This is a genomic window from Ruegeria sp. CDSB136 (assembly GCF_059610965.1).
The window spans coordinates 1-56,354 of the sequence record NZ_JBXWOP010000015.1 but is presented as its reverse complement, the minus strand read 5'-3'; the positions used below and the strand labels follow the sequence as shown (position 1 = coordinate 56,354).

Below are 56,354 nucleotides of genomic sequence, written 5' to 3'. Positions count from 1 at the left end.
GGCATTTTCATTTGAACCCGCCGAACGGGATCATGTCGAACTGCGCGCGCAGTTGCTTGTCGGAAAACAACCGGCCTCCGAGGTCTGGCTGTACAGATGGACCATATGAACCGCGATCTGCATATCATGCCCCCCGAGGCGCTTTTGGCCATGCCGGCGCAGGATTTCAGCGCCGGGTTCCGTGACGCACAGGTTCCTTCCCGGACGGACAATCCGTCTGCCGGGTTCTGGCGCGCCTTGGCTTTTTCACCCGCGATGGCCGCAACGCTGGGCCTGTTGTGGGTGATGTCCGACTGGTTCGGAGCCGAAGGGATCAACCTGATCGAGGGCATTCTGCTGACGCTGATCTCGTTCAATTTCTTCTGGATCTCGTTCACGGTCTGCACCGTTCTTCTGGGCATGGCGTCGCTTGCGCGGCAGGAGCAGCCCAAACACCAGACCCGCCCGACCCCGCTGCGCGTCGCGTTGTTGATGCCGGTTTATAACGAAGTGCCGTGGTTCGTTCTGGGCAATGCCCGGACCATGCTGGAAGAATTGCGGGCGCGCGGCGGCCAGCATCACTATGCCATGTTCATCCTGTCCGACACACGCGACCCCGAGATTGCCGCGCAGGAACAGGCCAGCGTCGAGGCGCTGCGAACCTCGCTCGCACCCGGGCTGGAGTTGTATTACCGCCGCCGCGAACAGAATACCGACCGCAAGGTCGGCAACATCGCCGACTGGGTCAGTCGATGGGGCGCGGACTGGGATGCGATGCTGGTGCTGGATGCCGACAGTCTGATGACCGGCCGCGCCATCGCCCGCCTGACGGATTCTCTGGCGCGTGATCCCGGCGCGGGCCTGATCCAGAGTTATCCGCAACTGATCGGTGCGCAGTCGGTCTTTGCCCGGATGCAGCAATTCGCCAACGGAGTTTATGGCATTGCCTTTGCCGAAGGTCTGGCCCGCTGGTGCGGGCAGGAAGGCAACTACTGGGGCCACAATGCCATCATTCGTACCCGTGCCTTTGCCTGCTGCGCCGGGCTGCCCAAACTGCGATCTTTCAGCGGGCAGGACCAACTGATCATGAGCCACGACTTTGTCGAGGCCGGGTTGCTGCGCCGCGCCGGCTGGGGTGTGCGATTCCTGCCGCGTATTCGCGGATCGTATGAAGAGACACCGCCCACCCTGATTGACCACGCCATGCGCGACCGCCGCTGGTGTCAGGGCAACCTGCAGCACCTGAAACTGCTGGGCTCCGCCGGATTCCGCGCGGTGTCCCGCTTCCACATGTTTCATGGTGCGGTCGGCTATCTGATGTCACCGCTGTGGTTCGCGCTGCTGGTCATGTGGGCGCTGATCGGTCAGGGCGAGGATGCGTCGGTTCTACATTATTTCAGCCCAGACAACCCGCTATTTCCGCAATGGCCGGAAATGACTGAAACCCGCCACGTGCTGATCATTCTGGTCATGTATGCAATGTTGCTGGCGCCCAAGGTACTGGGCGTCGTGGCCCTGCCCCTTAGCGGTGTTCGCTATTCCGATTTCGGTGGCGGGCGGCGGTTTTTCATCTCGTTTCTGTCCGAGGTGATCCTGTCGATCCTCTATGCCCCGATCCTGATGGTACAACAGATGATCGCAGTCTTCCGAACAGCGTTGGGCATCCAAAAAGGTTGGTCCCCGCAAGCCCGCGACGGCGGTAGCTATAGCCTGCGCACCCTTGTTCTATGCCACGCTCTGGAAACGATCAGCGGGATCGCACTGAGCGTTGGGATTCTGGCCGGGCTGGTATCGGTCTGGCTGGCCCCGATCGCCATCAGCCTGGCCCTGGCTATACCGCTGTCCGCGCTTAGCGGCGTGTCCGCAGGAACGGCCCGGCGCATGGTCGGTATGCGCGAGGACTTCGCCGAACCCGCAATCACCCGTTCGGCCCTCCGCCACCGTGACGAACTGAAACGCCTGATCGAGGGCAAGGGGACGATGACCCCGGCGGAATGATCAGCTTCCGGGCAGGCCTTCGTACCAGTCCACCATCATGTCCGCCCACCCTTTGGGAACACCGTGACCACCAGGAAACAGCGCAAACTCCAGCGCGCTGTTTTCGGCGCAGCCTGTCCAGTTTCGGCGCATGAAATTACCCGTGATCGAAAACCCGGATGGTTTGGTATCCGGGCATTCATTGGCTTCACGCCAGATTTCAAATCCTGCAAAGATATCCCCCTGATGGAACCGGCCCCCACCCAGTATGCGCCCCTCCAACGGGACTACATTGTCTGCCCAGCCATGGGTGTGAAACAGCTTGACCGGCCCTGCGCAGCTTTCGGGATTTGGCCGCCAAAAGCCTCCTGACACAGGCACATAGGCCGAAAACGTCTCTGGTGCATCGCAGGCCAGATAGTTCACCATGAACCCGCCTGCGGAAAACCCGCCCAGCACAACCCGGTCGCTGTCGATGCCAAATCGGTCGGCTGCGTCCTGCACCACTTCGGTCAGAAAGGCGGTCTCGTCCCGCCCCTCCCAGCCGGGATAGAAGTTCCAGCTTTTGCGCCCGTTGCTCATTGCCCCTTCGGGTGCCATCACCGCATAGCCACGCGCGAGCAGCGGATCGACCATATTGCGGTTCTTCATCGTACCGCTGCCGCTGCCGCCATAGCCATGCAGGAACACGACCAGCGGCGGGTTTTCGGCCTTTGGCAATTCGATGTGGTATTCGCCGGACGGGGTCTCGCACGGACCTTCAGATTCGGCACACGTGGCCAAAGCCGTTTGTCCGGCGAATGAAAGGCTCAGCGCCAGCCAGAATTTCGCTTTCATCAAATGTCCTCTTTGTAAGCTTCGACCGGCAGCCCTGCGCGCAGCCAACCCGGTCCGGCGGCCGAGCCCAGCATGCCTTCGGGGACGTCGATAATATTGGTAAAACCGGCAGCCGTCAGTTGATTGCTCAGCCGCGCCGACCGGACGCCGCGGGCGCAGATCAGCGCAACAGGCGCAGACCGATCGCCATCTGCAAGCTGCGTGAGCGCCTGCACGAAGTCCTCGCGGCGCATATCAAGCGGATGCGCGCCCCTGCCAATCCCGGTTGCGCGCCATTCCCGGGGGGTGCGGATATCCACCAGCAGGATGTCCCCCGAAACTGCCTGTTGATACGCGCCGGCAACCTGAACCCGTCCACCGGAATAATCCTGTGGAATCAGACGGTACTGCCGTATCGCAAAGCCGGCGGCGATGGCGGCACCAACACCCAAAACTACCCGCCTTCGCGTTAGGTTCACTTTTTCTGCCACGCCGCGCTCCCATGCCGACAAATCGGTTTTATCACAGGGCGAAGCACATTGCCGCGTCGAATTGGCATCGGCCGGATCAAGTTCGCGTCATTTTCGCCCCAAAGGAAAATCCGCGCGCCCTTCACGCCGAAACGGGCGCATAATCTTGCAATCGCTGGACAGTCAGAGAATTATCCTTACAAAATCAATACCACTTTGACCGCCCAGACCGGAGTATCGCACTTGTCCCTATTCCTTATCGCGGCCCTTCCCTTCCTCGGAGCTGTGTTCCCAGCCCTTCTGATCCGGGCGGGACGAAACGCGGCGGCCTCGGCTGCCGGACTGACCACATTTCTGGCACTGATGGGGCTGCTGATCCACATTCCGTCCGTCATGCGCGGCGAGGTGGTGACGGCCAGGTTCGACTGGATACCGGGGCTGGGACTGAACGCGAATTTCATGCTGGACGGGCTGGGGTTTCTGTTTGCCCTGCTGATCCTGGGGATCGGTTTGCTGATCATCCTCTATGCGCGGTTCTACCTGTCCCGCGAAGACCCGATGGGGCAGTTCTATACCTATCTTCTTCTGTTCCAGGGCGCGATGGTGGGCATCGTTCTGTCCGACAACATTCTGCTTTTGTTGATTTTCTGGGAACTCACGTCGCTCAGTTCCTTCCTGCTGATCGGATACTGGCGGCACCTGCCCGAGGGGCGTCAGGGCGCGCGCATGGCGCTGGCTGTCACCGGATCAGGCGGGCTGGCGATGATCGCCGGGATGCTGATCCTTGGTAATATCGTGGGGTCCTACGACCTGAGCGTTATCCTCCAGAACAAGGAGCTGATCCAGTCGTCGCCCTACTACATGCCCGCGCTGATCCTGATCCTGCTGGGTTGTTTCACCAAGTCAGCGCAGTTCCCGTTCCATTTCTGGCTGCCGCACGCGATGGCCGCACCAACACCGGTTTCGGCCTACCTGCACTCGGCCACGATGGTAAAGGCCGGGCTGTTCCTGATGGCGCGGATGTGGCCGGTTCTGGCCGGGACCGAGGCCTGGTTCTACATCGTGGCAACAACCGGTCTGGTAACGATGTTGATCGGTGCCTGCATTGCGCTGTTCAAGGATGACCTCAAGGCCTTGCTGGCGTTTTCGACCGTGTCGCATCTGGGTCTTGTGACCATGCTGCTGGGCTTTGGCACCAAGATTGCCGCCGTGGCCGCCATCTTCCACATCATCAACCATGCAACTTTCAAGGCCGCCCTGTTCATGACCGCAGGGATCGTCGACCACGAGACCGGAACCCGTGACGTCAAACGGCTGGGCGGGTTGCGGCACCTGATGCCGATCACCTTCACCATCGGGACGATTGCAGCCCTGTCGATGGCTGGCCTGCCACCGCTGAACGGGTTCCTTTCCAAGGAAATGATGCTTGAGGAAACAGTCCATACAACATGGCTGAACTCGCATTATCTGGTGCCCGGTCTGGCCCTGTTGGCGGCGCTTTTCTCAGCGGCCTATTCCTTCCGCTTTGTGGGCCACGTTTTTCTTGGCCCCGAGCGGGACGATTACCCGGCACATCCGCATGATCCGCCCGTCGGGCTGTGGTTGGCCCCCGCATTTCTTGTGGTTCTGGTTGTGCTGATCGGTCTGTATTCCGCCGCCATCGTTGGCCCGCTGGTCGCCGTTGTCTCCAGCGCGGTGATCGGCGGAGAGAAGCTGCCCTACTATTCGCTCAAACTGTGGCATGGCTTTACTCCGGCGCTTTACATGTCCATCGTGGCAACGCTGGGAGGTTTTTTCCTGGTGTCGCTGCACAAGCGCGGAGAACAGGTCTGGAACGCGCTGCCCCGGCCCGAGGCAAAAGACATCTTCGACGCAGTGATCGGCGCGCTGACAAAGCTCAGCCAGTGGGTCACGGACGAGCTGCACAATGGCGTCATCTCGCGTTATGCCATCATCATGATCGCCTTTACCGTGGGGATGGGTTTTTACGCCTATTCGACCGGCACAATCGGGCTTGAGACCCGGGTGCCGCTGCCCGCACCAATCATACCGATTATCGGCTGGATCTGTCTGGTGGGAGCAACGCTCGCGATCATGTGGTTCCACCGCAACCGCCTGTTGTCACTGGTGCTGATCGGTGTTGTGGGTCTGATCGTGTCAATGGCGTTCAACTACCTGTCCGCTCCGGATCTGGCGCTGACGCAGATTTCGGTCGAAGTGGTCACGATGATCCTGCTGTTGCTGTCGCTGAACTTTCTGCCAACCGAAACCCCACGGGACAGCAGCGCCCAGCGCCGCTGGCGGGATGCGGCGATCTCTGTCGTGGCGGGGATCGGCAGCGGCGCCTTGATCTATGCGCTGATGCTGCGCGATTTCGCTTTTCCGACGATATCGGATTTCCATCTGGCGAACTCGTACAAGGGCGGCGGCGGCACCAACGTGGTCAACGTCATTCTCGTCGACTTCCGGGGCTTTGATACTTTTGGCGAGATCATCGTTCTGGGCATTGCCGCGCTGATCATCTTTGCCCTGACCGAGGCGGTTCTGAGCACAAATGTCCGGGCCTATCTTCTGAACCGCAAACCGCACTGGCCGCAATCGGGCGACTCGCACCCGCTTATGATGGTGGTTGCAACCCGCGTGATGATGCCGATTGCCCTGATGGTGGGCGCCTACATCTTTTTCCGCGGCCACAACCAGCCCGGCGGCGGCTTTATCGCGGGTCTGATCGTCGCGATCGCCTACCTGATGCAATACATGGCCAGCGGATACACCTGGGCCATTGAACGGCAGAGGTTCTTTTACCACGGAACAATCGGCTGGGGCGTTCTGATAGCCGCTGCGACCGGACTGGGCGCGTGGTTCAATGAAAGGCCGTTCCTGACCAGCGATTTCGGCTACATTCACTGGCCGCCGCTGGAAGAGTTCGAATGGGCCACCGCCATCCTGTTCGACACCGGCGTATTCCTCGCCGTTCTGGGTGCTGTCATGCTGGCGCTGGACAGCCTGTCACGGTTTGCATGGCAACCGGGCATGGCGCAGGAGTTCCCGATGGATATCAACCCGCTTCGGGATGATCCGCCAGAAGAAGACCAAGAGAAGGAGCAGGCCTGATGGAAGCGCTCGTAGCCTCTGCCGTAGGCGTCATGACCGCAGCCGGGATCTTCCTGATCCTTCGTCGCAGGACTTTCCCCGTCATTCTGGGCCTGTCTTTGCTGACCTATGCAGTCAATGTGTTCCTGTTTGCCACCGGGCGGCTGGCGCTGAATGCGCCGGCGGTTCTGAACAAGTACAAGGACGTGCCCTACACCGATCCGCTGCCGCAGGCACTCGTGCTGACGGCCATCGTGATCTCGTTCGGGATGACGGCGGTGATCGTGATGATCGCCCTGTCCGCCTATCTGTCGTCCATGGATGACCACATCGACATGAGCGCGCAGGACAGCGTGGACGGCGCAGGAGAAGACGCATGAATCACTGGATCGTTGCGCCGATCGTCCTGCCCGCGATCCTGGCCCCCTTCATCATCATGGTGCTGCGGTTCCATCTGGACCTGCAGCGCATCTTCTCGGTCGCCGGTGTCGTAGGCCTGCTGGGTATCGCCCTGACCATCACCGCAAAAGCGTCGGGCGGCGACATTCAGGTCTATGAACTTGGCAACTGGCCCGCGCCATTCGGGATCGTGCTGGTGCTGGACAAACTGTCGGCCATGATGGTGCTGCTGACGGCATTGCTGGCACTTCCCATCGTGCTGTATTCCATTGCCTCCGGCTGGGACGACAGGGGAAAGCACTTTCACGCCCTGTTCCACTTCCAGCTTATGGGTGTTTGTGGCGCCTTTCTGACCGGAGACGCGTTCAACCTGTTCGTTTTCTTCGAAGTTCTGCTGATCGCCTCTTACGGCCTGATGACGCACGGAGGTGGTTCTGTACGGCTGAAAGCCGGGGTTCAGTACGTCACCTACAACCTGCTTGGTTCGACCCTGTTCCTGTTTGCACTTGGCACCATCTATTCCGTGACCGGCACTTTGAACATGGCCGATCTGGCGCTGCGCGTGGCCGAAATTCCACCCGAAGATACAGCTTTGCTGCGGGTCGGCGCGGTACTGCTGCTGCTGGTTTTCTGTATCAAGGCCGCCGTTCTGCCACTGCATTTCTGGTTGCCCGCCAGCTATGCCAACGCTCCTTTGCCTGTGGCCGCGCTGTTTGCGATCATGACCAAGGTGGGCGCATACTCGATCCTGCGGGTCTATACCCTGGATTTTGGTCCCGACGTCGCAGTGACAGAAGGCCTGGTCGGAGCTTGGCTGCAACCGGCTGCATTGGTCACTCTGGCGGTCGGAGCAATCGGCATTCTGGGAGCACAGCACATCGCGCGCCTGGTCGCATTCTGCGCGATTGCGTCGATGGGCACTTTGCTGATTGCGATTTCGCTGTTCTCGCCCGGCGCAACCGCTGCCGCGCTGTATTACATTTTCCACTCGACACTGGCGACGGCGCTTATGTTCCTTGTGGCCGACCTTGTGATGCAGCGGCGCGGCGGCGCCATTGAGCCCGGCACTCCGATGCCGCAAAGCGGGTTGATTTCGGCGCTGTTCTTCGTGGGCGCAATTGCGCTGGCCGGTATGCCGCCACTGTCCGGTTTTGTCGGCAAACTGCTGGTACTGGACGCCGCGCGGGATGCCCCGGACGCCAACGCAATCTGGGCGGTGATCCTGATCGGGTCTTTTGTGACAATCGTTGGACTGGCCCGGGCCGGGTCGCTGATCTTCTGGAAAAGCCACGACGCACAGCACAACACAGCAGAGTCCGAAAATGAAGATGAAGACGTCGTTCTGCCTGCGCCCGAACCTCAACCGGCGCTGGCATTCACGGCGGTATTCGGACTGGTCCTTGGCCTGATGCTGTTGACCTTGTTCGCTGGCCCGGCGCTGACCTACGCTGAAGGCACGGCAGGACAATTGTTCTCGCCCGAAAATTACATCTCGGCCGTCATGGGAGGTGAAGAATGATCAAACTGCTACACCGGATATTTCCGCACCCGCATCTGACCATTCTGCTGACGTTTGTGTGGATGTTGCTTGCCAACCAACCCTCGCTGAATTCGCTGGTGTTTGGTCTGATTCTGGGGATCATCATCCCGTTCATCACGCAGCCCTACTGGCCGGACCGTCCCATACTGCGCAACTGGCCGATGATCGTGGAATACATGCTTGTCGTTCTATGGGACATTGTGATGGCCAATATCGCGGTCGCCCGGATCATCCTGTTCAAGCGCGACAGTGATCGGCAACCAAACTGGGTCTGTATTCCGCTTGAACTGCGCACACCCGAGGCGATTACCGTGTTGGCCGGAACGATCACCATGACGCCGGGCACCGTCAGCTGCGATTTGTCTGCGCAGGGGCACAATCTGTTGGTCCATTGCCTTGACGCCCCGAACCCTGACGAGGTTCGGGACCAGATCAAGCAACGCTATGAACGTCGCCTCAAGGAGATTTTCGAATGATCACCTATGCCATCTATTTCACCTTTGCCTGTTTTGGCGCGGCGATCATGATGTGTCTATGGCGGATCGTGACGGCCGACGGTGTCGGCACGCGGGTACTGGCGCTGGATACCATGGTCATCAACACCATCGCGTTGATGATCCTTTACGGTCTCAGGCTGGGAACCGAGATCTTCTTTGAATCCGCCATGATCATCGCCATGCTGGGCTTTGTTTCAACGGTGGCTTACGCACGCTTCATGCTGCGTGGCAACATTATCGAGTGAGGGCGACATGGGTTTCGTTTTCGAATTTCTCATCGCTTTCTTCCTGATCGTCTCGGGCATATTTGGTTTCGTGGGATCGTTTGGCATGATCAAGCTGAAGGATCCGATGTCCCGGCTGCACGCGCCGACCAAGGCCACAACTCTGGGCGTTGGGGGCGTTCTGCTGGCGTCGATCTTTCATTCCGTCCTGCTGGAGGATCACGCGTCGCTGCACGAGCTGCTGATAACGCTGTTTTTGTTCCTGACCGCGCCGATCACGGCCCTGTTCATTGCCAAATGGCACATTCATCGCCATGAATCGCCCGGCGATCTGCCGGATGCAGGCGAGGATGAGCTTTGGGCCACCCACGCGGTCGAGCAGGTCGAAGACGTCCCGGATCACACAGCGAACTGAACCTGATGCATACACCTCCGTTGCCTTTGACCCGCGATCTGGTTCTGATCGGCGGGGGCCACACGCACGCGCTTGTGCTGCGCAAGTGGGGAATGAACCCCTTGCCCGGCGCGCGAGTGACCATCATCAATCCCGGCCCAACCGCGCCTTATTCCGGCATGTTGCCGGGTTATGTGGCCGGGCATTACAGGCGGGACGAGCTGGACATCGATCTGGTAAAGCTGGCGCGATTTGCCGGGGCGCGCATCATTCTGGGCGCGGTAAACGGCCTGGATCCAGCAAGACGGGTTGTTCACGTTTCAGGGCACCTGCCTGTTTCGTTTGATGTCGCATCGGTCAATGTGGGCATAACTTCTGACATGCCCGCCTTGCCCGGATTTGCGGAACATGCGGTGCCGGCGAAGCCTCTGGGCCTATTTGCGGCACGTTGGGCCGACTACCTGAAGACGCCCGGGCCCGCGTCAGTCGCGGTCATTGGCGGCGGTGTTGCCGGGGTCGAACTGGTCATGGCGATGGCGCATGCGTTGCGGGCGCAGGGCCGCGACGCCCGGGTCGCGTTGATCGACAACGCCACGGCTTTGACGGCCACAGGCCCCAAGGCCGGGGAAACCATCCGACAGGCGATGGAAAGCCTGGGGATCGCGATCTTCGAAAACGCTTCCATTCGCCAGATCGGCAAGGATTATGTTGAACTGGAGGATGGCCGCCACATCCCAGCCGCGTTCGTGACCGGAGCCGCTGGTGCGCGACCCTATGACTGGATCGCTGAAACAGGGTTAGAGATGCAGGGTGGCTACATCCGTGTCGACGCGCATCTGCAGTCCAGCCACCCCTTGATCTTTGCCGCCGGCGATTGCGCGCACCTGTCCGACAACCCGCGCCCCAAGGCCGGCGTCTATGCGGTCCGTGAAGCGCCGGTTTTGTTTGACAATCTGCGCGCGGCATTGGGAGCGGGACGGATGCGGCGGTACGTGCCGCAGAAAGATTATCTGAAACTGATTTCGCTGGGCAGGAAGTCCGCCCTTGCGGAAAAGTTGGGAACGTCATTCAGCGGTCCGTTGATGTGGAAATGGAAAAACCACATCGACCAGAAATTCATGAACAGATTTCGTGACCTGCCGCAGATGGCAATACCGAAACTGCCCGGGCATCATGCGGACGGTTTGCGCGAAGCATTGGGTGACAAACCGATGTGCGGCGGTTGCGGTGCCAAAGTTGGGCGTGGTGCCTTGCAGCAAGCCTTGCAGACGTTGCCTGCGCCCGAACGCTCGGATGTCACCCCCCTGCCCGGCGATGATGCGGCCCTGCTGACAACGGGTGGGGCGCGTCAGGTCATCACGTCGGATCACTTGCGCAGCTTCGCCGCAGACCCCGTGTTGATGACGCGCATCGCGGCCGTGCACGCGCTTGGTGATATCTGGGCGATGGGTGCGGCGCCGCAGGCGGCGACTGCAACTGTGATCCTGCCCCGCATGTCCGCCACGTTGCAGCACCGCACGATGACGGAAATCATGACAACCGCCAGCGACGTTCTGCGGCAGGCTGGTGCCGAGATTGTTGGCGGCCACAGCTCTATGGGCGATGAGATGACCATCGGTTTCACCATCATCGGTCTTTGCGCCCAGGAACCTATTACTCTGGCCGGTGGTCTGCCGGGGGATGCACTGATCCTGACCAAACCCATTGGCAGCGGTGTTTTGATGGCCGCTGAAATGGCTGGTCAGGCCGATGGCGCGTGGGTCGCGGCCGCATTTTGCCACATGACCCACCCACAGGGCACAGCCGCCGAAATCCTCAGGCGCGCGCATGCGATGACGGATGTCACGGGTTTTGGTCTGGCCGGCCACCTGAAGGGAATGTGCGAGGCTTCGGGTTGCGGTGCAGCACTGGATCTTGAGGCCGTGCCTGTAATGGTCGGCGCTGAAGAGTTGTATTCGAACGGCATCCGGTCGAGCATTTTCGCTGACAACAGGGCAATAGCTCCGGAACTGCCCGCGGAAGGTAAAGCAGGCTTGTTATTCGACCCCCAAACCGCCGGAGGATTGCTGGCTGCGGTCGCCCCGGACCAGGCTCAGGACCTGTGCGCGTCGCTTCGTGACGCGGGATATCCCGCAGCTATTGTCGGCCGGTTAACCAAGGCTCTGGGCTTGCGTCTTTAAAGCCGGGCCAGAACCTGTTCGATCCGGGCAGCGACATCGGCAAGACTGTCGGTATCCAGCCGGTCGGCCTGAAGCTCCGCAATGACCTGAGCACCCCTACCCTTCTGCGACTTGGCGTAGGCCGGATCATAGTGCTGATCCATCAGCGCCCGCGTCAGACCACGTTTATCTCCGGCCTCCATCAGGGACAGCCAGTTATCGACGACGTCATGGCCGCGATGAAAGCGCAGCGGTGACAGCCGGTCACGCATCCGCTCGTGATCTGAAAGAATGTCATCATAGGCAGCGACCAGATAATCTGCCCGCGCCGCAAGCGGGGCATCAATTCGGACACGAGGAGCCGCTCGCAGCCCGTTCCAAAGGCTGGGCGGCAGGATCAGACTTCCGATTTTGGAAGACTCGGCCTCGACGACCACTGGCCGACTGGCGTCCATCCGACAAAGCACGGCGGATAATGCGGACTCAAACCCTTTCTGGCTGGGTTGTCCTCCGGGCATTTCACCCAGCAACGAGCCGCGATGATTGGCCAGCGCCTCAAGGTCCAGAACCTGCACGCCTCGCTTTGCGAGATGCGCGAGCAATTCGGTTTTTGCCGTTCCTGTATATCCGTCCAGCGCCACAAAGCGGTGCGGCAGGACGTCATCGTACAGATAGCGGTTCACCAGTCGGCGGTAGGTGCGGTAGCCACCTTCAACTACGTCGGCACGCCACCCGATTTGCTGCAGCATCCAGGTGAAAGACCCTGACCGCTGCCCTCCGCGCCAGCAGTAGACCAGAGGCCGCCATCCTCCCTCGTGATGGCTGAGGCTGTTTTCGATATGCGCGGCAGCATTGCGAAACACCAGAGCCGCGCCCAGCTTGCGGGCCAGAAACGGGCTTTCCTGAACGTAGATCGTGCCGACTTTCGCCCGTTCTTCATTGTCCAGAACCGGCAGGTTGATGGCACCCGGCAAATGATCCTCTGCGTATTCTGCAGGGCTTCGCACATCGATCACGGTATCGAAGTCGTGTGTGTAGAGGTCAGGCAGGGTGGTGAATTTCAGAACCATATCTGCGGTCTATCTTGGGCTTGGCTGAAAGAAAAGCCAGCTCACTCCTCGACTGGTTCGATCAGTTCTGCGCCGCTGGCCCGGTTCGAGTTCACCGCAGGATCAACCCGATGGTAGGTCAACACATCTTCCGCACCGGGACGCATCAGCCGGGCCGCCCCTTTACCCGCCTCACCCAGCCAAAGCGCCCAGTCGTCGGATTCTAGGATCAATGGCATCCGATGATGGATCTTGCCCAGATTTCCGTTGGCCGCAGTGGTGACGATGGCGCAGGTGCTTTGGCGTTCACCTTCAAGACCCCAGTCCTGCCAGACACCGCCGAAGGCAATCGGTTCGTTGTTGCGGCGCGAGATATACCAGGGCAACCGCTGTCCTTGGTCGGATTTGGTCCATTCATAGAACCCTGTCGCCAAAATCAGGCAACGCCGCTCGCGGCAGGCCGCGCGGAACGCGGGTTTCTGGGCCAGGGTTTCAGCCCGCGCATTGATCAGCAACGGGCCATCATTTTGCGCCTTGTACCAATGCGGCAGAAACCCCCACCGCATCGGATCAAGCTGGCGGCCTCCTTCACCGGTCCGCACGACATGCACCTGATTGGTCGGGCACACATTGAAATTGGGAACGCCCGGAAGGCTGTTCGCCGGGCGCGCAGAAAACAGCTGCGCCATTGCGTCGTTGGGAAGAGTTATTGCAAACCGTCCGCACATAGGTAATGAACCACTGACATTTTTTTCTACAGGCTCAGGTTCACACGAGGTCACATGGCAAATCAAACAGCTAAATCCCTGAAGGGCAAAGCGCTTGGTGATCTCGAGGCAGGTAAGTTGCCGCAGGCACTTAAAAAAGCGCAGTTGGGGATCAAGAAGTTTCCAAAGGATACGGACTTTCAAGCCATTGCGGGTTTTGTTTTCACCGAATTGAAACAGTACAAGAAGTCCATTCCCCATTTCGTCGAAGCCGCGCGTCGCAAACCCGATGACCCTCAGTTTGCTGAAAACCTTGCAAACGCTCTGATGCAGACAGGCCAGATCCCGCGCGCGCTGGCTTATGCCGAGAAAATGCTGGAGCAGTTTCCCAACAACGCAGAGCTTGTTCGCGTTGTGGATGAGATCCAACTCAAAGGATCCAACTGGCGCGAGATTGTTGAACATGCGACCGAAAAACTCAAAAAATCTCCGGACGATGTCACGCTGTTGACGACCCGAGCCCGCGCTTACGACAGAATTGGGTTCAGCGACAACTGCAGGCAGGACGCCTATCGCGCTTATGAACTGGCGCCAGACGACAACGCAGTCGCATTCCAAAAAGCCTCGATTCTTCATCAGGAGGGCAAGAAAAAGGATGCCGCCGAGATTCTCGACCGGATCATCACCAATGATCCCGCTCATGTGGCGTCACTATTGCAGTTGTCCAACATGGCCGACGAGGACCGCGCGCGCGACCTGGAACCGCTTGTAGCTACTGCCATCGACAACAGCGATCACCCTGTCTCGCAGCTTGAGTTCGCCAAGGCGCAAATCACATCCGTTCTGCATGGGCTGACTGCCGCAATGCCCGGGTTTGCGCGGGCCAACGAATTGCAACACGAGTTGAATCCGTACAAATTCGGCGACGAAAGCCAGAAACTTCGGCGCATTGTGCAGTTGTTCCCCGAAATTGACACTCCGATCTCCTCCGAGGTGGTCGTTGGGCCGATCCCGATTTTTGTCATCGGCCAACCGCGCTCCGGGACGACACTCATGGAAATGATGCTGAGTTCGATTCCGGATGTCGCAGGGTGTGGGGAACTGACTGTAGGGCCGGACTTGTCCTACGACTTTATCCATGAAGGCAAAGCCTATGACGCGAAAGACGCGGAGGAGTTTGCCCGAGATTTCCGCCGCCTGATGCCACCGGTCCCGGAGACATCAATCGCGTTTGTCGACAAGTTGCCTCATAACTACCAGCAGGTAGGATTCTTACTTTCCGCATTCCCAAATGCGAAAGTTATCAATATGATGCGCGATCCGCGCGATGTCGGTTTGTCGAAATGGATCAGACGGTTCCCCGCACCGGGTATGAGATATGCGTCCAATCTGGAAGCAATCGGGCATTCCGCGAACATGTACCGCAAGTACATCGCCCATTGGGAAACCATTTTCGGCGACCGGATTCTGACCGTGCCGTATGAAAAGCTCGTCGCTGACCCCGAAACCTATAGCCGGCAGGTTGCGGACTTCCTTGGCCTCGAATGGCACGAGACGATGATGCACCCGGAAAAGAACAAAAAGCAGGTGCGCACAGCCAGCATCGATCAGGTTCGAAAGAAGATTTCGACCAAATCAATCGGCGGCTGGCGTCAGGTCGCAGACCACATCCAGCCGATGCTGAACGGCTTCGATCCCGAGCTTTGGCCGGAATACGATCTCAGCTGACACAAATCACACCGAACAGAAAAGGCCGCATCGGGGATGCGGCCTTTGTCGTTGGTGCCGGGATGCTTACTTCTGCTTGATGCGTCCGTCCAGATAAGGCGTATACGGCGCGTTCGCGGCCAGATATTCAGCGGTGACATCCGCCAGATCCGGCCCGAAGTCATACGCTTTCTTGTCGTCGCCTTCGAACATGGAATAGCCATCACCACCGTTGCGGACATAGTTGTTGGTCACGACCAGATATGTCGCCGCCGGGTCAATCGGCACGAAGCCATCGCCATCGGCCACCATCACCTCGGTTACGCGTCCCTCGTTCGGGGCAACCGACGGATCCCATGTGAAGGCCATACCGGCCACTTGTGGGAAGCGGCCTTTGACTTCTTCAACCTGGCTCACGCCGTTTTCCAGGGCGTCGATGACCCCCTGACCGCTGATCTGGAAGGTCGACAATGTGTTCTGGAACGGCAACACCGTCAGAACCTCGCCCATTGTCACTTCGCCCGGATCGATCGAGGCCCGCAAACCACCGGAATTGGCGATGGCGATCTGAACGCCCTGATCCGCCACACGGGCCAGCATTGCATCGGCAACCAGATTGCCCATCTGGCATTCCTGCACGCGGCAGATCGCGCGGTCGCCTTCAATCGCATCTGCAGCATTGGCCACAACCTTGTTGCGGATTTCATCCAGAGGAACCGCCAACTCGGCGATCCGGTCCAGCGCGGACTGATCCTCGGTCACGGTGTTGTCCATGATCAGCGGTTCACCAACGGCCTCGATCACATTTCCGTCGTCGTCGAATGTCACATTCAACTCGCCCAGGAATTTACCATAGGCGTAGGCCTGAACGATCTGAACGTCATTCACGACGGTCGGGTAAGGCCCGACGGCCCTGTCGGACACGTTCGACAGGTACGTGTTGGAATGCCCCCCTACGATCACGTCAACGCCGGTGGTTTCCTGCGCCACGCGCTGGTCCACACCATAGCCCGAGTGACTTAGAACAACGATCTTGTTGACGCCTTCGCCGGTCAGCTTGTCCACTTCTCCCTGCACGGCCGGAACCGGGTCGGAAAATGTAACGTTTGGCCCGGGTGAGGCCAGTTCGTCCGTATCCTGAGGCGTCAGGCCGATCAGGCCGATCTTTTCACCGCCAACCTCGATCACCGTCGACTTCGCAATCTTGTCGGTCAGCAGTTCTTCGTCCGCAATGTTCGCGTTGGACATCAGAACGGGAAAATCGACGGAGTCGACGAAACCGCGCAGCACTTCGGGGCCGTCATCAAACTCGTGGTTGCCCACGGTCATCGCATCATAACCCAGCCGGTTCATGAACTCGGCCGCGACCTTGCCCTTGTAGTAGGTATAAAACAACGAACCCTGAAACTGGTCGCCGCCATCCACCAAAACCGAATTCTCAGCGCGGCCGCGGGCCTCTTCCACCGCAGTGACAAGGCGCGCCGAACCGCCGAAACACTTGCCTTCGGCATTGTCTTCGGCGTCGCAGCCGCTGTCATATTTGTTGATCGGCTCAAACCGGGAATGGAAGTCATTGGTGTGCAGAATGGTCAGCTTGTAGTCGGCGGCCGCAACACCTGCGGTCAGGCCCACAATGGCAGTAGATGCCAGAAAACGGATCAACATTAATGAAACTCCCTGTCGTTGATTGCAGGGATCGTGCGCCGACTGAAACAAAGAGTCAAAGGGGGAAATCCGCCTTGATTCCCCACGCCGTGCAAGGCATCACCACCTCATGCTGATTTACAAGATTTTCAGGTCCGATGAATGGACCACGCTGCAGGATCAGGGCGCGTCAGACGGCGCGCCGATTGACGTTACCGACGGATTTGTCCATTTCTCGACGGCCCAACAGGCCGCCGAAACCGCCGCCAAGCATTTTGCCGGAGTTGATGGCCTGGTCCTCTTGGCCTGCGACGCCGACGCCATGGGCGATGATCTGAGATGGGAAGTTTCGCGCGGGGGCGCCTTGTTTCCCCACCTTTACCGGCAGATGCGGGTGACCGATGTGATCTGGTCCCGTGCCCTGCCATTTGACGGAAAGCTACACCAGTTCCCCAAGGAGATGGTATGACCGGCTTCATCGATCCTGATCGTGAGCAGTTCGAGTTGTTCAAGGCACTGGATCGCGATCAACCGATCGAGATGCTCAACCTGGTCAGGTTTCGCGCGCAGGCTGAATACCCTTCCGGACACGCGCTGGCAGATGCCGGCCTGACCGGCGCTGAGGCCTACCAGAACTACGGATTGGAAACCGCGCCCATTGTCGCCCGCATCGGGGCGTCCATTTTATGGCGCGGTGGATTTGAAACCACTTTGATAGGCCCCGCCGACGAAATCTGGGATGCCGTGTTCATCGCCCGATATCCCAGCGCGCACGCCTTCCTTGAGATGGTAACCGACCCCGTTTATCGCACCGCCGTGGTGCATCGTCAGGCGGCTGTTTCGACCTCGCGGCTGATCCGTTGTTCGCCAGCACAGGTCGGAGGAACCTTCGGATGAAACTGATCGAAAAGCTTGGGCTGTCAGCCCTGCACCGGCTGGACCCCGAAACTGCCCATGGGATGTCGATCCGGGCCTTGAAAGCCGGATTGGTCCCGGCTGCCGGCCCTGTCACGTCACCACGCCTACGCACGCAGATCGCCGGCCTGACGCTGGCCAATCCGGTCGGCCTGGCCGCTGGGTTCGACAAGAATGGCGAGGTTCTGGGCCCTTTGTCGCGGGCCGGGTTCGGATTTATTGAAGTCGGTGCGGTGACACCGCGTCCACAACCAGGCAACCCGAAACCGCGCCTGTTTCGCCTGACCGAAGACAAGGCGGCCATCAACCGTTTCGGCTTCAACAACGAAGGAATGGACGTCATGGCTCGCCGTCTCGCGAGCCGTCCCCGCGATGCGGTCATCGGATTGAACCTTGGCGCCAACAAGGACAGCGACGACCGCCCCGGTGATTTCGCCAAAGTACTGGCCCATTGCGCCGCCCATCTAGATTTTGCCACGGTCAACGTGTCGTCCCCCAACACCGAGAAACTGCGAGACTTGCAGGGTAAAGCCGCGCTTGGCGCTTTGCTGGCGGGTGTTGTCAAAACGCGAGACGCGCTGCCGGCACCGATTCCCGTATTCCTGAAAATTGCTCCGGACCTGACGGCACCAGAGATACAAGATATCGCCGATATCGCGCTGGAAACCGGAATTGACGCGGTCATTGCCACGAATACCACCCTGTCTCGCGACGGGCTGAGAAGCGCACACAAGGATGAGGCTGGTGGCCTGTCTGGCGCGCCTTTGTTCGAAAAATCGACCCGCGTTCTTGCGCAGCTCAGCCAACTGACCGAAGGACGCATTCCCTTGATCGGCGTGGGTGGCATCAGCAGCGCGGAACAGGCCTATGCCAAGATTTGCGCCGGTGCCTCGGCCGTCCAGTTCTATACGGCCATGGTTTACGGCGGCATGTCGCTGGCATCGGAAATCGCCCGGGGTCTGGACGAACTTCTGGCCCGGGACGGGTTTGAAAATGTCGCACAGGCGGTTGGCAGCAAACGAGAGGATTGGCTGTGATGGAATACTGGCACAACCCGCGGTGTTCGAAATCGCGTTCGGGGCTTGCACTGCTTGAAGAAAACGGCGCAGAACCCCGTGTCCGGAAGTATCTGGAGGACGCACCGTCAGAAGACGAATTGCGGGCCGTGCAGGCGAAACTGGGCATTGCTGCAATCGACATGATGCGCACAGGTGAAAAGCGCTTCAGGGAACTGGGGCTGAACAAAGCGACGCCGGACGATACCTTGATCCGTGCCATGGCCGAAAACCCGATCCTGATCGAACGCCCCATTGCCATTCGCGGTGACAAGGCCGCAATCGGGCGTCCGCCCGAAAACCTGCTGACCCTGCTTTAAGCGACTTGCGCCTCTAGCTTCGGATAGCGCCATCCCAGCGTGACGCCACGCGCGATGTTCAGAACCATCAGCGCGGCCCACAGCCCGTGATTGCCAAATGCAGGCACCAGAATGAACAGGGACAGGACGTAGATCCCGACCGAGTGGATCATCGCCTGGCGCATGTCCCGAGTCCAAGTCGCGCCGATGTAGATACCGTCGAACATCCAGCTGGCCACGCCAATCACCGGGGCAATCGCAGCCCAGATCAAAAACTCGCGCGCGGCCTCACGTACCTCGGGCGAGGTGGACATCACATCGATCAGCGCGGGTCCTGCCAGATAGAAAACCAGACCCAGCGCGAAAGCGCCGCCTACGCCCCATTGTGACGCCATCACGGACGCGCGCCGCACCTGAAAACGGTCCTTTGCCCCGACCGCCCCGCCGACCAGCGCCTCGGCCGAAAAGGCAAAACCGTCAAGCGCAAAGGCTGTGATTTCCAGAAACTGCAGCAGAACCTGATTGGCAGCCAGATTGACGTCGCCCAGGTCCGACCCGACAAAAAGAAAAGTGGTGAACGATCCGGTCAAAAGGACGGACCGCACCATGATGTCGCCATTCACCTGCATCATCCGGCGCAGCCGTGCGCCGTCGAAAATGCGCGGCCAGTCTCTCCACTGATTACCGGCAAATGCCTGACGGCAGAGCCATAGCCCAAGGGCCAACCCGGTCCATTCGGCGATCAGTGTCGCCAGCGCGACGCCCTCGACGCCCCAGCCCAGCCCAAGCACGAACCACAGATCCAGCAGGATATTCAGGCCATTCATCCAGACCTGAAGCACAAATACGCCCCGCGTCCGCTCGATCGCGATCAGCCAGCCTGTAACGGCATAAAGCGCAATTGTCGCCGGGGCACCCCAGATCCGGATTTCCAGGTATTGCCGGGTCAGCGCTTCGACTTCGGGGCTTGCGGGGGACAGGGCAAATGCCCCCCACAGCACCCAGACCTGCGTCAGAATGAAAAACAGCCCCGCCGCGCCGCCCAACAGCAAACCGCGCATCAGCAGCGCGCCGGTTTCAGCCGTGTCGCCAGCCCCGCGCGCCTGTGCAGCCAATCCCGTGGTGCCCATCCGCAAAAAGCCGAATATCCAGTAGATGGCCGACAGGATGACCGCGCCCATTCCGACAGCGCCGATCGGGGCGGCCAGCCCCATCTGCCCGACAACACCAGTATCAACCGCCCCCAGTATCGGGACAGTGGCATTGGACAGAACGATAGGTGCTGCGATCTTCAGCACCCGTCTGTGCGTGATGGGTGCCGAGGCATCCCGCATTCAAGGCTATCCTTCGTCCGAATCCGATTGCGGCATCAGGAAATGCCCCGAAGCCTGCGCGAACAGGCGCGCATGGTTGTCCTGCCACGCCTCAACCCGGACCGAAGCATAACGTCGCCCGGAACGGCTGATATAAGCGCGGGCATAGGCATCGCGCGGCAAGCCCGAGCGCAGGTAGTCGACCGTGAAATCGATGGTTTTCGGGTATCGGAGCAAACTGGCATCCCGGATGTCTTCGGCACTCATCTCTCCGCTTTCGATGCGGGGAAACACGGTCTCCCAGCACAGGGTGATCACGCCGGTCACCTCCAAAAACGCGGCAGTGACCCCACCGTGCAGCGCGGGCAGCAGCGGATTGCCAATCAGTTTTTCGTCAAAATTCAGAACACCCGTCAGTTCATCCCCACGCCGGTCGAAGGTGATGTTGAGAAACCGGATATACGGCACCCCATCGACCATGGCGTTCAGTGCGGCGTCCCGGCGGTTCTTGACCACCTGCATCGGCTCCGGTCGATTGCGCGCCATTTACCTGCCCTCCACGGTGAAAGACCCCGATGCGGTTGCGACAGGATGTTCCTGATCGTCATCCGTTGCGGTCGCACGCACGAAGGCCACATTGCGCGTGATGTGATAGCATTTGGCGCGCGTTGTAATGTTCTGCCCCGGCGTAGCCGCCCGCATGTAGTCTATGCGCAGGTCAATTGTCGCCGTGGCACCCGGCGCGGACGGATGGCTCATGACAGCCGCACCGCTGCAAGTATCCAGCAGAGCGAACACCGCCCCACCATGAATGACGCCGGTGCGCGGATCCCCGACAAGGTCCGCGTTGTACGGCATGGTGATCTCGGCTTCTCCGGCACCGATATACGTCAGCTCCATGCCCAATGCCCTGGCATGTGGAATCGCCTCGATGAACTGGCGCGCGAAACCCAATTTTTCTACCATTCGGTCTTTCCCTTCTTCCGCGCCCTTTATGATCGTCAGTTCAGCGAAAGGGCAAGCCCGACTGTTGCGCTTGCCGCTACGACTCCATAGGTTGCAGGCAAGGAGATGAGGAATGTCCGACACCCGTTTGTCATTCAAAGAAATGTGCGCCGAGTTCGACGTAACGCCCCGTACCCTGCGCTACTACGAATATATCGAGTTGCTGCAACCTGACCGCGAGGGCCGCTCCAGGTATTACGGCCCCCGTGAGCGTGCACGCATGACGCTGATCATGCGCGGACGCAAGTTCGGGTTCCCGCTGGAAGAGATCCGGCAGTGGCTGCTGATCTATGAACATCAGGGCAACCAGGCTCAGATGGCAACATTTGTGGAAATGGCTGACCGGCAAATGGAGGAGTTGCGCCAGCAAAGGCAGCAACTGGACGAAGCTATGGACGCCCTCAAGCAACTGCGCGACCAGACGGCCAATTCTCTGGGCTGACGACCTTTCAAGCCTCATTTCGATCGAAACTTTAGCTCCCGTGGTCCTGCCGCGGGGTTTTTCTTGTGGGGAACGGCGATGCACGCAGCGTGGAATCGCGAGATTTCCCCTTACCCAGGGGAAAGAAGATTACCGAAACGCGGATTTACGCGAACGGATGTTACGTCAACTTTTTTGTGACGTAGCGTTCGCATTACGTAAACGTCATCTGCATGTTGTAAGAGGCCCATCAACTGCGCAAATCTTTTTCACGACGCCAGTGATGAGAGTTTGAACCATGACCGAAGACCTGATGACCATTCGCGAAATGTGCGAGACCTATGATGTCACACCACGTACCTTGCGGTTTTACGAGGCCAAGGAACTTTTGTTTCCGATCCGTGAAGGCCAGAAACGTCTGTTCACCAAACGCGATCGTGCCCGTCTGAAACTGATCCTGCGTGGCAAGCGCTTTGGCTTCAGCCTGGAAGAAATCAGGCAGCTTCTGGACCTGTATCACGTCGGTGATCAGCAACTGACACAGATGTCCCGCACCTACGAGATCGCGTGCGAACGTCTGGCAGACATGGAAGCACGCCGCGAAGAACTGACACAGGCCATCGACGATCTGAAAGAGCAGTTGCGCTGGGGCGAAAAGGTCATCGTCTCGATGAAACAGGAAAAGAAGGCGGCCGAATAATCTCGCCCGCCCCCGGACATCTGAATTAAGGGAGCTTCACATGCCCGTCTACAACGCGCCAATCAAAGACGCACAGTTCATTTTGCATGATGTACTGAAAGTCTCGACCTCGGACATTCCGGGATATTCCGATCTGGAGGCCGAGTTCACCGGCGCCGTGCTGGAGGAAGCGGGCAAGATCGCCACAAATGTTCTGCACCCGCTGAACGTGGTTGGCGATACCGAAGGATGTCGGCTGGAAAACGGTATCGTCTATACGCCATCCGGGTTCAAAGATGCCTTCGAGCAGATGAAGGAAGGCGGTTGGACGGGCCTCGACATGCCGGAAGAATATGGCGGTCAGAACATGCCCTATGTTCTCGGAACTGCCGTGGGCGAGATGTTCTCGGGCTCCAACCAGGCATTCACCATGTATCAGGGCCTGACGCACGGCGCGGCGTCTGCGATCTTGGCGCACGGAACCGACGAGCAGAAGAACATGTACCTGCCCAACATGGTCAGCTGTGAATGGACTGGCACCATGAACCTGACGGAACCGCATTGCGGCACCGATCTGGGTCTGATGCGCACCAAAGCAGAACCGCAGGGCGACGGCAGCTATAAAATCTCGGGTCAGAAGATCTTTATCTCGGCCGGCGATCACGACATGGCCGACAACATCATCCACCTGGTGCTGGCAAAAATCCCCGGCGGCCCCGAAGGGATCAAGGGCGTGTCGCTTTTCATCGTGCCCAAGTTCATCGTCAACGAAGACGGCAGCCTGGGCGAACGCAACGGCGTTTCGGTCGGCAAGATCGAAGAGAAGATGGGCATCCACGGCAACTCAACCTGCGTCATGAACTATGACGAGGCGACCGGCTGGCTGCTGGGAGAAGAACACAAAGGCATGCGCGCCATGTTCACCATGATGAACGAAGCGCGTCTGGGTGTGGGCATGCAAGGCCTGTCTCAGGCCGAAGCTGCGTATCAGAACGCTGTCGAATATGCCAAAGACCGCCTGCAGGGCCGCGACGTAACAGGTGTGAAGAACCCGGACGGCCCCGCCGATCCGCTGATCGTTCACCCCGACATCCGCCGTAACCTGATGGATCAGAAAAGCTTCACCGAGGGTGCACGTGCGTTCATCCTCTGGGGCGCGACCATGATCGACAAGGCGCACCGCTCGGGTGATAAGGACGCGGACGGGCTGATCTCGCTGCTGACACCGGTCATCAAAGGCTTCCTGACGGATGAAGGCTATGACATGACCGTTCAGGCCCAACAGGTCTATGGTGGCCACGGCTACATCGAGGAATGGGGCATGTCGCAATACACACGCGACGCCCGGATCGCGATGATCTACGAAGGTGCGAATGGCGTTCAGGCGCTGGACCTTGTGGGCCGTAAGCTGGCACAGGATGGCGGCAAGCATGTCATGGCCTTCTTTGAAATGGTCAAATCTTTCTGCAAGGAAAACGGTGGCAAGGACGAAGCTTATGACAAAGCCTTCATCGAACCGCTGAAAGCTGCGTCGAAAGACCTGCAAGCCGCTGGCATGTACTTCATGCAGGAGGGCATGAAGAATCCGAACAACGCGCTGTCCGGGTCATATGACTTCATGCACATGTTCGGCCATGTCTGCCTGGGCCTGATGTGGGCGAAAATGGCAAAGGTTGCACGGGAAGCCCTAGACAGTGGCGCATCGGACAAGAACTTCTACGAGACAAAGATCAACACCGGTCGCTTCTATATGGCGCGCCGTCTGCGTGCCACATCCATGCATCTGGCCCGGATACAAACCGGCGCGGATACTGTAATGGCGCTGGACGCGGCAAATTTCTGAACTCAGTCTGGTTCCGGGTACTTTCGCCCGGAACCAGGTCCCCGGAGGACAAGACATGCCGAAACGCTTTCGCTTAACCCGCCGCTTTCCGGTTGCAATGACCGAAGACGGGTATCGCCGTCTCAAGGGTTTCGCCCGCGAAGCGGGGCTGGACGAGGGTGAAGCGCTGTCTTTTCTGTTCGAGAATTTCAACAGTGTGATTGACGAGGAGAACCTGACTCACCGGCTGCGCATATTCAATTCCGAACTGGAAGCGCGAAAGCGGTGAGGCAATACGCCAATTCTTCGCCTGCGATCGCATCGAGGCCGGACGCCTCCGGCGGGAGTATTTTTGAAAAGATGAAGGCCTGATGCGCCCCTGCCACCGGGCGCACTCGCCATCAGGACAGGGACGACTTCACCTTTTGCGGTCATCGGCTCTCCAGCCTGTACCGCTCGTTGATTGAAACAGACCAAGGTTGATCAAAGGTAAATGTCGGCTCTTCATCTTTTCCAAAATACTCAATTCCAACCTGACCACATGCGCCTTGGGAGGGGTAATCGCATGACTATCAAACTGCATTGTTTCGGAGAAAGCGGGAACTCTTACAAAGCGGCGCTGGCCTTGGAGATGTCGGGGCTGGAGTGGGAGCCGGTCTTTGTCGATTTCTTCAATGGCGAGACCCGCACGCGTGAATTTCGCGCGGAGGCCAACGAAATGGGCGAAGCGCCCTTTCTGATTGATAGTGATTTCCGCACCAGTCAGTCCGGCGCCATTCAGGCATATGTGACTGAGAAATCAGGGAAGTTCGGCGGCAGGAACCGGGAAGAGAACTACGAGATTTTCCGTTGGGTGTTGTGGGATAATCACAAACTAAGTTCAATGGCTGGCCTCACTCGTTTTCTGATCAATTTCCTGCCGGAAAAGCACCGCAACCCGGATGTGATCGCGTTCAATCAAGGTCGGCTTAAGGCGGCATACGAGATTCTGAACCAGCATCTGGCCGGTCGTGACTGGATCGTCGGGGACGGTGTGACAAATGCAGATCTCAGTTGCTGCGGCTACCTGTATTATCCGGAACCATTCGGTTTCGACCGCGCCGACTGGCCAAATATCGACGCCTGGCTGACACGCCTCAGCGAGCAGCCCGGCTGGAAACACCCCTATGACCTGATGCCCGGCAACCCGTCGGATCGAGCTTGAGGAGAAGACCCATGACCGAAGCCTATATCTATGACGCTCTGCGCACCCCGCGCGGCAAGGGCCGCAAGGATGGCAGCCTGCACGAGGTAACCTCGGTGCGCTTGTCCGCCCTGACCCTGACCGCGATGAAAGAGCGCAACAACCTCGAAGGCCACGCCGTAGAGGACGTGATCTGGGGCAATGTCACGCAGGTGATGGAACAGGGCGGCTGTCTGGCACGCTCGGCCGTGCTGGCGTCCGATCTGGACCAGTCGATCCCCGGCCTGGCGATCAACCGTTTCTGCGCCTCTGGCATGGAAGCGGTGAACCTGGCTGCGAACCAGGTGAAAGGCGGTGCTGGCGACGCTTACATCGCTGGCGGTGTCGAAATGATGGGCCGCGTGCCCATGGGCAGCGATGGTGCCGCCATCGCCGTTGATCCGTCTCTGGCGATGAGCACGTATTTCGTCCCGCAGGGTATTTCGGCCGACATCATCGCGACGGAATATGGCTTCAGCCGGGATGACGCCGACGCCCTGGCGGTTGAATCCCAAAAGCGCGCAGCAGAAGCATGGGCAGACAACCGGTTCGAAAAGTCGGTTATCACCGTAAAGGACCAGAACGGGCTGACCATTCTGGACCGCGACGAATATATGCGCCCCGGCACGGACATGCAGAGCCTTGGCGCGCTGAACCCCTCATTTGCGATGATGGGTGAGCAGATGCCCGGCTTCGACAAGGTGGCCATGCTGAAATACCCGCATCTGGAAAAAATCAACCACATCCACCACGCAGGAAACAGCTCGGGCATCGTGGACGGTGCAGCGGCTGTTCTGATCGGGAACAAGGAGTTCGGTGAGAAGTACGGCCTCAAGCCGCGCGCGCGCATCAAGGCAACTGCAAAGATCGGTACCGACCCGACCATCATGCTGACCGGCCCGGTTCCTGTGACCGAGAAAATTCTGGCCGACAACGGCATGAAGATCAGCGATCTGGACCTGTTCGAAGTGAACGAAGCCTTTGCCTCAGTCGTGCTGCGCTTCCAGCAGGCATTCGACGTCGACCCGGCGTTGGTCAACGTCAACGGCGGCTCGATCGCGATGGGTCACCCACTGGGTGCAACCGGCGCAATGATCATCGGCACGCTTCTGGATGAGTTGGAGCGTCAGGACAAGGAAACCGGTCTGGCCACGCTCTGCATTGCGTCCGGCATGGGTGCCGCAACCATTATCGAGCGAGTCTGATGCCCAAGCTGAATCTCTCTCAAATCCCTTTCCGGGGCGGTTCGGGTTACCCCGGCAAGCTGGCCAAAGCTGGCAATGGCCGCTTTGTTCAGCCTGTGGGGGATGCAGGCGGGCTGACACAGTACGGCGTCAACATCGTGCGGCTGGAACCCGATGGCATGTCTTCGCTACGCCATTACCATATGGAGCAGGACGAGTTTGCGATCATGCTCAGCGGCACCTGTGTGCTGATAGATGACGATGGCGAGCATGAGATGCAGCCCGGCGATTGCGCCACTTGGCCCGCAGGTGAGGCCAATGGCCATCACCTTGTAAACAAAACCGATGCGCCCGCGACCTTTCTGGTGGTGGGCACGCGGACCCCGACCGAGACCGGATATTATAGCGACATAGACATGATGGTGAAGTTCGATGCCCACGGCTTTCGCTTCACCCGCAAAGACGGCAGCCCGCTGACGGCTGACCAGATCGGAGACGAGACATGACTGATTTCACCATGAAAGTGGACGCCGACGGCGTTGCCATCATCACCTGGGACGTACCCGAGAAAAGCATGAACATCCTGCGCGTCGAGGCGCTGGCCCTGATCGAAGAGATGATCGATCAGGTTCTGTCAGATGACAACATCAAGGGTGCGGTCATCACCTCGGCCAAGGACAGTTTTGCCGCCGGTATGGACCTGAACGTACTGGGATCGATCCGCGAGAAGTCGGGCGATGAACCGGCGCAGGCCATGTTCGACTTCACCATGAACGGACATCGCATTCTACGTAAGATCGAACTGGCGGGAATGGACCCGAAGACCAAAAAGGGCGGCAAACCGATTGCCGCCGCCCTGCCCGGCACCGCGCTGGGGATCGGGCTTGAGGTGCCACTGGCCTGTCATCGCATTTTCTGCGCCGACAACCCGAAGGCCAAGATCGGCCTGCCCGAAATCATGATCGGCATCTTCCCGGGCATGGGCGGGACCACCCGCATGGTCCGCAAGCTGGGTGCCGTTGGTGCGGCTCCGCTATTGCTGGAAGGCAAAACACTGGAGCCGAACAAGGCCAAGGGTGCGGGAATGGTCGATGAGGTCGTCGAAGACCCGCTGGCCGCCGCGAAGGAATGGGTGCTGAACGCCAGCGATGCGGATCTGGTCAAGCCTTGGGATGCAAAGGGGTACAAGATGCCCGGTGGTGCGCCGTACCATCCGGCTGGCTTCATGAACTACGTTGGCGCTTCGGCGATGGTCAACGGCAAGACACAAGGCGCGTTCCCGGCCGCTCAGGCCCTGCTGAGCGCGGTCTACGAGGGTGCTCTGGTCGATTTCGACACAGCCCTGAGGATCGAGGCGCGCTGGTTCACTTCGATCCTGATGAACCCGTCCTCGTCAGCGATGATCCGCAGCCTGTTCCTGAACAAGGAAGCGCTGGAGAAAGGCGCAGTGCGACCTCAGGGTGTGCCGGACCAGTCGGTTAAGAAGATCGGTGTTCTGGGCGCGGGCATGATGGGCGCGGGCATCGCGCTGGTGTCCGCTCAGGCCGGGATGGAAGTCGTTCTCATCGACCGCGATCAGGAGGCCGCCAACAAGGGTAAGGCCTATACCGAAGCGTACCTGGACAAAGGTATCAAGCGCGGCAAGGTCACGGCTGAAAAGAAAGAAGCCATGCTGGCCCGCATCACCGCGACGCCCGATCTGGAGCATCTGAAAGGCTGCGACCTGATAATTGAAGCGGTATTCGAAGACCCCGCAGTCAAGGCCGACATGACCAAAAAGGTCGAAGCGATCATTCCCGAAGATTGCATCTTTGCCTCCAACACCTCGACCCTGCCGATCACCGATCTGGCCAAGGCCAGCGTGAGGCCGGATCAGTTCATCGGCATCCATTTCTTTTCGCCGGTCGAGAAGATGTTCCTTGTCGAGATCATCAAAGGCAAGGAAACCGGGGATCGTGCGGTTGCCAAGGCGCTGGATTACGTGCGTCAGATTCGGAAGACACCGATCGTCGTCAACGACGCGCGGTTCTTCTACTGCAACCGCTGCATCATCCCGTACATCAACGAAGGTGCGCGCATGATTACCGAGGGCGTCAGCCCTGCATTGGTTGACAACGCCGCACGTCAACTGGGTTTCCCGGTCGGGCCGGTACAGCTGACCGATGAGACCTCGATTGATCTGGGCGCCAAGATTGCCCGCGCAACCAAGGCGGCGATGGGCGATGCCTATCCCGAAAGCCCCTCGGACGATCTGATCTTCTGGATGGAAGAACAGGGACGTCTGGGCCGCAAGGCAAATGCAGGCTTCTTCGACTATGACGAAAAGGGCAAGCGCGTCGGGTATTGGAAAGGTCTGCAGGACAAATACCCGCTGGCCGAAGATCAGCCCGACCTGATCGAAGTACAGGAACGCCTGATGTTCGCACAGGTTCTGGAAGCTGTCCGCGCGCTGGAAGAAGGTGTTCTGGAGGATATCCGCGAAGGTGACGTGGGTGCCATTCTGGCGTGGGGTTTTGCCCCGTGGTCCGGTGGCCCGCTAAGCTGGCTGGACATCATTGGCGCACCTTACGCCGCCGAACGCTGCGATCAGCTGGCGGCGCAATACGGCGCACGGTTCGCCTGCCCGCCGCTGCTGCGTGAGATGGCCGAGAAAGGCCAGACGTTCTATGGCCGCTTCGCGCCAGAGGCAAAGGCCGCCTGAACAAGTGATGCAGGCGCGTAATACGCGCCTGCATCGTTTTCTTAGTGTTTGGTTAGGTCTGCCATTCAGGCCGCAAAAACAGGGCTGGCACATTCGGCCTGCCGGGTCTTCCCGGGCGGCGCACTCCCAACTGTGGCCTGACGGGAAAAATCGGTTCTTGCGGGATGGGCGCGGGCAGCGCACCCAACGGGTTTGCAAGGGCTGATAGTTCGCCCTTGTATGCGATCAGATCGACAAGGTGGTCGGCGTCTTGCGCCTCGGCGATCTGGTATGAAGACTGATCCGAGGACCCGCGCGATCCAAAGCGACTTGCGGGGCAATAGGTCTGCAACCCGCCTTCAAGGAAGACCACCTCGTCACAATCGAAAAACAACGTGCTGACATCGAAGGTTGTGGACGGTGCTTGCGAGGTCATCCGGCACATCCCGCTGAGCATCCGGGCCGGGATCACAGACACGCCTTCGGTGCCCGGTTCAATCCGGCTTATGTCCAGCGCGACCCCCTGTTCTGGCATCAGCCAGACAGGACGTCCATTATATGCCGCACGCGACGGCACGTAGACAGGCAGATATTCTGCGCGCGTTTCACCCGTTGCGATGCTCACCCTGTCAGTCGCAATCCGGCGTACTTCCTTGAAACCATGGTCCAATGTTCGGACAAGATCACCTGCCGCGACGCGCTCCACCGGCTTCCAGCCTCGGGTCGTCGCAATCTTGGTGCCGTGGACAAACCCGCCCCGGCGCGACAACGTTGCATTGCGCGACAGGACGTCGTCCATCTTCCGCGCATGATCTGATAAATCAGTAACACTCACTACTTCAAACACGTGCCCAGCCCCCCTTGGCACAGATAAACATTGAAACGTGGGTATCATGTGATCCGGCGCGCTGTCTTAGTTTTGACATATTTTAGCCCGAATTGAGCCTGTTACGGCCCAATTGACCCACAATCAGCAAACAATGCGATTGTTTTTCACAGGCTTGCCGGAAATTCGGAAACGGTGACGGGATCAGGAGTGGAACCGGTAGTCGAATCTTGCGATATCTTCCGCGCAGGCATCCGCCACCGCATTTCGGGTTCGCGTGGAATAGTACTGCCGATAATCCACCTCTCTTTCGGACCCGTTGAGATGCGGAAGGGTCAGCCTGAAACCGAGATGCGCGAACAACGGTTCAGCATCCTCCTCGAACTTCTCAAGCCGAATAAAGGCTCGGCACTGCTCGTGCCCATCTGCCCGCGTCATGTAGCGCCGCGCGGGATACGCCTGAATTGACCTAAGCGTGGCCGGGTTCAGCAAGAATTCTTCAAATGATGACACCTTTGCCAGCGACACTGCGGGGTGGTCAAATCTCTGGTCCCGCAGCCAGTGGTAGTAACTGACAAGCCGACCCCAGGGGTTGCGGACCAGCGTGAAAGTGAACATGCGTTCCAACGCCTCGGGCGAAACAAGTCCGTCGATATCCGCCAGCGTGGAGTGTTTCCACAACCGCCCCCTGGCCTGTAAGCCCTTTTGCCGTCGATGACGGTTCCGCGCCTTGGGCGTGTCTCCGATCAGGATGTCATCCTTCGTCGCCCTCTGTTCCAGCGCCGATGCAAGCGACGTGCCGCCCGTTTTGGGGATGTGAACAAACACATACGACCTGCGCCGGGAAACGATCACGCCACGGCCTGTTCCGCCGACGCACGCATCGAACGCCAGCCAAGCAGGGCTCCGGCCAGCACGATCAGCCCGATGCCGACGATCTGGATGCCATCGATTGATTGGCCGAAGGCCGCCCACGCAAACGCAGGACCGAAGATCATCACAGAGTATTCGAAGATTGCGACATAGGATGGCTCACCAACCTGATACGCCTTGATCAGCATGAAAACAGCAATGGTTGACCCAACGGCCTGGACCACCACCCAAAGAAGCGAGGGTTGTATCTGCCAGACCACGCCCCGGGTCACAAACCCTTCCGTGCCCGGTTCCGCACCGACCGGAAAGATCGAAAACCCCGTCAGCCCCAGCGCGCCAGCAATACCAAGTGTAATTACCATCCCCCCCAGCATGACGACCGTACTTTCCTGCGCGCAGTGGGACCGTGTCAGGATCGCCCCAAGCGCATAGAAAAACCCGCCTGCGACCGGCAACAGGGTTCTGGCATCGAAATCCGCCGGATTGAGTTGCAGAACCAGAAGCAACCCCAGAAACCCGAGCAGCGCAGCCAGAATGCGCCAGGGCCCGATTTTCTGCCGCAGACCAAAGGCCGAAATCAGCAACACGAAAATCGGGGACGTAAACAACCCCGCCAACGCTTGTGCAACCGGCATCAAAGCAAGCGACGAGAAGTAAAACAGCATGGCCAGCGTCATCAGGACGCTTCGCAAAAGAACAATGCCCGGGCGGATCGGGCGCAATCCGCCCAACCCAAGCAGTGACAACAGAAGCACCAGCGGCAGCATCAACAATGCGCGGCTCAGATGGAATTGCCACAGACCGATCGTTTCGGCCACCAGAACCACGACATTGTCGATCACCCCGATGATGGCCATTGCGCCAATCATGAGGCCAGCGGCCAAAACGGGTGAAGATGGGTTGCCTGTCTGCATTCTGTTCAATTTTCGCCTTCGCTGCCGGATGCCGCGTATTTCCCCGTATCCGGGTACCGGGCGCAAGTGCCAAATACGGTTCAACAGGTTTGCGCCGCGTAAATTTATCATGCTAAGCTGGATCAAAATAATTTTGAGCAGACCTCGCCCCGATGACGGCCCTAAAACAGTACCAGCGGATCGAAGCCACCGGTCTGTGGCGGCCCTCGCCCGATATGCAGCGGCGCGAGGTGGTCGTCTCGATTGGCGAGGCCACGCTGACGATATCGGATTTCAATGACCGTGCGCTGACCCACTGGTCCCTGGCCGCGCTGGAGCGGCAAAATCCGGGCGGCTACCCGGCCATTTTCAACCCTGACGGCGACCCGGATGAAACGCTGGAACTGGCCGAATCCGAAACCACGATGATCGAAGCGATCGACAGGCTGCAACGTGCAATCGACCGGTCACGTCCGCACCCTGGCCGACTGCGCTGGCTGAGTGTCGGCGGGGTAGTCGCCGCCGTGGCGGCCCTGCTGTTGCTCTGGTTGCCGGTTGCCTTGCAAAGCCACGTTGTTTCAGTCGTTCCCAAGATCAAGCGGCAGGACATCGGCGATACCATCCTGCAACGCATCGAAAGGGTCTCCGGGCGCGCCTGTGCGTCGGAAGATGCCAAGGCCGCGCTGGATATGCTGGCAAAAAGGACCGGAGTGCGGCAGATCGTGATCCTGCCTGCCGGGGTGCAGAACAGCCTTAGCCTGCCGGGCGGCACGGTGCTGCTGAGCCGAACTTTGGTCGAGGATCATGAAGACCCGGCCGTGGCGGCAGGATATGTCATCGCCGAACGTGCCCGGGCCGAGGCACATGACCCGCTTGACGATCTGCTGGACCGCACCGGCCCGACAACCGCATTCCGGTTGCTGACGACCGGTGAACTGACACCGCAAATCATCGACAGTTATACCGAGCAGGTCCTTTCGGAACCGCGCCCATCCCTGCCCGATCAGGAATTGCTGGCCGTTTTTGCTCAGGCGGCCCTGCCCTCGACACCTTACGCCTACGCGCGTGATATCACTGGCGAAACGGTTCTGGGCCTGATCGAGGCCGACCCGATGGTGGGCCGATCCCAGGAGCAGGTCCTGCCTGACCGCGACTGGGTCCGGCTGCAAAACATCTGTGGTGAATAAAGCGTTCGGGATTTACCTGAACACTCTCCGACACGAATACCCCGAATACGCCGTAGGCGGGGCAGGGATTTCGTGCCTCACCTTACACCCGAAACGCCGCAGACAGCTTACTTGGTACCGAACATCCGGTCGCCGGCGTCGCCCAATCCGGGCATGATATAGCCCTTGGAATTCAGTTCGCGATCCAGCGCGGCCGTCACGATATGCACATCCGGATGGGCCTCTTTCATCCGCGCGACCCCTTCGGGCGCGGCCAGCAGACAGAGGAAACGGATATCGGTCGCGCCTGCCTCTTTCAGCAAATCAATCGCAGCGGCTGAACTGTTGCCTGTGGCCAGCATCGGATCCACAGCAATGACCAGGCGGTCTTTCAGTCCTTCGGGCGCTTTGAAGTAATACTGGACAGGTTTCAGCGTCTTTTCATCGCGATACAATCCGACAAAGCCCACCCGCGCCGACGGGATCAATTCCAGCACACCGTCCAGCATCCCGTTGCCAGCGCGCAGAATCGACACCAATGCCAGTTTCTTACCGGCCAGAATGGGGGCGTCCATCTCCTCCATCGGGGTTTCGATGTTGCGGGTCGTCAGCTTTAGTTCTCGCGTGACCTCATAGGCCAGCAACAGGGTGATTTCCCGCAGCAACTGCCGGAAAACGGCGGTCGATGTACCCTTGTCCCGCATGAGCGTCAATTTGTGCTGCACCAGCGGATGATCAACGACGGTCAGATGTTCGCTCATGTTTTCTCCAGTCTTTTTTGGACCCGCGCACGGGTGTCTTCATCACAGAAGGCCGCATTGAGGGCCGTATCATTCATTGCGCTGAAATCCTCGGCCTCCCAGCCGAAAGCTGCGTTCAGCATCTCATATTCACGTCGCATGGTGGTATGGAAAAACGGCGGATCGTCGGTTGAGACGGTGACCTTGACGCCCGCATCGCGCAACTTTGCGATCGGATGGGCGCTGAAATCCGGATACAGGCCCAGCGCCACATTGGACCCCGGACAAACCTCAAGCGTGATGTCCCGGTCGACCAGTTCATACATCAGGTCGGGGTCTTCGATAGCGCGCACACCATGTCCGATCCTCTCGACCCCCAGGGCGCGCACCGCATCGCGCACACTGTCCGGTCCGCCAAATTCACCCGCATGGGTGGTCAGCCGCAATCCTGCCTCGCGGGCGCAATCAAACGCCCACTTGAAATCGCCCTGCGCGCCGACCCCTTCGTTGCCGCCCATGCCAAAGCCCGTGATCCAGTCGCCTGAGGTTTCGGCCGCGCAACGGGCGCTGAGTTTCGCCTTGTCCGGGCCAAAATGGCGAACACACGTGACGACGCCGCGCAGGGTGATGTCGAACTTGCGCTCAGCCTCATCCGCGGCGTCCTGAATGGCATTCAGGTAATCGCGCCAGGCGTGCACATCGCCACCGCCGCAGAAATCGGGGCTCAGGAAGGTTTCCGAATACACCACACCATTGGCAGCGCTTTCTTCCAGAATAGCCAGGGTCAGTCGGCGGAAATCCTCGGGCGATTTCAGTACTTCGCAGGCAGCCTCATAAACGCTCAGGAAATGGGCGAAATCGCGGAAGTCATAGGAGCCGTCGGGCTTGAAAATACCGCTCAGATCAATGCGTTTTTCATGCGCAAGTTGGCGAATGAAGGCGGGCGGAGCCGCGCCTTCGTGATGCAGATGCAACTCGATCTTGGGCAGGTCTGCGACAGTCATAGAAAACTCCGTCCCGGTCCATGTGCCGGAATGTTCAGGTGATGCGCGATGCTGGCGGCGACATCGGCGAAATTGACCGCACCGATCTGCCCTGCGCCCCGCCCTGCGATCAGCACCGGCACCTTTTCGCGTGTGTGGTCTGTGCCGGTCCAGCTAGGATCATTTCCATGATCGGCGGTCAGCACCATAAGGTCACCCGGGCGCAGTTTTATCAGGATCGCGCCGATTTCGCGGTCGAAACATTCCAGCGCGCGGGCATAGCCGCTGATGTCGCGGCGATGTCCATAGAGACTGTCAAACTCGACAAAATTGGCAAAGGTCAGACTGCCGTCTTCAGCTTCGTCCACCAGATCAGACAGGTGCCCCATCAGTTCGGCGTCCGAGCCCTTGCGCAAAGTATCAATCCCCTGCATCGAGAAAATGTCGCCGATCTTGCCCACAGCGTGAACGCGGCGGCCGGCATCCTGAGCCCAGTTGGTCAAAACCGGCGCGGGCGGCAGAATGGCAAAATCTTTGCGGTTGGTGGTTCGGGTGAACCCGCCCTCGGGCGAGCCGATAAACGGGCGCGCGATAACGCGGCCGATCTTCATGTCATGCAGCATCGGGGCCAGCGTCCGGCACATCTGCAGCAGACGGTCGAGGCCAAAGCTTTCCTCATGCGCGGCAATCTGGAACACGCTGTCGGCCGAGGTGTAGCAGATCGGCCAGCCCGTCCGCATGTGTTCGGCTCCTAGTTCGGCAATGATTTTCGTGCCCGAGGCGTGGCAATCGCCCAGTATCCCGTCTGTTCCGGCTACCTCTGCCGCCGCGCGGCTCAGATCAGCGGGGAATGCGGGCGTGGTGTCCGGGAAATAGTGCCAGTCCCACGGCACCGGCAGTCCGGCCAGTTCCCAGTGGCCCGAAGGCGTGTCCTTGCCCGGCGAATTTTCGTGCGCGCAGCCCCAGAGGCCGGTTGGTTCGACCTCGAGCCCCGGTGTTTCATCGCCTGAGGCCAGACGCACAGACGCTCCCAACCCCAGCGCGTCGAGGTTGGGCAGGTGCAGCGGACCCGATCGGCCATCTTCGGCCCGCCCTTCCGCGCAGGCCTGCGCGATATGGGCCACGGTGTTGGCACCCGTATCAGGGACCTCGCCGTTAAAAAACTGATCCGCATCCGTTGCGCCGCCAATACCGACAGAGTCCATGACGACAAGGAAAGCCCGTCTCATGCGGTAATCCTTTCATGGACGAGATCGGGGATCGGTGCGGGCGTTTCGCTGATCGTGATGGCCTGCAAAATCGCCTCTGCGGCTTGCCGGGCCGCGTCTTCGCGTGCGGCGTGCACCACGGCCAGTGGCTCGCGCTGTGATACCTGCTGCCCCAATCGCACGATGTCAGAAATGCCCACTGCCGGGTCAATGACGTCGGCTTCGACCTGCCGCCCGCCACCCAGCGCGACGACAGCCAGACCCAGCGCCTCGCCGTCTATGCTTGTGATATAGCCGCTGTGTTGGGCCGCAACTTCCTGAATGACATTCGCTTCGGGCAGAAAGCGTTCCCAGTTTTCGACAAGATGGACCGGACCGCCCACCGCCGCCATCATGCGGCCAAATCGGTCCGCCGCCCGACCATCCCTGATCACATCGGCGATTTGCCTGCGCCCCTCGTCAATCGAGGCATACATTCCCGCATCATTAAGCAACACACCACCCAATTCGGAGGAAAGCTCGGCAAGAGGCGTCGGTTGGCCGCTGGTCATCGTTTTCATCACCTCGGCTATTTCCAGCGCATTGCCCAGCGCCGAGGCCAGAGGCTGGTTCATATCGGTGATCACTGCCGAAGTGCGACAACCGGCGGCGTTTGCTGTTTCGGTCAAGGCCCGCGCCAGATTTCGAGCATCATCCAGCGTTTTCATGAACGCACCGGAACCGACCTTCACGTCCAGCACCAACGCATCCGGGCCCGCTGCCAGCTTTTTCGACAGGATCGACGCCGTGATCAGATCCAGGCTTTCAACTGTCGCCGTCACGTCGCGCACCGCGTAAAGGCGTTTGTCCGCAGGCGCAATCTGGCCGGTTGCGCCGACGATGGCCGCACCGGTTTCGCGCAATATCTGCTCCAACCGGTCCTGACTGATTTGGGTGCTGACCCCTGGAATGGCCTCAAGCTTGTCCAGTGTCCCGCCGGTATGGCCAAGGCCACGCCCCGAGATCATCGGAACATAGGCCCCGCATTCGGCCAGCGCCGGCGCCAGCACAAGGCTGACACAATCCCCGACCCCACCGGTCGAGTGCTTGTCGATCACCGGACCGTCCAGATCCCAGCTCAGCACCTCTCCACTGTCCCGCATCGCGACGGTCAGATCGGCGCGGCCCTGTGCGCCCAGACTGCCCATGCAAACTGCCATGGCAAACGCCCCGGCCTGCGCGTCACTGACGGCACCATCGGCCAAACCCTGGGCGAACCAGTTCAGCTCTGCACTGGTCGGAACGTCACCCCGGCGCAGTTTTGCGATGATCGAACGGGCGTCCATAGGTTCAGACATCCTCCATATGAGAGGCGTCGAACGCGCCGGGCAGAAGCTGTCCGATGGTTGTCTCAAGCTCAGTTCCGGTTGCTGTCGCAAGCGTCACTTTGACGTCCGGCTTGCCGAATTCCGCCAGCTTCTGACGGCATCCGCCACAAGGCGGTACCGGTTGCGGGCTTGAGGCGACAACATAAACCTCGGTCAGTTCCTGCTCACCCGCGGCCACCATCGCGGCAATCGCACCCGCTTCGGCACAGGTGCCTTCCGGGTAGGCGACATTTTCCACGTTGCAGCCGGAAAAGATCACTCCGGACTTCGACCGGATCGCCGCGCCCACTTTGAACTTCGAATACGGCGCGTAAGCGTTTTCCCGGACGGACAGGGCGGCGTCTTTCAAAGGCATGGTGATTCCCAATTTTTGATCATCTGGTCAGAATGCCATACCCTAATGGAAAGAGCCGGGGGATTTGAAGCCCCCGGCGCATGTTTCCTGATCCGATCTTGGCTTAACCCAGCGTTGTATTGAAGGTCCCGGGCAATGTGACCTCCAGCAGCTCGACATCATCGGACGGGTCCGCAATGCGCGTGCGCATCCCCGGCGGGATCACAAAGGCGTCGCCCTGTTCCAGCCGATAGGGATCACGTCCTTCCCCTTCCAGCGTCACCTGACCGTTCATCACGAAGGTGAAATGGATATCGGTATCATGACTGGCCCAGACCGGTTCGCCCTGCCCCCGTTTTACCACCTGAACCCCGGCAACGCCCTTAGTGTTTTCCGCAATCGTGGTGTCCCGGCAGATATATCCCGGCAAGCGGAACTCCCCCCACTCGGCATCTTTGGCCTGATTGTACACAAACCGCTGCCCCTGCCATTCCCGCGTGGGCCGGAAATGAGGGGTGGGCAGATCCATGTCATGATCGATTTCCGTGACATGTTCCGCGGGTACACCGATCTCAATCACCTGCACATTGTCCGAGGCCTCGAGCACGCGGTGACGGATTTCCGGAGGCTGGATAAAGCAATCGCCCGCCGTCAGGCGCATCTTTTCGCCCTGATCCTCGTACACAACATCGACCCAGCCGTGGATACAGAAGATCAGCTGAAACCCGACCTTGTGAAAGTGCACCATGTCGGGCACCGGGCCGCCATCGGGGATACGGATGTGGCTGGCGATGATCGACCCGCCCAGCCGATCAGGCACCAGATCGCGATAGTGCATACCCGCCCGTCCAATGATCCACGGCGCCTGGTCCTTTAGCCTGCGCACGACAAAGGAATGCACCGTTTCCGGCATCACCAGCGGCGGGTTGCGGTCGTCAATTTCTATGCGAGTTCCATTGGGGGCGACCAGCACACGCTCGCCATCGGCAAACCGATCCGGATCCTCGGTCAGGATTCGCAAGGTCCCGGGCGCCTCGGGCGCGTCCTTTTCGATGCGCAATCGCAAGCCATGGCCCGAAAACACCGCAACACGGGGGTCATCGGCGGGATAGATCATATCCATCCGCATCCCCAGCGTTCTGGTATAAAACGGGATGTCGTCGCGCAGTTCGTTCGTGGGCAGACGGAATTCAGCGAGTGTCGGACTTTTGCTGCTGGTCATCAGGCTTCTCTTCAATATTCGATTTGGGCCATCCGATCAGAACAGAGGCCAAAATGCCAATCGAAAAGAACATCTCGAGCGTTTCTTCCAGCGCAAACAGACGGACCGCCATAATCGGGGACAGCGTCTCGTCAAAAAGTCCCGAGACCTCTTCCAGAAGCTGGGCCACCACAGCCGACAGCCCGGCAAGAACGAAGATCAGCAAAAACGGCGCGCGCTGTTTCAGCGCAAGCCGTGCGTTGGGCACCCCGTGCCAAATGGCACCGCCCAGTATGATGACCGCAAGCACGAACCGGATCAGCGTCATGTCCAGAATGTCATCCAGGCCGCTCAGTATCATAAACGGCACGGTTCCTTCGGAATAAATGTCTGCTTCCAGCTCTCGCTCGGCCAGAAGCAGGCAGGTCACACCGATGTACAGACGTTTCAATCCGGGAAACCGCACCAGTGCCGCCAGCCCGGCAGCAAGCAGCGCGGCGGCCGAAATCGTTTCGAACGGCCCCCCTTCCTGGTTGAGCTGCTCGGCCTGCAGGGGCCAAATCACAACGGCGCACAGGATCAGGGCCATCAGCGCGATTGCCACGCGGAATCCGGACTTTTCCATTCCAAATGAAGATTGGTTGCCTGAAACGGCCTTCTCCGGCCGTGTGTTGTCTTTTATGCTCATGCCTGATTTTGCGCTTCGCTGCAGTGAAAGTCCACTCCGTGTAAAAGAACCACGAACAATTTCAACCAGCCTGTCACTCTCGGCCAATTCCGGCCTACGCATTAGACCGCATAGCCAAGTCAGAAAATATAGTTTAACACTAAACCAAATTCCGGGAAGGAGCTTGTTCACCGATGTCCGACACACCCAGCCTGCGGCAGGCCGCGCTTGACTATCACGCCCACCCGAAGCCCGGAAAACTTGAGATAAAAGCGACCAAACCGCTGGCCAATGGCCGCGATCTGGCGCGTGCCTATTCGCCCGGTGTGGCCGAGGCCAGCCTTGAGATCAAATCGGATGCCGCCAATGCCGAGCTTTACACATCGCGCGGGAACCTGGTGGGTGTCGTGTCAAACGGCACCGCGGTTCTGGGGCTAGGCAATATTGGCGCACTGGCCTCAAAACCGGTGATGGAAGGCAAGGCGGTTCTGTTCAAGAAATTCGCTGGTATCGACTGTTTCGATATCGAAGTGGACCAGCCCGACCCGGAAAAGCTGGCGGATATCGTCTGCGCGCTGGAACCGACCTTCGGCGCTATCAATCTGGAGGACATTAAAGCACCGGATTGCTTTGTCGTCGAAAAACTGTGCCGCGAGCGGATGAACATCCCGGTATTTCACGATGACCAACACGGAACGGCCATTGTCGTTGGCGCCGCGGCCAAGAACGCCCTGCACGTTGCCGGCAAGAAGTTCGGAGACATCAAGGTGGTGTCAACTGGCGGCGGTGCGGCGGGCATTGCCTGTCTGATGATGCTGGTCAAACTGGGGGTCAAGCGCGAGAACATCTGGCTGTGCGATATTCACGGGCTGGTCTACGAAGGCCGGGCCGAAGATATGAACCCGCACAAAGATCAGTTCGCGCAGAAATCAGACCTGCGCACACTGGATGATGTAATTGGCGATGCAGATCTGTTTCTGGGACTCAGCGGCCCGAATGTCCTGAAGCCCGAGATGGTCGCAAAGATGGCCAAGCGCCCGATCATCTTTGCCCTGGCCAATCCGACCCCTGAGATACTGCCGGATGCCGCCCGAGAGGTTGCTCCGGACGCGATCATCGCAACGGGCCGCAGCGATTTTCCCAATCAGGTCAACAACGTGCTGTGCTTTCCCTTCATTTTCCGCGGTGCCCTGGACGTCGGCGCGACCGAGATCAACGATGACATGCAGATTGCCTGCGTCGATGGCATCGCCGAACTGGCCCGCGCCACAACCAGCGCGGAAGCCGCTGCCGCCTATCAGGGAGAACAACTGACGTTCGGGCCGGATTATCTGATTCCGAAACCATTCGATCCGCGTCTGGTGGGCGTTGTATCGTCATCGGTTGCCAAGGCGGCAATGGCCAGTGGCGTGGCCAAACGGCCGATCTCGGATATCGAGGCTTATAAGGAAAGCCTGAACCAGACCGTTTTCAAATCGGCCCTGCTGATGCGTCCGGTTTTCGAGGCCGCAGCCGCAGCGTCGCGCAGAATTGTCTTTGCCGAAGGCGAAGACGAACGGGTTCTGCGCGCGGCACAGGCGATCCTGGAAGAAACTACGGAAACACCGATCTTGATTGGCCGACCCGAGGTGATCGATGCACGCTGCGAAAAGCTGGGCCTGACTGTCCGGCCGGGGCAGGATTTTCAGATCGTGAACCCGGAAAACGACCCGCGTTACTACGATTACTGGAACTCTTACCATCAGGTCATGCAGCGCCGGGGCGTTACACCGGATCTGGCCAAGGCGATCATGCGCACCAACACGACCGCGATTGCCGCCATCATGGTCCAGCGTGAAGAAGCCGACAGCATGATCTGTGGCACCTTTGGCGAATACCGCTGGCATCTGAACTATGTCGAACAGGTTCTGGACGACGGAAATCTTCGTGCGCAGGGCGCGCTGTCCCTGATGATTCTGGAAGACGGTCCCCTTTTCATTGCCGACACACATGTTCGGCAACTGCCCACACCTGAAGAACTTGCCGAAACGACAATCGGGGCGGCCCGCCACGTGCGGCGGTTCGGGCTTGAGCCGAAAATCGCGTTCTGCTCGCAATCTCAATTCGGCAATCAGGCCGAAGGTTCTGGCAAGCGTCTGCGCGCCGCGCTGGATATTCTGGACTCCAAACCTCGGGACTTCACCTATGAAGGTGAAATGAACCTGGATGTTGCGCTGGACCCCGAGCTTCGCTCGCGTATCTTCCCAAATTCGCGCCTTCAGGGCGCCGCCAACGTATTGATCTTTGCCCACGCGGATGCCGCCAGCGGGGTGCGAAACATTCTGAAGATGAAAGCGGACGGAATCGAGGTCGGCCCCATTCTGATGGGCATGGGCAACAAGGCGCATATCGTGACGCCCTCGATCACGGCGCGCGGCTTGTTGAACATGGCGGCCATTGCCGGAACTCCGGTTGCGCATTACGGTTAATGGGGTGGCTCTGACATAGGCCGCCGTTTTCGGGAGGGGGCACCATGAAGGGGCATTGTCACTGCAAGGCCGTTCGTTGGGAAAGTGACGGCAACATAGCGTGGAGTTGCTATTGCCACTGCACAGATTGCCGCCGCAACTGCGCCGCCCCTGTTACCGCATTTTTCGGATTGCCGCATGAATCGGTGACCTGGTCTGGCGATCCACCTGCGGTCTATCGTTCATCTCCGGATGTCGAGCGGCTGTTCTGCGCGGCCTGTGGAACTCAGATGGCGTACCGCAATGCAGGGGACACGGTGAACATCCACCTTTACATCGCGACGCTGGAAAACCCGGAAACAGTTTCGCCCCGGTTTCACGTGTTCCATACAGATCACCTGCCGTGGCTGGATATTCAGGACAGCTTGCCCCGATACGCCAAGACCGGAAACTGAACGCTCCGTGATTCCGCGGCCATTTGCAACTAATAATTTGCAGTTTTGCAAAACAAAGGCTTTGTTGCCAATTCACCTTGATAGGGAGGGCGATTTGCAAAACTTTGCAGCCCATTTTCCCGGTATCTGCAAATAATTCGCGGTAAACTGACGCGTCGTCATTTCAGCCGCTTGTCCGACAGGCGGCAGATGCCTAACACACTGGCAAGGGATTTTGAGGAGGACGATGCCGTGGCTTATCAGGACATCTATGAGAGTTGGAAATCCGATCCGGAGGCGTTCTGGATGGACGCCGCCAAGGGGATCGACTGGGTACAGCCGCCAAGCAAAGCGCTGTTTGACGACAATGCCCCGCTCTATGAATGGTTCTGTGACGCCAAGGTCAACACCTGCTGGAATGCGGTGGACCGGCATGTCGAAAACGGTCGGGGTGAGCAGACGGCCATAATCTACGACAGCCCGATCACCCATACAAAACGCGAAATCTCATATGTCGAACTGCGCAACCGCGTTGCAACGCTGGCCGGGGCGCTGCGGGCCAAGGGGATCGAGAAAGGCGACCGGGTCATCATTTACATGCCCATGATCCCCGAAGCGCTTGAGGCGATGCTGGCCTGCGCGCGTTTGGGGGCTGTTCACTCGGTCGTGTTTGGCGGTTTTGCCAGCAATGAACTGGCCGTTCGGATCGACGACGCGAAACCAAAGGCGATCATTGCGGCGTCTTGCGGGCTGGAACCCGGTCGAGTGGTGCACTACAAGCCGCTACTGGACGGCGCCATCGAGATGGCGAGTCACAACCCCGAATTCTGCGTCATCTTCCAGCGCGAACAGGAAGTGGCGCAGCTGATCGAAGGGCGCGATTTCAACTGGCATGGCTTCCAATACGGCGTTGAACCGGCGGAATGTGTGCCGGTTGATGGCAACGATCCAGCCTATATCCTTTATACCTCGGGAACGACCGGCGCGCCCAAAGGTGTTGTGCGCCCTACCGCAGGGCATCTTGTGGCGCTGAACTGGTCAATGAAGAACATCTACAACGTTGATCCGGGCGATGTGTTCTGGGCCGCCTCGGACGTGGGCTGGGTCGTCGGTCATTCTTATATCTGTTACGCGCCGCTGATCCACGGCAACACGACGATCGTGTTCGAAGGTAAACCGGTCGGCACCCCGGATGCGGGCACTTTCTGGCGGGTGATTTCTGAACACAACGTGCGCAGCTTCTTCACCGCCCCAACGGCCATCCGCGCTGTCAAGCGCGAAGACCCTTTGGGCGACATGCTTAAGAATTACGACCTGTCCTGCCTGAGGGCACTGTTCCTGGCAGGTGAACGTGCAGACCCGGACACGATCACATGGGCGCAGAACGCACTGAAAGTTCCGGTGATCGACCATTGGTGGCAGACCGAAACGGGCTGGACCATTGCCGGCAACCCGCTGGGGATCGAGGAACTGCCGGTCAAGCTGGGATCACCCGCCAAGCCGATGCCAGGATATGACGTGCAGATTCTGGATGAGGCAGGCCACCCGGTTCAGGCGGGCGAGCTTGGGGCCATCGCGGTCAAACTCCCCCTGCCGCCCGGCACTCTGCCGACCCTTTGGAACGCCGAGGACCGGTTCCGCAAGTCCTATTTGGATCAGTTCCCCGGTTATTACGAAACCGGTGACGCGGGGATGATCGACGAGGACGGCTATCTCTATATCATGGCGCGCACCGACGACGTGATCAACGTGGCCGGCCACCGCCTGTCCACAGGCGGGATGGAAGAGGTCCTGGCCGCCCATCCCGACGTCGCTGAATGCGCGGTCATCGGCGTCTCGGACCAGCTGAAAGGGCAGATGCCAGTTGGCTTTTTGTGCCTGAACGCCGGCTGCGACAAAGATCACGCCGAGGTCGTGCAGGATGTCGTCAAAATGGTGCGCGAAAAGATCGGGCCTGTTGCGGCGTTCAAGCTTGCTGTCGTGGTCGACCGCTTGCCCAAGACGCGGTCGGGCAAGATCCTTAGGGGTACCATGGTCTCGATTGCAGATGGCAAGGACTACAAGATGCCCGCAACCATCGACGATCCGGCCATTCTGGATGAGATCGCCGAAGCCCTGAAAACCATCGGTTACGCTCAGTAACCCAGAAACGGGCGACAAACCGTCGCCCGCTTTTAGCCTTTCGCTTGCAACCTGTTACCGGCCCCCTACTGTCACTCTGAGACAGAGAGGGCCCATGACAGATAAAGAACTCTGGCGACTTACCGCCACCGAATTGTCCAGCCAAACCCGCAGCGGCGCACTGAGCGCCGAGGCCGCCGTGCAAGGCGCGCTGGACCGGATGCACGAGATCAACCCGGACCTGAATGCGGTCGTAGACGACCTGAGTGTGCAAGCCCTTGAACGCGCACGAGAACTGGACAAGGCGCGCGCCAAAGGCGCGTCTGCAGGCCCGCTGCACGGTGTTCCCGTCACCATCAAGGTCAATGTGGACCAGAAGGACCACGCGACAACAAACGGCGTTTCTGCCCTGAAGGATGTTATCGCACCCGACGACGCCCCGGTGGTTGCCAATCTGTTGAAGGCAGGCGCGGTTGTGATCGGCCGGACAAACACGCCTGAATTCTCGTTCCGCGCGGACACCGACAATCCGCTTTATGGTCGCACTCACAACCCCTGGGGCAGACACATCTCGCCCGGCGGGTCGTCTGGCGGTGCAGGCGCTGCAGTGATGGCCGGTATAGGCGCACTGGGCCATGGCAACGACATCGGTGGCAGCCTGCGATTTCCGGCCGCTGCCAACGGCGCGGTGACGGTCAAACCCGGTCTGGGCCGGGTACCAGCCTGGAACCCCAGTCAACAGGCGGAACGCGGGTTACTGGCACAGTCCATGTCGGTGCAGGGGCTGATCGCACGTTCTGCTGCCGACCTGCACCTGTCCATGCCTTGTCTGATTACCCCTGACCCGCGGGATCCGTTCCACGTTCCCCTGCCCTGGCGGACCGAGAACCCGGATACCCCGATCAGGGTTGCATTTACGAAGAACACATACGGCTACGACCTGCACCCCGAAGTTGAAAAGGCGCTGGAAACCGCACGCGATGCGCTGACGGACGCGGGCTATCAGGTAGACGAAGTCGAAACGCCGGATGTGTTCGACTGCGGACGCAATGGGTATCGCGCACTGATGGGCGAGGTTCTGACCCTGATGAAAAGCGACATCGAAGCGGTCGGGTCGCAGACCATCCGGGATGTCTTTGAAGTGTATTTCCAGGAATTTCCGCCGATCGTGGGAACCGAGTTGATCCGCATGCTGGCGGAACGCAGCCACTATGCAAGGCAATGGTCACTGTTCATGGAGGACTACGCGCTGGTTCTGTCCCCATTTCTGCCGCAACCCTTCTTTGGACCCGATCGTGACACAGAGGGGGCCGAAGGTGTTCACGAGGTTCTCGGCTGCGCCGTCTACTCGTACGCGATGAACTTTCTGGGTCTGCCGGCCGCATGCGTTCCCGCCCGGCTTGCCAGCCTGCCTAAAGGCCCTCAGCCGATCAATGTGCAGATCGCTGCGCGGCGGTGGCGTGAAGACCTGGCGGTTGATGCCGCGGTCGCGATCGAAGCCCGCGTCGGACAGATGTGTTTTCCGCTGTGGGACAGAATGGAATCAGGGGCACGCTGAGCCTCGGCCTAAACCCTGACAACGCAGCTGACAAAAATAGACCCCGGGTTTTTGTGCCCGGGGTCCGCATACTAAAATATGCCCGAATTTCTGATGACGAGCGTAGCACCACCCACCCTCGCCAGCGCGAAAACTGCGCAATCATTTCGAATACGCTGTTGGCGGCCACTCACTCCCGCCTTAGCGTGTTCTCCGGGCAAGTTCAGATTAACGAATGATAAAGCACTTTCCTGTGAACTGGTTCACACAAACCGAAAAAATGTTCAAACTGGACAGCTTAGGTAAACTGCTCAGAAATCAGACGCTCCTCAAGACCATGGCCGGGATCGAACAGAATTCGGTGTGTGATTGACGGCTCGGACCGGATTTCAACCCAATCTATGTCTGGGAATGAGTTCGAATCCGCATCCGCCATGACCGGGCGTTTATCCGCTTCGATCACATCAAACCTGACATGCGCGATCTTGGGCAACAGAGCGCCGCGCCAGCGGCGCGGGCGAAATGCGGCAATCGCGGTCAGCGCCAGAACATCCGACCCGATCGGCAGAATCGGGCCGTGGGCCGAGTAGTTGTAGGCAGTGGATCCGGCAGGCGTGGACAACAATGCACCGTCGCACATGAGTTCAGCCATGCGAACCCTGCCATCCACGCTGATTTTCAGCCGCGCGGCCTGCGGTCCGGCGCGCAGCAACGACACTTCGTTGATTGCAAGCGCTTCGTGCATCTTGCCGGACTGATCCATGGCGCGCATGGCCAGCGGGTTGATGACCTCCTCCTCGGCGGCGGCCAGCCGCTCCATCAGGTCACCTTCACTGAACTCGTTCATCAGAAAGCCGATGGTTCCGCGGTTCATGCCATAAACCGGCGTATCCAGATGTTGCATGTTGTGCAGGGTGTGCAACATGAACCCGTCGCCCCCAAGCGCGACCACAACATCTGCGTCCCGAGGCGCGGCATTGCCGTATCGGGCGACCAGCGCATCCCGCGCAATCTGGGCCACCTTGGCGTCGCTGGCAAGAAAGGCGATTCTCTGAATCATGTGAACGGGTTTCCGGTGCTGCACATTTGGTTCCGAAACAAACATACCTTTCCCCGATAGGCCAGACTTGACGCCATAACGGGCCAATTCGTCGCTTTACGACTTTTGCATGTATGTCGTTTCCGATAGGAAATCCGCAAGATTATTCCCAGCCATGTGGAGCCCCCATGAACGCCAATCTTCGTGACACCGGTTTTTTCACCCAGTCTCTTTCGGATCGTGATCCTGAGCTCTTCGGCTCGATCCGGTTCGAGTTGGGGCGTCAGCGCGACGAGATCGAACTGATTGCGTCCGAGAACATCGTCAGCGCCGCCGTGATGGAGGCGCAGGGCTCGGTGATGACAAACAAATACGCCGAAGGCTATCCCGGGCGGCGCTATTATGGCGGCTGCCAGTTCGTGGACATTGCCGAGAATCTGGCCATCGACCGCGCCAAGCAACTGTTTGGCTGCGGTTTCGCCAACGTGCAGCCGAACTCGGGCTCTCAGGCCAACCAGGGCGTGTTCCAGGCGCTGATCAAACCCGGTGACACCATTCTGGGCATGAGCCTGGATGCCGGTGGTCACCTGACCCATGGTGCCCGCCCGAACCAGTCGGGCAAGTGGTTCCACGCGGTGCAGTACGGCGTCCGCAAGGAAGACAACATGCTGGACTACGATCAGGTCGAGGCGCTGGCGAAAGAGCACCAGCCCAAGCTGATCATCGCCGGTGGCTCGGCCATCCCGCGCCAGATCGACTTTGCCCGCATGCGCGAGATCGCCGATATGGTCGGCGCCTACCTGCACGTGGACATGGCGCATTTCGCCGGTCTGGTGGCGGCGGGCGAGCACCCCAGCCCCTTCCCGCATGCGCATGTGGCGACCACCACGACGCACAAGACCCTGCGCGGTCCGCGTGGCGGCATGATCCTGACCAATGATGAAGATATCGCAAAGAAAGTGAACTCGGCCATCTTCCCCGGCATTCAGGGCGGCCCGCTGATGCACGTGATCGCGGCCAAGGCCGTGGCCTTCGGCGAGGCGCTGCAACCGGCCTTCAAGGACTACATCAAGCAGGTTGTCGTCAATTCGCAGGCCCTGTCGGATCAGCTGATCAAGGGCGGTCTGGACACGGTGACCCATGGCACCGACACCCATGTGGTGCTGGTCGACCTGCGCCCCAAGGGTGTCAAGGGCAACGCCACCGAGAAGGCTCTGGGCCGCGCGCATATCACCTGCAACAAGAACGGCGTGCCATTTGACCCGGAAAAGCCGACCATCACGTCGGGCATTCGTCTAGGCAGCCCCGCCGGCACCACACGAGGCTTTGGCGAGGTTGAATTCCGCCAGATCGCGGACTGGATCATCGAGGTTGTCGACGGCCTGGCCGCCAATGGCGAGGATGGAAACGGCGCGGTCGAAGCCAAGGTCAAAGCCGAAGTCGCAGACCTCTGCGCCCGATTCCCCATCTACCCGAACCTGTAATCGGCTCGAAAAAACAAGGCAGCGGCGCCCCAGTGGCGCCGCATCTGCTTTGGGAACATTTTTTGCGCCAAAGACTTAGTTCAATATTGGCAAGGTAATCCTGCCTCAGAACCTACCTTCAGATCAGGCCGCGCCACCACAGAAACAGCAGCAGCAGCGCGCTCAGCGCCAGAATGTTGAACGCAAGTCCTCCCAGCATCCCCAGAAACCAGCCCCATCTTCTGTCCGCCAGATCAATACTGCCGAGATACGCCTGCACCTCGTCGGACGCGCTGACAAGTTTTGGAGTGTCCAGGACCCGCCGCAACCTTGGATGCGCCGCCATCTGTTCCGCATTCGCCAGCAGAAGCGCCTGTTTGTAGATCCGGCGAGGCAGTCGGCGTTTGGCTCTTTTGACCGAGGCCAACAGGGTTTTGTCCCGCACACCCAGCTTTTCGCGCAGCAACGCAATCGTGCCTGCAATCCGGGTCTGAATATCAGTGTCCTGCGACATTGGTGCCTCCTGACCGGGAAATGTAGCGCGGCCAGAGGCAGGCTACAATGGGACTGGTCGTTTCATTCGCTGCCGGGTATCACGCATTCATGTTGAACACGATCGTACATGGCGAACCGACCGCGAACCCTCCTCTTCTGATCGCGCACGGGCTTTATGGCTCGGCCCGTAATTGGGGCGTCATTGCGCGGCGGCTTTCGGACGAAAGACAGGTCATTGCAGTGGACATGCGCAACCATGCCTACAGCAAGTGGGACGCCTCGCATGGTTATCCGGACCTGGCCGATGATCTGGCCGAGGTCATTGCGCAGGTCGGCGGTCCCGTGGACGTTGTCGGCCACTCCATGGGCGGCAAGGCAGCAATGAACCTGGCCCTGATTCATGGTGCCCTGGTGCGTAAAATGGTAGTGGCCGACATTGCGCCGGTGACCTACAGCCACAGTCAGATTCAGTTCATCGAAGCCATGCGTGCGGTCGATCTGTCCCGCGTGACCCGGCGCTCGGATGCCGAGCAGCAACTGGCAGAACTGGGCGTCGAAAAAGCGTTGCAGAGCTTCTTCACTCAGTCACTGGATGTCAGCGGACAGCGGTGGCTGTTGAACTTGAACGGTCTGGCAAACGAGATGGCCAATATTATGGGGTTTCCGGACCTCGATGCCACTTGGAACGGGCCGGTCCTGTTTTTGTCAGGTGGCGCCTCGAACTATGTTCTGCCGCAGCACCGCGACAAGATACGCGCCCTGTTCCCCGCCGCGAAATTCGCGAAGATTCCGGGTGCAGGCCACTGGCTGCACGCCGAAAAACCGCGCGAATTTGAAGCGGCCGTCAGAACCTTTTTGAACGCCTGATCAGATCGAACCCTGATACAACCGTTTGGCGACAAGCCATGAAACCGGTATGGCGGCAACAAATCCTGCGCCAGCGGCCCCCAGAATAGCGCCCGTCGTAACCAGGCCAGCAGACAATACAGCTATGACGGCCGAGCCAGCCAGGGCAGTTCCAATCAGTGAATACAACATCGAAGCAAGGCGCATCATTGGGTGTGGTCCTATTTTGGAATCTGACCACATATTGGTTTCTCAGGATGTGTTTGGCTTTGATTCAGGTCAGGTCATTCCGGGGTCAACAGGCTCGACTGTCTGGCCGCCCCCTTCGACCCAATCAGTAAAGCCCCCAAGGTTGTAAACCCGGGAATAGCCCATGTCCTTCAACAATTTGCCTGCCAGCGCCGCGCGCCCGCCCGACGCACAGTGCAGGACGATTGGCCGGTCGATGCGCAATTCAGGATCATGAGTTGGCAGCCCGCTATCGGCCCTGAACTCCAGCATCCCGCGTGGAATGTGATGAGACCCGACCGCCCGGCCCGCCCTCTCCAGTTCCGGCGTATCCCGAACGTCCAGCAGCAACCCGCCCTCGCGCAGCAGTTCCGAAGCTTGGGCAAAATCGATACGCGCGACCACAGCGTTGGCGGCCTCCATCATGTCCCTGACTGTCAGTGGCATTCCGGCTCTCCTGTCCTTGGAACTCCAGCATTTAACATGCAAAATAAGGAATACGTTTTCTGTGTAAAGGTACAATAGCGGTAAATCGCGAGCGGGGATATTACCCCGTTCTAACTGTGACTTCGAATGGCGGCAATTTTGTTCGCCTTGCTGCATCTACAAACACGAAAAGAGGAAGTCCGGGCCACCCCAATCATCAGGACCGGACACTTTTACACTTGAGCTGCAAGCAGCATCCACCCTAACTGCATGCTTGGCGAATTGGCGGGTGTTGTTCCAATCACACGACTAGCTCCGGCAACTTGGGCTTGAGGGCGTGCTGGATTTGACCAAGGCACAATTTGAGGCGGAAGCGCATTGTATTCATGGCCTTGTGGCCGTATTGAGATTTTCAGGCCCGAATTAGGCTCGACACGCATGCCCGCGTGGTGGAATGGTAGACACAAGAGACTTAAAATCTCTGGGCCGGAAGGCCGTGCCGGTTCGAGTCCGGCCGCGGGTACCAGTTTGTACGAAATTCGAAGCTTGCGCACGCTAACAGGCGCGATGCTTGTTGGGACAAACATATCAAATGACTTAGGAAGTCATCGTCTGCGTCTCGGCATGGAAAGGACCGCAATGTGACCTGATACAAGGTATTATCGCTCCGGTGCTTGCAAATGCTTCGCGGAACTTGAAACCTTTATCCCGGAGGATCGCGGGACAACGATTCACTAACATCCAAAATGGACCAGTCAGATGGGTCTGCTTAGGAAATAAAATGGTGCCGGGGGCGGAATCGAACCACCGACACGAGGATTTTCAATCCGGCGCTAATTCAAGCAAACCAAACACTTACAAAACCGGGGCGCGTCAAACCCCCGACGAAACATCAAAGACTTACCTCGAAAGTGTCAAACCGGCTGAGGCCGAACTGACAAACGAAAACCCCGGCACGACGGCAATCGCAACCGGGGTTAAAGACGTTATGGAAGGCGTCTGTTCTTACGGTAAGGATATCGCGGCTTTGCCCATTTTGGCAATGCATTGGGGGGTGCTGCTGTGAATATTTCGACGCAAATCCCCGACAACATTAAACGTGTTTGCCGCTCCATCGGATATGCCGCTTGGCTGGATGGCACTGACGAGTGGTTCGGCCTTCCGGTGATCCTGCGAGCACGTCTGGATGCGCGGCAGCGCGTGGCCCTGGCATTTATGGCTCTCAAGGCTCTGGACCGTGATGACGCAGTAAATGCAGCTGAGGCGGCGCTAAGCACTGGTGCGGGACACCCCCCTGCCCCGTTCATTAGCTTCATGGATGAGGCCGCGTTCTGGGCGGATTATGCCGACCCGGAAGAACTGGACGCTTATTGCCTTGCCAGCTTCAAGCGCATGAAACCCGCGCGGCAGGCAGCATTCCTTGAGCATGTACAAAGGAGGCAAGCGGCGTGATGCGTGATTTTGCTGAGATGGCGGTGCAACTGGATGCGCACCGAGCCGAGTTTCCCAAAGAACGGTCGGACCGTTTGCCTACAGAGTTTGTCTGGCGCGACCCTTCCGCTATTCCGCCCCGTCCTTGGCTCTACGGGCAACACCTGATCCGCAAACAGGTATCGGTGACGGTCGCACCCGGCGGCGTCGGGAAATCGTCTTTGACGATCTGCGAAGGGCTGGCAATGGCATCTGGCCGCGACCTACTGGGCGATTGGACCGCATCAGGCCTAAAAGTCTGGATATACAACCTTGAAGATCCCCGCGACGAGATGAACCGGCGCGTCATCGCGGCCATGCAACATCACAACGTCGCCCCCGAGGAAATCTCAGGGCGTCTCTTTGTGGACACGGGCCGGGAACGCGAACTCAGCACCGCCATTCAAACTCGTGAAGGCGTCCAGATCGTCAAGCCGGAAATGGAAGCCTTAGCCCAAGAGATCGAAGCGTGCGAAATCGATGTTCTAATTATCGACCCATTCGTGTCGTCGCATCAGGTGGGCGAGAACGACAACGGCGCAATCGACCTTGTGGCAAAGGAATGGGCGCGGCTGGCAGATCGTTGCAATTGTGCAATTGAACTTGTGCACCACACTCGCAAGACAAACGGCGAGGAAGCAACTACTGAAAGCGGGCGCGGTGCAACGGCGCTCTTGGCAGCAGCAAGATCCGGTCGTGTGCTCAACAAGATGAGCAACGACATGAAGGCCGAGGCGGGTGTTCAAAACGATCCGTCCACCTACTTTGCCGTGACCCGTGACAAAGCGAACCTCGCCCCTGTTGGGGATCGTGTTTGGCGGCGCATGGCATCTGTGCAGCTATCCAATGGGGATAGCGTAGGCGTTGCTGAGGTCTGGAAATGGCCGGACACTTTCGATGGGGTATCGGTCGCTGACCTGCTGGCAGTGCAACATGCTCTGGATGGTCAGGGGCGGCGCTACTCGGATCAGGCTGGCGGCGAGTGGGCTGGTGTGACCGTAGCTGAAGTGCTGGGCTTCGACGCCCAAGCCGACCGCAAGCGCATCAAGAAGATAATCGATACTTGGCTGAAATCCGGGGCGTTGGTCAAAGGGCAGAAAACAGGTGCTCAACGCAAGCCTGTCCCCACTGTGGAGGTAGGCGAATGGGCAACGGTGTGATGTGCGCCGCCACCCAAAAATCAGGGGTAGCGCAAGGTGACGCTAACACCCCTAAAAACAGTTGCGCTACCACCACCACCCCTAAAAGGGGGGTGGGTGGTGGTGGCGCTGCGCCACCTGTCCGATCGCGGGGTGGTACAAAACAAAGTTGCAAACGCGACGGTGAGATGCATGGCAGGGACCTTGCGAAGACCAAGGACGAGCAATTTCGCGCATCATGGGGTTTGCAGACTATGTTAATAAATGTTGGTGTTTATTGATGGGGAGACCGACAAAGCTGGAAGTCAAAATACGTTCGCTCTTTCAAGGCGATCCGATTGATTGGTGTGAAATTTGGTCACGTTGGCGGCCGTGCCCAGCAGAGGCGCACATGGGCGCTTGTCGGAAGTACCAATTGGGATCCACGCAGCCTTCGACTAAATTTCGAATTCAATGTAGAGTGCTACAGCCAGTATCTATCTGAACAGTTGCATTCAATTGTGAACAAAAAGGCGGAGGGCGCTCGGGAAATAACGCTCGAAGATCTCGCAGGCAGGCCATTTCCAGCAAAAGTTCGAGACGGGGTCGCCCGACTAGCATCCCCCTATCTATGAAAGCACTGATTTGCAAAAGCAGCCTGTCTTTCTCATCATCTATCAACTTGCCACTGGTTTTTTGAGAAAAGAAGTTTCGTCGAAATCTCAACCTAAACTGCAAAAATAATGGGGTGTCGGCAAACCGTGTTGTCCCGCTATGCGGACAAAGCTGACTATCGTCACTTAGGGGTTGGCTAGCACAAATAAGGTTTCAATTGCCTGAACGCCCCTGCATTTCTAACTTTTAAAGCAGTTGCTCCAACGTACGAGAGCTTTATGCTGAAACCATGGCCAAACGTACCCTGCTAATTCTTAATAGGAAGTCCGCAGCAAGACCCGATCTGCGTGCTGCTGTTCGCCCATTGGAAAAAGAGCTTGGCATTAGGGTAAGTATTCCTTGGTCAGGAAAAGACTTGAAGAAGACGCTCCGAGAAGCCGTGGGCGATGGGGTAACCCGGATAATCGCTGGCGGTGGTGACGGCACTTTGAACTCGGTCGTGAGTGCTGTTTTGAAGTTGAAGACAAAGTCGCCTGTCTCGCTAGGTCTTGTTCCCTTGGGAACGGCGAATGATTTCGCCCGGTCTTATGGTGATAAGGGCTTGGACTTGGCTACATCTGTTCGAGTTGCTGCATCGGGAGACACGCGGCCTATCGATGTCGGATACATAAACGGCAGACCGTTTGTGAATGTTGCCAGCGGCGGTTTTGGAGCAATGATCACTGCAACGACACCCAAGGAAATGAAGAAACGACTGGGGGGACTCGCGTACACACTGTTTGGGCTTGCTCGTTTATCTGATGCAAAATCTGTTCCCGCAAAAATCTCAATTGATGATGAAGACCCGTACAACGTTTCCATTTCCGCTATCGCGATTGCGAACAGCCGCTATGCAGGTGGCGGTTTTGACGTAGCGCCTGAAGCGGAAGTGTCCGACGGGTTGCTCGATTTAAGCGTGCTTTCCGCTGAGAGTTTAATGCCAGAAAACCTACCCTTTGGCAGACTGCCGGATATTTCGGATCCCAAGGATGGTGTTGTACAGCGCTCTCGTCTGAGATCTATGGTTTTGGAAACCTCACAGCCGTTTCATATGAATTTGGACGGCGAGCCGATGATCGATCAACGCTTTGAGGTTTCAATTAAACCAAAAGCGCTGAACTTCGTTTTCCCAAGCGGTAAGTAGTGCGGGTTTCTCCTTAAACTCAGACTTCGCACGGTGTTTCGAACGTTACATGCGGGGCTGACACATACACTCGCCCATAGATTCAGGTAAAAAGCCGCTATCCAGTTTGGCGAACGTCTCTCTCGCTTAGCTGTTCACTGCGTTAGTGTTGTTTATCTTCCCATCACCGGACATCAGTATCGCGATTGGCTGCGTAGACGGGATATTCGAAAGCACAATCATTATGCACACGGTGATCGGGACGCTCATCAACGCTCCGGCAATGCCCCAGATCGCAGTCCAAAACGTGAGCGCTAAAATGACCATGAATGGCGACAAATTCAGGCTTTTGCCAAGCAGCATTGGCTCCAGGATATTGCCGACAGAGAATTGAACCGCGCCACAACCAATCAGAACCACAAGAAAGGGCACGACTTCTTCAAACTGTACCAGTGCGACAATGGAAGGAAGCGCGACGCCGACGATAGAACCGACTGTCGGGATAAAATTCAACAAGAATGCAAGAACGGCCCAGGTTTCAGAAAAGTCCAAGCCGACGGATGCCATCACGGCATAACTGCCCAAGCCAGTCAGTGCACTCACCAGCGTTTTGATGCCAACATATCTTTGAATGCTCTCGGATGTGCTCTCAAGAACGCGGCGAACTTTTTCAGCGGCTTCCCGGTCTTTGATTGCGAGCTTGATTTTGGCGCGCATTGGAACACGTTCAACCAACATGAATGGTACATAGAGCAGCACCAGGAAAAAAGCGCTTAGGAATGCCCCAGCAGAGCCGATCACTCCCGTCGCGAGCCCAGCCAGGTTGATCTGTTCCAAGGCTTTGATCGCGGCTGCATAGTTGTCTTGCCCAACCAGTGATACCAGCTTTGCGACTATGCTGGTAAACCGTTCCTCATAGCGCGGAAACGCTTCCGAAACCTCACCGGCTTGACTAGATAGTATCGACAACACAAGCGAAAGGCCGATTAACACAATTGAAATTGCGGCCAAATGCGCAAGCCACTTCGGGACAGTCCTTCCAAATATCTTGAATCTACCAATGCGATCCGCAGTCGCTGTGAGGAGAACGAACAGGAGGGCCGCAAAACACATTGGAACCAGTACAGACGAAGCGAGGACTAACGAGGCAATGGTCAAGAACACAAGAACGACCAATTGATACCAAAACGTGAGCCCTAAGAAGTTTGGAGCAGGGTCTTTATGATGGGTATCCTTCTTCACTCGGAGGCTCCATAAATATTGTGTGTCGTTCTGACTTTCTGAGTTGAAAAGTATTAGGTCGCCTTAGATGCAACTTGGCAAGTAATTCACGCACTTCTCTCTGGACACAACAGTCGATTGTTTTCAGTCCGCTGGTACGAAGATCGTATAAAACAAGTCGCCAAAGAGGATGCGCGTGTTCGTCTTCTTCGCACGATCCCCGG

General features: G+C 58.7%; 57 protein-coding genes and 1 tRNA gene (1 of these 58 running past the window's edge). 35 read left to right on the top strand and 23 right to left on the bottom strand.

The window, feature by feature from the left end:
* Positions 1-109 carry the end of an OpgD/OpgG family glucan biosynthesis protein gene (locus AC2FIR_RS16230; protein ID WP_496745664.1) on the top strand. Its footprint begins 1,391 nt before the window's first position, so only the last 109 of its 1,500 coding nucleotides appear in the window; the start codon falls outside the window, past its left edge; its stop codon occupies positions 107-109.
* Positions 106-1,977 carry a glucans biosynthesis glucosyltransferase MdoH gene (mdoH, locus tag AC2FIR_RS16225; RefSeq protein WP_496745770.1) on the top strand — a complete coding sequence of 624 codons (1,872 nt, stop codon included), beginning with the start codon at positions 106-108 and terminating at the stop codon, positions 1,975-1,977. The genes AC2FIR_RS16230 and mdoH overlap by 4 nt, the downstream gene beginning before the upstream one ends.
* Here the strand turns inward: mdoH and AC2FIR_RS16220 are convergent, their stop codons facing one another.
* Positions 1,978-2,793, bottom strand: a complete 816-nt coding sequence (locus AC2FIR_RS16220; protein ID WP_496745666.1) for a CE1 family esterase — start codon at positions 2,791-2,793, stop codon at positions 1,978-1,980.
* A complete protein-coding gene (locus AC2FIR_RS16215; protein WP_480914690.1) occupies positions 2,793-3,263 on the bottom strand; it encodes a rhodanese-like domain-containing protein in 471 nt (156 codons plus the stop codon). Before AC2FIR_RS16215 ends, AC2FIR_RS16220 begins: the two co-directional genes overlap by 1 nt.
* A gap of 222 nt (positions 3,264-3,485) precedes the next feature.
* On the opposite strand from AC2FIR_RS16215, the gene AC2FIR_RS16210 reads away from it, so the two are divergent.
* Genes AC2FIR_RS16210 through selD form a run of 7 tightly spaced genes read left to right on the top strand, consistent with a single transcriptional unit; the run spans position 3,486 to position 11,569 of the window.
* Entirely contained in the window at positions 3,486-6,356 is a 2,871-nt protein-coding gene (locus AC2FIR_RS16210; RefSeq protein WP_170609580.1) for a monovalent cation/H+ antiporter subunit A, read from the top strand.
* Complete coding sequence (locus tag AC2FIR_RS16205; protein WP_170609578.1) at positions 6,356-6,715, top strand: Na+/H+ antiporter subunit C; 360 nt, start codon at positions 6,356-6,358, stop codon at positions 6,713-6,715. Before AC2FIR_RS16210 ends, AC2FIR_RS16205 begins: the two co-directional genes overlap by 1 nt.
* Positions 6,712-8,253, top strand: coding sequence for a monovalent cation/H+ antiporter subunit D (locus tag AC2FIR_RS16200; protein WP_496745668.1), 1,542 nt, complete (start codon positions 6,712-6,714; stop codon positions 8,251-8,253). The genes AC2FIR_RS16205 and AC2FIR_RS16200 overlap by 4 nt, the downstream gene beginning before the upstream one ends.
* A complete protein-coding gene (locus tag AC2FIR_RS16195; protein ID WP_170682411.1) occupies positions 8,253-8,750 on the top strand; it encodes a Na+/H+ antiporter subunit E in 498 nt (165 codons plus the stop codon). The genes AC2FIR_RS16200 and AC2FIR_RS16195 overlap by 1 nt, the downstream gene beginning before the upstream one ends.
* Entirely contained in the window at positions 8,747-9,016 is a 270-nt protein-coding gene (locus tag AC2FIR_RS16190) for a K+/H+ antiporter subunit F (protein WP_170609575.1), read from the top strand. Before AC2FIR_RS16195 ends, AC2FIR_RS16190 begins: the two co-directional genes overlap by 4 nt.
* A 7-nt stretch (positions 9,017-9,023) precedes the next feature.
* Positions 9,024-9,410, top strand: coding sequence for a Na+/H+ antiporter subunit G (locus AC2FIR_RS16185; protein WP_480914696.1), 387 nt, complete (start codon positions 9,024-9,026; stop codon positions 9,408-9,410).
* Positions 9,411-9,415: 5 nt separating this feature from the next.
* Positions 9,416-11,569, top strand: a complete 2,154-nt coding sequence (selD, locus tag AC2FIR_RS16180; protein WP_496745670.1) for a selenide, water dikinase SelD — start codon at positions 9,416-9,418, stop codon at positions 11,567-11,569.
* Here the strand turns inward: selD and mnmH are convergent.
* The gene (mnmH, locus tag AC2FIR_RS16175) at positions 11,566-12,618 is read right to left on the bottom strand and encodes a tRNA 2-selenouridine(34) synthase MnmH (RefSeq protein ID WP_496745672.1); all 1,053 of its coding nucleotides are present in this window, start codon (positions 12,616-12,618) and stop codon (positions 11,566-11,568) included. The two genes, selD and mnmH, sit on opposite strands and share 4 nt — an antisense overlap.
* A gap of 41 nt (positions 12,619-12,659) precedes the next feature.
* Positions 12,660-13,325: an SOS response-associated peptidase gene (locus AC2FIR_RS16170; protein ID WP_480914702.1), complete on the bottom strand. Its 666-nt coding sequence runs from the start codon at positions 13,323-13,325 to the stop codon at positions 12,660-12,662.
* A 54-nt stretch (positions 13,326-13,379) separates the two neighbouring features.
* On the opposite strand from AC2FIR_RS16170, the gene AC2FIR_RS16165 reads away from it, so the two are divergent.
* On the top strand, positions 13,380-15,032 hold the full coding sequence (locus tag AC2FIR_RS16165; RefSeq protein ID WP_496745674.1) for a tetratricopeptide repeat-containing sulfotransferase family protein: 1,653 nt from the start codon (positions 13,380-13,382) through the stop codon (positions 15,030-15,032).
* A gap of 66 nt (positions 15,033-15,098) precedes the next feature.
* Here the strand turns inward: AC2FIR_RS16165 and AC2FIR_RS16160 are convergent, their stop codons facing one another.
* Positions 15,099-16,676, bottom strand: coding sequence for a bifunctional metallophosphatase/5'-nucleotidase (locus AC2FIR_RS16160; protein ID WP_496745676.1), 1,578 nt, complete (start codon positions 16,674-16,676; stop codon positions 15,099-15,101).
* 109 nt (positions 16,677-16,785) lie between these two features.
* On the opposite strand from AC2FIR_RS16160, the gene AC2FIR_RS16155 reads away from it, so the two are divergent.
* The 4 genes from AC2FIR_RS16155 to arsC are packed head-to-tail and all read left to right on the top strand — an operon-like array spanning position 16,786 to position 18,945.
* Positions 16,786-17,124 carry a DUF952 domain-containing protein gene (locus AC2FIR_RS16155; protein ID WP_496745678.1) on the top strand — a complete coding sequence of 113 codons (339 nt, stop codon included), beginning with the start codon at positions 16,786-16,788 and terminating at the stop codon, positions 17,122-17,124.
* Positions 17,121-17,552 (top strand): DUF1330 domain-containing protein, encoded by a 432-nt coding sequence (locus tag AC2FIR_RS16150; RefSeq protein WP_496745680.1) that lies wholly within the window; start codon positions 17,121-17,123, stop codon positions 17,550-17,552. Before AC2FIR_RS16155 ends, AC2FIR_RS16150 begins: the two co-directional genes overlap by 4 nt.
* Positions 17,549-18,607 carry a quinone-dependent dihydroorotate dehydrogenase gene (locus tag AC2FIR_RS16145; RefSeq protein ID WP_496745682.1) on the top strand — a complete coding sequence of 353 codons (1,059 nt, stop codon included), beginning with the start codon at positions 17,549-17,551 and terminating at the stop codon, positions 18,605-18,607. The genes AC2FIR_RS16150 and AC2FIR_RS16145 overlap by 4 nt, the downstream gene beginning before the upstream one ends.
* The gene (arsC, locus tag AC2FIR_RS16140; protein ID WP_170609562.1) at positions 18,604-18,945 is read left to right on the top strand and encodes an arsenate reductase (glutaredoxin); all 342 of its coding nucleotides are present in this window, start codon (positions 18,604-18,606) and stop codon (positions 18,943-18,945) included. Before AC2FIR_RS16145 ends, arsC begins: the two co-directional genes overlap by 4 nt.
* Here the strand turns inward: arsC and AC2FIR_RS16135 are convergent.
* Genes AC2FIR_RS16135 through AC2FIR_RS16125 form a run of 3 tightly spaced genes read right to left on the bottom strand, consistent with a single transcriptional unit; the run spans position 18,942 to position 21,203 of the window.
* The gene (locus AC2FIR_RS16135) at positions 18,942-20,258 is read right to left on the bottom strand and encodes an MATE family efflux transporter (protein ID WP_170808244.1); all 1,317 of its coding nucleotides are present in this window, start codon (positions 20,256-20,258) and stop codon (positions 18,942-18,944) included. The genes arsC and AC2FIR_RS16135 overlap by 4 nt on opposite strands.
* A gap of 6 nt (positions 20,259-20,264) precedes the next feature.
* Positions 20,265-20,783, bottom strand: a complete 519-nt coding sequence (locus tag AC2FIR_RS16130) for a PaaI family thioesterase (protein ID WP_170609560.1) — start codon at positions 20,781-20,783, stop codon at positions 20,265-20,267.
* Positions 20,784-21,203, bottom strand: coding sequence for a PaaI family thioesterase (locus AC2FIR_RS16125; protein WP_170808242.1), 420 nt, complete (start codon positions 21,201-21,203; stop codon positions 20,784-20,786).
* A 112-nt stretch (positions 21,204-21,315) separates the two neighbouring features.
* On the opposite strand from AC2FIR_RS16125, the gene AC2FIR_RS16120 reads away from it, so the two are divergent.
* From AC2FIR_RS16120 to AC2FIR_RS16085, 8 genes are all read left to right on the top strand, one after another.
* Complete coding sequence (locus tag AC2FIR_RS16120; protein ID WP_170619491.1) at positions 21,316-21,684, top strand: MerR family transcriptional regulator; 369 nt, start codon at positions 21,316-21,318, stop codon at positions 21,682-21,684.
* Between the two features lie 277 nt (positions 21,685-21,961).
* Entirely contained in the window at positions 21,962-22,363 is a 402-nt protein-coding gene (locus tag AC2FIR_RS16115; protein ID WP_170609557.1) for a MerR family transcriptional regulator, read from the top strand.
* A gap of 40 nt (positions 22,364-22,403) precedes the next feature.
* Positions 22,404-24,185: an acyl-CoA dehydrogenase C-terminal domain-containing protein gene (locus tag AC2FIR_RS16110; RefSeq protein WP_496745684.1), complete on the top strand. Its 1,782-nt coding sequence runs from the start codon at positions 22,404-22,406 to the stop codon at positions 24,183-24,185.
* A gap of 55 nt (positions 24,186-24,240) precedes the next feature.
* Positions 24,241-24,453 carry a hypothetical protein gene (locus AC2FIR_RS16105; RefSeq protein ID WP_170609554.1) on the top strand — a complete coding sequence of 71 codons (213 nt, stop codon included), beginning with the start codon at positions 24,241-24,243 and terminating at the stop codon, positions 24,451-24,453.
* 276 nt (positions 24,454-24,729) lie between these two features.
* Positions 24,730-25,368, top strand: coding sequence for a glutathione S-transferase family protein (locus tag AC2FIR_RS16100; protein ID WP_496745686.1), 639 nt, complete (start codon positions 24,730-24,732; stop codon positions 25,366-25,368).
* Positions 25,369-25,379: 11 nt separating this feature from the next.
* Positions 25,380-26,591 carry an acetyl-CoA C-acetyltransferase gene (locus tag AC2FIR_RS16095; RefSeq protein ID WP_170609550.1) on the top strand — a complete coding sequence of 404 codons (1,212 nt, stop codon included), beginning with the start codon at positions 25,380-25,382 and terminating at the stop codon, positions 26,589-26,591.
* A complete protein-coding gene (locus AC2FIR_RS16090) occupies positions 26,591-27,076 on the top strand; it encodes a cupin domain-containing protein (protein ID WP_496745688.1) in 486 nt (161 codons plus the stop codon). Before AC2FIR_RS16095 ends, AC2FIR_RS16090 begins: the two co-directional genes overlap by 1 nt.
* Positions 27,073-29,271 (top strand): 3-hydroxyacyl-CoA dehydrogenase NAD-binding domain-containing protein, encoded by a 2,199-nt coding sequence (locus AC2FIR_RS16085; RefSeq protein WP_496745690.1) that lies wholly within the window; start codon positions 27,073-27,075, stop codon positions 29,269-29,271. Before AC2FIR_RS16090 ends, AC2FIR_RS16085 begins: the two co-directional genes overlap by 4 nt.
* 52 nt (positions 29,272-29,323) lie before the next feature.
* On the opposite strand, the gene AC2FIR_RS16080 is transcribed toward AC2FIR_RS16085, so the two are convergent.
* The 3 genes from AC2FIR_RS16080 to AC2FIR_RS16070 form a co-directional block, all read right to left on the bottom strand.
* On the bottom strand, positions 29,324-30,049 hold the full coding sequence (locus tag AC2FIR_RS16080; protein ID WP_496745692.1) for a Hint domain-containing protein: 726 nt from the start codon (positions 30,047-30,049) through the stop codon (positions 29,324-29,326).
* Between the two features lie 231 nt (positions 30,050-30,280).
* Complete coding sequence (locus tag AC2FIR_RS16075; protein WP_496745694.1) at positions 30,281-30,931, bottom strand: sulfotransferase family 2 domain-containing protein; 651 nt, start codon at positions 30,929-30,931, stop codon at positions 30,281-30,283.
* On the bottom strand, positions 30,928-31,863 hold the full coding sequence (locus AC2FIR_RS16070; RefSeq protein ID WP_496745696.1) for a DMT family transporter: 936 nt from the start codon (positions 31,861-31,863) through the stop codon (positions 30,928-30,930). The genes AC2FIR_RS16075 and AC2FIR_RS16070 overlap by 4 nt, the downstream gene beginning before the upstream one ends.
* A 152-nt stretch (positions 31,864-32,015) precedes the next feature.
* Between AC2FIR_RS16070 and AC2FIR_RS16065 the strand changes: the two genes are divergently transcribed.
* Positions 32,016-33,029: a hypothetical protein gene (locus AC2FIR_RS16065; protein WP_496745698.1), complete on the top strand. Its 1,014-nt coding sequence runs from the start codon at positions 32,016-32,018 to the stop codon at positions 33,027-33,029.
* A gap of 107 nt (positions 33,030-33,136) precedes the next feature.
* On the opposite strand, the gene upp is transcribed toward AC2FIR_RS16065, so the two are convergent.
* The 7 genes from upp to AC2FIR_RS16030 all read right to left on the bottom strand — a co-directional run bounded on the left by upp (position 33,137) and on the right by AC2FIR_RS16030 (position 39,529).
* Positions 33,137-33,769, bottom strand: a complete 633-nt coding sequence (upp, locus tag AC2FIR_RS16060) for a uracil phosphoribosyltransferase (protein WP_170609538.1) — start codon at positions 33,767-33,769, stop codon at positions 33,137-33,139.
* Positions 33,766-34,752 (bottom strand): adenosine deaminase, encoded by a 987-nt coding sequence (locus tag AC2FIR_RS16055; protein WP_170609536.1) that lies wholly within the window; start codon positions 34,750-34,752, stop codon positions 33,766-33,768. The genes upp and AC2FIR_RS16055 overlap by 4 nt, the downstream gene beginning before the upstream one ends.
* On the bottom strand, positions 34,749-35,960 hold the full coding sequence (locus AC2FIR_RS16050) for a phosphopentomutase (protein ID WP_496762727.1): 1,212 nt from the start codon (positions 35,958-35,960) through the stop codon (positions 34,749-34,751). The genes AC2FIR_RS16055 and AC2FIR_RS16050 overlap by 4 nt, the downstream gene beginning before the upstream one ends.
* Entirely contained in the window at positions 35,957-37,264 is a 1,308-nt protein-coding gene (locus tag AC2FIR_RS16045; RefSeq protein ID WP_496745702.1) for a thymidine phosphorylase, read from the bottom strand. Before AC2FIR_RS16045 ends, AC2FIR_RS16050 begins: the two co-directional genes overlap by 4 nt.
* A 4-nt stretch (positions 37,265-37,268) precedes the next feature.
* Complete coding sequence (locus AC2FIR_RS16040; protein ID WP_170609530.1) at positions 37,269-37,661, bottom strand: cytidine deaminase; 393 nt, start codon at positions 37,659-37,661, stop codon at positions 37,269-37,271.
* A 103-nt stretch (positions 37,662-37,764) separates the two neighbouring features.
* Positions 37,765-38,862, bottom strand: a complete 1,098-nt coding sequence (locus AC2FIR_RS16035) for a cupin domain-containing protein (protein ID WP_496745703.1) — start codon at positions 38,860-38,862, stop codon at positions 37,765-37,767.
* Positions 38,831-39,529 (bottom strand): hypothetical protein, encoded by a 699-nt coding sequence (locus AC2FIR_RS16030; protein ID WP_496762725.1) that lies wholly within the window; start codon positions 39,527-39,529, stop codon positions 38,831-38,833. Before AC2FIR_RS16030 ends, AC2FIR_RS16035 begins: the two co-directional genes overlap by 32 nt.
* Before the next feature lie 173 nt (positions 39,530-39,702).
* Here AC2FIR_RS16030 and AC2FIR_RS16025 point away from each other — a divergent pair, with 173 nt between their 5' ends.
* From AC2FIR_RS16025 to AC2FIR_RS16010, 4 genes are all read left to right on the top strand, one after another.
* Entirely contained in the window at positions 39,703-41,976 is a 2,274-nt protein-coding gene (locus AC2FIR_RS16025; protein WP_170825339.1) for an NADP-dependent malic enzyme, read from the top strand.
* Between the two features lie 44 nt (positions 41,977-42,020).
* Entirely contained in the window at positions 42,021-42,410 is a 390-nt protein-coding gene (locus tag AC2FIR_RS16020) for a GFA family protein (protein WP_170609522.1), read from the top strand.
* Between the two features lie 231 nt (positions 42,411-42,641).
* Complete coding sequence (gene prpE / locus AC2FIR_RS16015; protein ID WP_496745772.1) at positions 42,642-44,531, top strand: propionate-CoA ligase PrpE; 1,890 nt, start codon at positions 42,642-42,644, stop codon at positions 44,529-44,531.
* Between the two features lie 94 nt (positions 44,532-44,625).
* The gene (locus AC2FIR_RS16010) at positions 44,626-46,068 is read left to right on the top strand and encodes an amidase family protein (RefSeq protein WP_496745705.1); all 1,443 of its coding nucleotides are present in this window, start codon (positions 44,626-44,628) and stop codon (positions 46,066-46,068) included.
* A gap of 277 nt (positions 46,069-46,345) precedes the next feature.
* Here AC2FIR_RS16010 and AC2FIR_RS16005 read toward each other — a convergent pair whose 3' ends face one another.
* Positions 46,346-47,107, bottom strand: coding sequence for an NAD kinase (locus AC2FIR_RS16005; protein WP_170609519.1), 762 nt, complete (start codon positions 47,105-47,107; stop codon positions 46,346-46,348).
* 167 nt (positions 47,108-47,274) lie between these two features.
* Between AC2FIR_RS16005 and glyA the strand changes: the two genes are divergently transcribed.
* Positions 47,275-48,570 carry a serine hydroxymethyltransferase gene (gene glyA / locus AC2FIR_RS16000; protein WP_496745707.1) on the top strand — a complete coding sequence of 432 codons (1,296 nt, stop codon included), beginning with the start codon at positions 47,275-47,277 and terminating at the stop codon, positions 48,568-48,570.
* A gap of 118 nt (positions 48,571-48,688) precedes the next feature.
* Here the strand turns inward: glyA and AC2FIR_RS15995 are convergent, their stop codons facing one another.
* Positions 48,689-49,063: a hypothetical protein gene (locus tag AC2FIR_RS15995; RefSeq protein ID WP_170617526.1), complete on the bottom strand. Its 375-nt coding sequence runs from the start codon at positions 49,061-49,063 to the stop codon at positions 48,689-48,691.
* Between the two features lie 47 nt (positions 49,064-49,110).
* Between AC2FIR_RS15995 and AC2FIR_RS15990 the strand changes: the two genes are divergently transcribed.
* A complete protein-coding gene (locus tag AC2FIR_RS15990; protein ID WP_496762723.1) occupies positions 49,111-49,911 on the top strand; it encodes an alpha/beta fold hydrolase in 801 nt (266 codons plus the stop codon).
* Here the strand turns inward: AC2FIR_RS15990 and AC2FIR_RS15985 are convergent, their stop codons facing one another.
* Positions 49,912-50,100: a hypothetical protein gene (locus AC2FIR_RS15985; RefSeq protein WP_170682516.1), complete on the bottom strand. Its 189-nt coding sequence runs from the start codon at positions 50,098-50,100 to the stop codon at positions 49,912-49,914.
* A gap of 69 nt (positions 50,101-50,169) precedes the next feature.
* Positions 50,170-50,565, bottom strand: a complete 396-nt coding sequence (locus tag AC2FIR_RS15980; RefSeq protein ID WP_496745711.1) for a rhodanese-like domain-containing protein — start codon at positions 50,563-50,565, stop codon at positions 50,170-50,172.
* A gap of 419 nt (positions 50,566-50,984) precedes the next feature.
* Here AC2FIR_RS15980 and AC2FIR_RS15975 point away from each other — a divergent pair.
* From AC2FIR_RS15975 to AC2FIR_RS15950, 6 genes are all read left to right on the top strand, one after another.
* A tRNA-Leu gene (locus AC2FIR_RS15975) sits at positions 50,985-51,070 on the top strand.
* A gap of 258 nt (positions 51,071-51,328) precedes the next feature.
* Positions 51,329-51,610: a hypothetical protein gene (locus AC2FIR_RS15970; protein ID WP_496762721.1), complete on the top strand. Its 282-nt coding sequence runs from the start codon at positions 51,329-51,331 to the stop codon at positions 51,608-51,610.
* Positions 51,607-51,996 (top strand): hypothetical protein, encoded by a 390-nt coding sequence (locus tag AC2FIR_RS15965; protein ID WP_170619462.1) that lies wholly within the window; start codon positions 51,607-51,609, stop codon positions 51,994-51,996. The genes AC2FIR_RS15970 and AC2FIR_RS15965 overlap by 4 nt, the downstream gene beginning before the upstream one ends.
* A complete protein-coding gene (locus AC2FIR_RS15960) occupies positions 51,996-53,174 on the top strand; it encodes an AAA family ATPase (RefSeq protein ID WP_496762718.1) in 1,179 nt (392 codons plus the stop codon). Before AC2FIR_RS15965 ends, AC2FIR_RS15960 begins: the two co-directional genes overlap by 1 nt.
* A 326-nt stretch (positions 53,175-53,500) precedes the next feature.
* Positions 53,501-53,767: a phospholipase D-like domain-containing protein gene (locus AC2FIR_RS15955; protein ID WP_496745780.1), complete on the top strand. Its 267-nt coding sequence runs from the start codon at positions 53,501-53,503 to the stop codon at positions 53,765-53,767.
* Between the two features lie 269 nt (positions 53,768-54,036).
* Positions 54,037-54,930, top strand: a complete 894-nt coding sequence (locus AC2FIR_RS15950) for a YegS/Rv2252/BmrU family lipid kinase (protein ID WP_170817411.1) — start codon at positions 54,037-54,039, stop codon at positions 54,928-54,930.
* A 126-nt stretch (positions 54,931-55,056) separates the two neighbouring features.
* Here the strand turns inward: AC2FIR_RS15950 and AC2FIR_RS15945 are convergent, their stop codons facing one another.
* Positions 55,057-56,151, bottom strand: coding sequence for an AI-2E family transporter (locus AC2FIR_RS15945; protein ID WP_496745761.1), 1,095 nt, complete (start codon positions 56,149-56,151; stop codon positions 55,057-55,059).
* Positions 56,152-56,354 lie beyond the last annotated feature (203 nt).

What these genes read in the sequence shown, in the direction of transcription:
- AC2FIR_RS16185 (WP_480914696.1), top strand. Translation starts at nt 9,024, where the DNA reads ATGGGTTTCGTTTTCGAATTTCTCATCGCTTTCTTCCTGATCGTCTCG.
- AC2FIR_RS16150 (WP_496745680.1), top strand. Translation starts at nt 17,121, where the DNA reads ATGACCGGCTTCATCGATCCTGATCGTGAGCAGTTCGAGTTGTTCAAG.
- AC2FIR_RS16125 (WP_170808242.1), bottom strand. Translation starts at nt 21,203, where the DNA reads ATGGTAGAAAAATTGGGTTTCGCGCGCCAGTTCATCGAGGCGATTCCA.
- AC2FIR_RS16170 (WP_480914702.1), bottom strand. Translation starts at nt 13,325, where the DNA reads ATGTGCGGACGGTTTGCAATAACTCTTCCCAACGACGCAATGGCGCAG.
- AC2FIR_RS16010 (WP_496745705.1), top strand. Translation starts at nt 44,626, where the DNA reads ATGACAGATAAAGAACTCTGGCGACTTACCGCCACCGAATTGTCCAGC.
- AC2FIR_RS15985 (WP_170682516.1), bottom strand. Translation starts at nt 50,100, where the DNA reads ATGATGCGCCTTGCTTCGATGTTGTATTCACTGATTGGAACTGCCCTG.
- AC2FIR_RS15950 (WP_170817411.1), top strand. Translation starts at nt 54,037, where the DNA reads ATGGCCAAACGTACCCTGCTAATTCTTAATAGGAAGTCCGCAGCAAGA.
- AC2FIR_RS16200 (WP_496745668.1), top strand. Translation starts at nt 6,712, where the DNA reads ATGAATCACTGGATCGTTGCGCCGATCGTCCTGCCCGCGATCCTGGCC.
- AC2FIR_RS16045 (WP_496745702.1), bottom strand. Translation starts at nt 37,264, where the DNA reads ATGGACGCCCGTTCGATCATCGCAAAACTGCGCCGGGGTGACGTTCCG.
- AC2FIR_RS16050 (WP_496762727.1), bottom strand. Translation starts at nt 35,960, where the DNA reads ATGAGACGGGCTTTCCTTGTCGTCATGGACTCTGTCGGTATTGGCGGC.
- AC2FIR_RS15995 (WP_170617526.1), bottom strand. Translation starts at nt 49,063, where the DNA reads ATGTCGCAGGACACTGATATTCAGACCCGGATTGCAGGCACGATTGCG.
- mnmH (WP_496745672.1), bottom strand. Translation starts at nt 12,618, where the DNA reads ATGGTTCTGAAATTCACCACCCTGCCTGACCTCTACACACACGACTTC.
- selD (WP_496745670.1), top strand. Translation starts at nt 9,416, where the DNA reads ATGCATACACCTCCGTTGCCTTTGACCCGCGATCTGGTTCTGATCGGC.
- AC2FIR_RS16190 (WP_170609575.1), top strand. Translation starts at nt 8,747, where the DNA reads ATGATCACCTATGCCATCTATTTCACCTTTGCCTGTTTTGGCGCGGCG.
- AC2FIR_RS16110 (WP_496745684.1), top strand. Translation starts at nt 22,404, where the DNA reads ATGCCCGTCTACAACGCGCCAATCAAAGACGCACAGTTCATTTTGCAT.
- AC2FIR_RS15960 (WP_496762718.1), top strand. Translation starts at nt 51,996, where the DNA reads ATGCGTGATTTTGCTGAGATGGCGGTGCAACTGGATGCGCACCGAGCC.
- AC2FIR_RS16105 (WP_170609554.1), top strand. Translation starts at nt 24,241, where the DNA reads ATGCCGAAACGCTTTCGCTTAACCCGCCGCTTTCCGGTTGCAATGACC.
- AC2FIR_RS15980 (WP_496745711.1), bottom strand. Translation starts at nt 50,565, where the DNA reads ATGCCACTGACAGTCAGGGACATGATGGAGGCCGCCAACGCTGTGGTC.
- AC2FIR_RS16135 (WP_170808244.1), bottom strand. Translation starts at nt 20,258, where the DNA reads ATGCGGGATGCCTCGGCACCCATCACGCACAGACGGGTGCTGAAGATC.
- AC2FIR_RS16095 (WP_170609550.1), top strand. Translation starts at nt 25,380, where the DNA reads ATGACCGAAGCCTATATCTATGACGCTCTGCGCACCCCGCGCGGCAAG.
- AC2FIR_RS16155 (WP_496745678.1), top strand. Translation starts at nt 16,786, where the DNA reads ATGCTGATTTACAAGATTTTCAGGTCCGATGAATGGACCACGCTGCAG.
- AC2FIR_RS16035 (WP_496745703.1), bottom strand. Translation starts at nt 38,862, where the DNA reads ATGACCAGCAGCAAAAGTCCGACACTCGCTGAATTCCGTCTGCCCACG.
- AC2FIR_RS16020 (WP_170609522.1), top strand. Translation starts at nt 42,021, where the DNA reads ATGAAGGGGCATTGTCACTGCAAGGCCGTTCGTTGGGAAAGTGACGGC.
- AC2FIR_RS16220 (WP_496745666.1), bottom strand. Translation starts at nt 2,793, where the DNA reads ATGAAAGCGAAATTCTGGCTGGCGCTGAGCCTTTCATTCGCCGGACAA.
- mdoH (WP_496745770.1), top strand. Translation starts at nt 106, where the DNA reads ATGAACCGCGATCTGCATATCATGCCCCCCGAGGCGCTTTTGGCCATG.
- AC2FIR_RS16145 (WP_496745682.1), top strand. Translation starts at nt 17,549, where the DNA reads ATGAAACTGATCGAAAAGCTTGGGCTGTCAGCCCTGCACCGGCTGGAC.
- AC2FIR_RS16165 (WP_496745674.1), top strand. Translation starts at nt 13,380, where the DNA reads ATGGCAAATCAAACAGCTAAATCCCTGAAGGGCAAAGCGCTTGGTGAT.
- AC2FIR_RS16040 (WP_170609530.1), bottom strand. Translation starts at nt 37,661, where the DNA reads ATGCCTTTGAAAGACGCCGCCCTGTCCGTCCGGGAAAACGCTTACGCG.
- AC2FIR_RS16070 (WP_496745696.1), bottom strand. Translation starts at nt 31,863, where the DNA reads ATGCAGACAGGCAACCCATCTTCACCCGTTTTGGCCGCTGGCCTCATG.
- AC2FIR_RS16055 (WP_170609536.1), bottom strand. Translation starts at nt 34,752, where the DNA reads ATGACTGTCGCAGACCTGCCCAAGATCGAGTTGCATCTGCATCACGAA.
- AC2FIR_RS16030 (WP_496762725.1), bottom strand. Translation starts at nt 39,529, where the DNA reads ATGAGCATAAAAGACAACACACGGCCGGAGAAGGCCGTTTCAGGCAAC.
- AC2FIR_RS15990 (WP_496762723.1), top strand. Translation starts at nt 49,111, where the DNA reads ATGGGACTGGTCGTTTCATTCGCTGCCGGGTATCACGCATTCATGTTG.
- upp (WP_170609538.1), bottom strand. Translation starts at nt 33,769, where the DNA reads ATGAGCGAACATCTGACCGTCGTTGATCATCCGCTGGTGCAGCACAAA.
- AC2FIR_RS16025 (WP_170825339.1), top strand. Translation starts at nt 39,703, where the DNA reads ATGTCCGACACACCCAGCCTGCGGCAGGCCGCGCTTGACTATCACGCC.
- AC2FIR_RS16160 (WP_496745676.1), bottom strand. Translation starts at nt 16,676, where the DNA reads ATGTTGATCCGTTTTCTGGCATCTACTGCCATTGTGGGCCTGACCGCA.
- glyA (WP_496745707.1), top strand. Translation starts at nt 47,275, where the DNA reads ATGAACGCCAATCTTCGTGACACCGGTTTTTTCACCCAGTCTCTTTCG.
- AC2FIR_RS16005 (WP_170609519.1), bottom strand. Translation starts at nt 47,107, where the DNA reads ATGATTCAGAGAATCGCCTTTCTTGCCAGCGACGCCAAGGTGGCCCAG.
- AC2FIR_RS16130 (WP_170609560.1), bottom strand. Translation starts at nt 20,783, where the DNA reads ATGGCGCGCAATCGACCGGAGCCGATGCAGGTGGTCAAGAACCGCCGG.
- AC2FIR_RS16065 (WP_496745698.1), top strand. Translation starts at nt 32,016, where the DNA reads ATGACGGCCCTAAAACAGTACCAGCGGATCGAAGCCACCGGTCTGTGG.
- AC2FIR_RS16120 (WP_170619491.1), top strand. Translation starts at nt 21,316, where the DNA reads ATGTCCGACACCCGTTTGTCATTCAAAGAAATGTGCGCCGAGTTCGAC.
- AC2FIR_RS16085 (WP_496745690.1), top strand. Translation starts at nt 27,073, where the DNA reads ATGACTGATTTCACCATGAAAGTGGACGCCGACGGCGTTGCCATCATC.
- AC2FIR_RS16115 (WP_170609557.1), top strand. Translation starts at nt 21,962, where the DNA reads ATGACCGAAGACCTGATGACCATTCGCGAAATGTGCGAGACCTATGAT.
- AC2FIR_RS16090 (WP_496745688.1), top strand. Translation starts at nt 26,591, where the DNA reads ATGCCCAAGCTGAATCTCTCTCAAATCCCTTTCCGGGGCGGTTCGGGT.
- AC2FIR_RS16205 (WP_170609578.1), top strand. Translation starts at nt 6,356, where the DNA reads ATGGAAGCGCTCGTAGCCTCTGCCGTAGGCGTCATGACCGCAGCCGGG.
- AC2FIR_RS16100 (WP_496745686.1), top strand. Translation starts at nt 24,730, where the DNA reads ATGACTATCAAACTGCATTGTTTCGGAGAAAGCGGGAACTCTTACAAA.
- AC2FIR_RS16080 (WP_496745692.1), bottom strand. Translation starts at nt 30,049, where the DNA reads ATGGACGACGTCCTGTCGCGCAATGCAACGTTGTCGCGCCGGGGCGGG.